General features: G+C 36.9%; 52 protein-coding genes (2 of these 52 only partly in view). 46 read left to right on the forward strand and 6 right to left on the reverse strand.

Going from position 1 to position 57,671, the window contains the following annotated elements; all coding sequences use genetic code 11:
* From AY601_RS22300 to AY601_RS22325, 6 genes are all read left to right on the forward strand, one after another.
* Positions 1 to 1,037: the 3' portion of a peptidylprolyl isomerase gene (locus AY601_RS22300; RefSeq protein WP_335340595.1), read on the forward strand. 1,051 nt of this gene lie to the left of the window's left edge; only the last 1,037 of its 2,088 coding nucleotides appear in the window; the start codon falls outside the window, past its left edge; the stop codon is at positions 1,035 to 1,037.
* A 64-nt stretch (positions 1,038 to 1,101) separates the two neighbouring features.
* Positions 1,102 to 1,617: a DUF2480 family protein gene (locus AY601_RS22305; RefSeq protein ID WP_068405330.1), complete on the forward strand. Its 516-nt coding sequence runs from the start codon at positions 1,102 to 1,104 to the stop codon at positions 1,615 to 1,617.
* Positions 1,618 to 1,649: 32 nt separating this feature from the next.
* Complete coding sequence (locus tag AY601_RS22310; protein ID WP_068405334.1) at positions 1,650 to 2,426, forward strand: DUF3108 domain-containing protein; 777 nt, start codon at positions 1,650 to 1,652, stop codon at positions 2,424 to 2,426.
* 5 nt (positions 2,427 to 2,431) lie between these two features.
* Positions 2,432 to 2,998 carry a DUF3109 family protein gene (locus AY601_RS22315; RefSeq protein WP_068405337.1) on the forward strand — a complete coding sequence of 189 codons (567 nt, stop codon included), beginning with the start codon at positions 2,432 to 2,434 and terminating at the stop codon, positions 2,996 to 2,998.
* 18 nt (positions 2,999 to 3,016) lie between these two features.
* Positions 3,017 to 3,877, forward strand: a complete 861-nt coding sequence (gene rfbA / locus AY601_RS22320) for a glucose-1-phosphate thymidylyltransferase RfbA (protein ID WP_068405340.1) — start codon at positions 3,017 to 3,019, stop codon at positions 3,875 to 3,877.
* A gap of 24 nt (positions 3,878 to 3,901) precedes the next feature.
* Positions 3,902 to 4,774 (forward strand): ROK family protein, encoded by an 873-nt coding sequence (locus AY601_RS22325; RefSeq protein ID WP_068405343.1) that lies wholly within the window; start codon positions 3,902 to 3,904, stop codon positions 4,772 to 4,774.
* 61 nt (positions 4,775 to 4,835) lie between these two features.
* Here the strand turns inward: AY601_RS22325 and AY601_RS22330 are convergent, their stop codons facing one another.
* Entirely contained in the window at positions 4,836 to 6,611 is a 1,776-nt protein-coding gene (locus tag AY601_RS22330) for an aminopeptidase P family protein (protein WP_068405346.1), read from the reverse strand.
* A gap of 233 nt (positions 6,612 to 6,844) precedes the next feature.
* Here AY601_RS22330 and AY601_RS22335 point away from each other — a divergent pair, with 233 nt between their 5' ends.
* The 4 genes from AY601_RS22335 to AY601_RS22350 all read left to right on the forward strand — a co-directional run bounded on the left by AY601_RS22335 (position 6,845) and on the right by AY601_RS22350 (position 10,410).
* Complete coding sequence (locus AY601_RS22335; RefSeq protein ID WP_232324650.1) at positions 6,845 to 7,066, forward strand: hypothetical protein; 222 nt, start codon at positions 6,845 to 6,847, stop codon at positions 7,064 to 7,066.
* Between the two features lie 126 nt (positions 7,067 to 7,192).
* Complete coding sequence (locus tag AY601_RS22340) at positions 7,193 to 8,302, forward strand: HesA/MoeB/ThiF family protein (RefSeq protein ID WP_068405353.1); 1,110 nt, start codon at positions 7,193 to 7,195, stop codon at positions 8,300 to 8,302.
* A 304-nt stretch (positions 8,303 to 8,606) separates the two neighbouring features.
* A complete protein-coding gene (locus tag AY601_RS22345; protein WP_068405356.1) occupies positions 8,607 to 9,704 on the forward strand; it encodes a sensor histidine kinase in 1,098 nt (365 codons plus the stop codon).
* Positions 9,673 to 10,410 carry a LytR/AlgR family response regulator transcription factor gene (locus AY601_RS22350; RefSeq protein WP_068405359.1) on the forward strand — a complete coding sequence of 246 codons (738 nt, stop codon included), beginning with the start codon at positions 9,673 to 9,675 and terminating at the stop codon, positions 10,408 to 10,410. The genes AY601_RS22345 and AY601_RS22350 overlap by 32 nt, the downstream gene beginning before the upstream one ends.
* Before the next feature lie 124 nt (positions 10,411 to 10,534).
* Here the strand turns inward: AY601_RS22350 and AY601_RS22355 are convergent, their stop codons facing one another.
* Entirely contained in the window at positions 10,535 to 11,968 is a 1,434-nt protein-coding gene (locus AY601_RS22355) for an ATP-binding protein (RefSeq protein ID WP_084359395.1), read from the reverse strand.
* A gap of 37 nt (positions 11,969 to 12,005) precedes the next feature.
* A complete protein-coding gene (locus AY601_RS22360) occupies positions 12,006 to 13,790 on the reverse strand; it encodes an ATP-binding protein (protein WP_068405366.1) in 1,785 nt (594 codons plus the stop codon).
* 86 nt (positions 13,791 to 13,876) lie between these two features.
* Between AY601_RS22360 and AY601_RS22365 the strand changes: the two genes are divergently transcribed.
* The 6 genes from AY601_RS22365 (at position 13,877) to AY601_RS22390 (ending at position 21,611) form a co-directional block, all read left to right on the forward strand.
* Positions 13,877 to 14,248: a hypothetical protein gene (locus AY601_RS22365; RefSeq protein WP_068405369.1), complete on the forward strand. Its 372-nt coding sequence runs from the start codon at positions 13,877 to 13,879 to the stop codon at positions 14,246 to 14,248.
* 256 nt (positions 14,249 to 14,504) lie between these two features.
* Positions 14,505 to 15,320: an MbnP family protein gene (locus AY601_RS22370; RefSeq protein WP_068405373.1), complete on the forward strand. Its 816-nt coding sequence runs from the start codon at positions 14,505 to 14,507 to the stop codon at positions 15,318 to 15,320.
* A gap of 4 nt (positions 15,321 to 15,324) precedes the next feature.
* Positions 15,325 to 16,374 (forward strand): cytochrome-c peroxidase, encoded by a 1,050-nt coding sequence (locus AY601_RS22375; protein ID WP_068405375.1) that lies wholly within the window; start codon positions 15,325 to 15,327, stop codon positions 16,372 to 16,374.
* Positions 16,375 to 16,382: 8 nt separating this feature from the next.
* Positions 16,383 to 17,303 carry a transporter gene (locus AY601_RS22380; protein WP_068405379.1) on the forward strand — a complete coding sequence of 307 codons (921 nt, stop codon included), beginning with the start codon at positions 16,383 to 16,385 and terminating at the stop codon, positions 17,301 to 17,303.
* A 191-nt stretch (positions 17,304 to 17,494) separates the two neighbouring features.
* A complete protein-coding gene (locus tag AY601_RS22385) occupies positions 17,495 to 20,710 on the forward strand; it encodes a TonB-dependent receptor (RefSeq protein ID WP_068405382.1) in 3,216 nt (1,071 codons plus the stop codon).
* Positions 20,711 to 20,720: 10 nt separating this feature from the next.
* Complete coding sequence (locus tag AY601_RS22390; protein ID WP_068405385.1) at positions 20,721 to 21,611, forward strand: glycerophosphodiester phosphodiesterase family protein; 891 nt, start codon at positions 20,721 to 20,723, stop codon at positions 21,609 to 21,611.
* Between the two features lie 585 nt (positions 21,612 to 22,196).
* On the opposite strand, the gene AY601_RS22395 is transcribed toward AY601_RS22390, so the two are convergent.
* Complete coding sequence (locus AY601_RS22395; protein ID WP_068405388.1) at positions 22,197 to 22,535, reverse strand: helix-turn-helix domain-containing protein; 339 nt, start codon at positions 22,533 to 22,535, stop codon at positions 22,197 to 22,199.
* A gap of 780 nt (positions 22,536 to 23,315) precedes the next feature.
* Here AY601_RS22395 and AY601_RS22400 point away from each other — a divergent pair.
* The 28 genes from AY601_RS22400 to AY601_RS22535 all read left to right on the forward strand — a co-directional run bounded on the left by AY601_RS22400 (position 23,316) and on the right by AY601_RS22535 (position 54,122).
* Positions 23,316 to 23,714, forward strand: a complete 399-nt coding sequence (locus AY601_RS22400) for a GreA/GreB family elongation factor (protein WP_068405391.1) — start codon at positions 23,316 to 23,318, stop codon at positions 23,712 to 23,714.
* Between the two features lie 111 nt (positions 23,715 to 23,825).
* A complete protein-coding gene (locus tag AY601_RS22405; RefSeq protein ID WP_068405394.1) occupies positions 23,826 to 24,980 on the forward strand; it encodes an acyltransferase family protein in 1,155 nt (384 codons plus the stop codon).
* A gap of 348 nt (positions 24,981 to 25,328) precedes the next feature.
* Positions 25,329 to 26,024, forward strand: coding sequence for a hypothetical protein (locus AY601_RS22410; protein WP_068405397.1), 696 nt, complete (start codon positions 25,329 to 25,331; stop codon positions 26,022 to 26,024).
* Positions 26,024 to 26,881, forward strand: a complete 858-nt coding sequence (gene rfbD / locus AY601_RS22415; RefSeq protein WP_068405400.1) for a dTDP-4-dehydrorhamnose reductase — start codon at positions 26,024 to 26,026, stop codon at positions 26,879 to 26,881. Before AY601_RS22410 ends, rfbD begins: the two co-directional genes overlap by 1 nt.
* 80 nt (positions 26,882 to 26,961) lie before the next feature.
* The gene (gene gmd, locus AY601_RS22420; RefSeq protein WP_068405403.1) at positions 26,962 to 28,098 is read left to right on the forward strand and encodes a GDP-mannose 4,6-dehydratase; all 1,137 of its coding nucleotides are present in this window, start codon (positions 26,962 to 26,964) and stop codon (positions 28,096 to 28,098) included.
* 26 nt (positions 28,099 to 28,124) lie between these two features.
* Complete coding sequence (locus tag AY601_RS22425; protein ID WP_068405406.1) at positions 28,125 to 30,671, forward strand: SLBB domain-containing protein; 2,547 nt, start codon at positions 28,125 to 28,127, stop codon at positions 30,669 to 30,671.
* 45 nt (positions 30,672 to 30,716) lie between these two features.
* Complete coding sequence (locus AY601_RS22430; RefSeq protein WP_068405410.1) at positions 30,717 to 31,811, forward strand: Wzz/FepE/Etk N-terminal domain-containing protein; 1,095 nt, start codon at positions 30,717 to 30,719, stop codon at positions 31,809 to 31,811.
* A 19-nt stretch (positions 31,812 to 31,830) separates the two neighbouring features.
* Positions 31,831 to 33,276, forward strand: a complete 1,446-nt coding sequence (locus AY601_RS22435; RefSeq protein ID WP_068405412.1) for a lipopolysaccharide biosynthesis protein — start codon at positions 31,831 to 31,833, stop codon at positions 33,274 to 33,276.
* Positions 33,273 to 34,382 carry a DegT/DnrJ/EryC1/StrS family aminotransferase gene (locus AY601_RS22440; RefSeq protein WP_068405416.1) on the forward strand — a complete coding sequence of 370 codons (1,110 nt, stop codon included), beginning with the start codon at positions 33,273 to 33,275 and terminating at the stop codon, positions 34,380 to 34,382. Before AY601_RS22435 ends, AY601_RS22440 begins: the two co-directional genes overlap by 4 nt.
* Positions 34,379 to 35,275, forward strand: a complete 897-nt coding sequence (locus AY601_RS22445; RefSeq protein WP_084359397.1) for a glycosyltransferase family 2 protein — start codon at positions 34,379 to 34,381, stop codon at positions 35,273 to 35,275. The genes AY601_RS22440 and AY601_RS22445 overlap by 4 nt, the downstream gene beginning before the upstream one ends.
* A 5-nt stretch (positions 35,276 to 35,280) precedes the next feature.
* A complete protein-coding gene (locus AY601_RS22450; RefSeq protein ID WP_068405423.1) occupies positions 35,281 to 36,552 on the forward strand; it encodes a hypothetical protein in 1,272 nt (423 codons plus the stop codon).
* A 14-nt stretch (positions 36,553 to 36,566) separates the two neighbouring features.
* Positions 36,567 to 37,880: a hypothetical protein gene (locus tag AY601_RS22455; RefSeq protein ID WP_068405426.1), complete on the forward strand. Its 1,314-nt coding sequence runs from the start codon at positions 36,567 to 36,569 to the stop codon at positions 37,878 to 37,880.
* A 147-nt stretch (positions 37,881 to 38,027) separates the two neighbouring features.
* On the forward strand, positions 38,028 to 39,068 hold the full coding sequence (locus AY601_RS22460; RefSeq protein WP_068405429.1) for a polysaccharide biosynthesis protein: 1,041 nt from the start codon (positions 38,028 to 38,030) through the stop codon (positions 39,066 to 39,068).
* Positions 39,069 to 39,500, forward strand: a complete 432-nt coding sequence (locus AY601_RS22465) for a WxcM-like domain-containing protein (protein WP_068405432.1) — start codon at positions 39,069 to 39,071, stop codon at positions 39,498 to 39,500.
* Positions 39,501 to 39,524: 24 nt separating this feature from the next.
* Positions 39,525 to 40,646, forward strand: a complete 1,122-nt coding sequence (locus tag AY601_RS22470) for an NAD-dependent epimerase/dehydratase family protein (RefSeq protein ID WP_068407831.1) — start codon at positions 39,525 to 39,527, stop codon at positions 40,644 to 40,646.
* 32 nt (positions 40,647 to 40,678) lie between these two features.
* Positions 40,679 to 41,824: a non-hydrolyzing UDP-N-acetylglucosamine 2-epimerase gene (wecB, locus tag AY601_RS22475; protein WP_068405436.1), complete on the forward strand. Its 1,146-nt coding sequence runs from the start codon at positions 40,679 to 40,681 to the stop codon at positions 41,822 to 41,824.
* A complete protein-coding gene (locus AY601_RS22480) occupies positions 41,803 to 42,606 on the forward strand; it encodes a glycosyltransferase family 2 protein (protein WP_068405439.1) in 804 nt (267 codons plus the stop codon). Before wecB ends, AY601_RS22480 begins: the two co-directional genes overlap by 22 nt.
* Complete coding sequence (locus AY601_RS22485; protein ID WP_068405442.1) at positions 42,603 to 43,217, forward strand: DapH/DapD/GlmU-related protein; 615 nt, start codon at positions 42,603 to 42,605, stop codon at positions 43,215 to 43,217. The genes AY601_RS22480 and AY601_RS22485 overlap by 4 nt, the downstream gene beginning before the upstream one ends.
* Before the next feature lie 18 nt (positions 43,218 to 43,235).
* Complete coding sequence (locus tag AY601_RS22490) at positions 43,236 to 44,372, forward strand: NAD-dependent epimerase/dehydratase family protein (RefSeq protein ID WP_068405445.1); 1,137 nt, start codon at positions 43,236 to 43,238, stop codon at positions 44,370 to 44,372.
* Entirely contained in the window at positions 44,369 to 45,400 is a 1,032-nt protein-coding gene (locus AY601_RS22495) for a lipopolysaccharide biosynthesis protein (protein ID WP_068405448.1), read from the forward strand. Before AY601_RS22490 ends, AY601_RS22495 begins: the two co-directional genes overlap by 4 nt.
* A gap of 16 nt (positions 45,401 to 45,416) precedes the next feature.
* The gene (locus AY601_RS22500) at positions 45,417 to 46,337 is read left to right on the forward strand and encodes an NAD-dependent epimerase/dehydratase family protein (protein ID WP_068407834.1); all 921 of its coding nucleotides are present in this window, start codon (positions 45,417 to 45,419) and stop codon (positions 46,335 to 46,337) included.
* Positions 46,338 to 46,363: 26 nt separating this feature from the next.
* A complete protein-coding gene (locus tag AY601_RS22505; RefSeq protein WP_068405452.1) occupies positions 46,364 to 47,329 on the forward strand; it encodes a UDP-GlcNAc--UDP-phosphate GlcNAc-1-phosphate transferase in 966 nt (321 codons plus the stop codon).
* Positions 47,330 to 47,384: 55 nt separating this feature from the next.
* Positions 47,385 to 48,977 carry a hypothetical protein gene (locus tag AY601_RS22510; protein WP_068405455.1) on the forward strand — a complete coding sequence of 531 codons (1,593 nt, stop codon included), beginning with the start codon at positions 47,385 to 47,387 and terminating at the stop codon, positions 48,975 to 48,977.
* Between the two features lie 177 nt (positions 48,978 to 49,154).
* Positions 49,155 to 49,799 carry an acetyltransferase gene (locus AY601_RS22515; RefSeq protein ID WP_068405458.1) on the forward strand — a complete coding sequence of 215 codons (645 nt, stop codon included), beginning with the start codon at positions 49,155 to 49,157 and terminating at the stop codon, positions 49,797 to 49,799.
* Between the two features lie 45 nt (positions 49,800 to 49,844).
* Positions 49,845 to 50,075: an acyl carrier protein gene (locus AY601_RS22520; protein ID WP_068405461.1), complete on the forward strand. Its 231-nt coding sequence runs from the start codon at positions 49,845 to 49,847 to the stop codon at positions 50,073 to 50,075.
* A 3-nt stretch (positions 50,076 to 50,078) separates the two neighbouring features.
* Positions 50,079 to 50,816, forward strand: a complete 738-nt coding sequence (locus AY601_RS22525) for an SDR family NAD(P)-dependent oxidoreductase (protein WP_068405463.1) — start codon at positions 50,079 to 50,081, stop codon at positions 50,814 to 50,816.
* Positions 50,817 to 50,822: 6 nt separating this feature from the next.
* Entirely contained in the window at positions 50,823 to 51,830 is a 1,008-nt protein-coding gene (locus AY601_RS22530) for a ketoacyl-ACP synthase III (RefSeq protein WP_068405465.1), read from the forward strand.
* 357 nt (positions 51,831 to 52,187) lie between these two features.
* Entirely contained in the window at positions 52,188 to 54,122 is a 1,935-nt protein-coding gene (locus AY601_RS22535) for a polysaccharide biosynthesis protein (protein ID WP_068405468.1), read from the forward strand.
* Positions 54,123 to 54,142: 20 nt separating this feature from the next.
* Here the strand turns inward: AY601_RS22535 and AY601_RS22540 are convergent, their stop codons facing one another.
* Positions 54,143 to 54,721, reverse strand: a complete 579-nt coding sequence (locus AY601_RS22540; RefSeq protein WP_068405471.1) for a class I SAM-dependent methyltransferase — start codon at positions 54,719 to 54,721, stop codon at positions 54,143 to 54,145.
* 112 nt (positions 54,722 to 54,833) lie between these two features.
* Between AY601_RS22540 and AY601_RS22545 the strand changes: the two genes are divergently transcribed.
* Together AY601_RS22545 and AY601_RS22550 are read left to right on the forward strand one after the other, a co-directional pair.
* Positions 54,834 to 55,742 carry a nucleotidyltransferase family protein gene (locus AY601_RS22545; protein ID WP_335340583.1) on the forward strand — a complete coding sequence of 303 codons (909 nt, stop codon included), beginning with the start codon at positions 54,834 to 54,836 and terminating at the stop codon, positions 55,740 to 55,742.
* A gap of 5 nt (positions 55,743 to 55,747) precedes the next feature.
* The gene (locus AY601_RS22550; RefSeq protein WP_068405474.1) at positions 55,748 to 56,974 is read left to right on the forward strand and encodes a PAS domain S-box protein; all 1,227 of its coding nucleotides are present in this window, start codon (positions 55,748 to 55,750) and stop codon (positions 56,972 to 56,974) included.
* On the opposite strand, the gene AY601_RS22555 is transcribed toward AY601_RS22550, so the two are convergent.
* A protein-coding gene (locus AY601_RS22555; protein WP_068405477.1) for a sensor histidine kinase crosses the window boundary here: on the reverse strand, positions 56,934 to 57,671 show its 3' portion. It continues 435 nt past the right edge of the window; the window shows 738 of its 1,173 coding nt (coding positions 436-1,173); its start codon lies off the right edge, out of view; its stop codon occupies positions 56,934 to 56,936. The genes AY601_RS22550 and AY601_RS22555 overlap by 41 nt on opposite strands.

A 57,671-nucleotide genomic window follows, 5' to 3' on the forward strand; every position in this document is an offset into this window, starting at 1 on the left:
ACGCAACCAAATTAGGTGGTGTGGATAAAGCAGAGAAAATGGCTGACTCATTAAAAAACCTGATTCAAAAAGGAGCTAGTTTCGCTGAATTGGCTAAAACTTACAGTGTAGACGGATCGAAAGATAAAGGTGGTGAACTGGGTACTTTCTCCAGAGGTCAAATGGTCCCTGAATTTGAAAATGCAGCATTTAATGGTCAGGTAGGTGAGCTTAAGGTAGTACGTTCACAATTCGGTGTACACTTAATTAAAATTGAAAAACAGATTGGTTCTTCTAAAGTAGCTAAACTGGCTTATATTGAGAAAAACCTTACACCAAGCAGCAAAACTAAGGATCAGGCTTATAAAAAAGCATCTAATTTCCTGAATGTTGCTAAAGGTGATAACTTTAGTGCTGAAGCTAAGAAATTGGGTTATACAGTAGCAGTTGCAGACAGAATTACAGGAAGTCAGGGTTATGCGCCAGGATTAGACAATCCACGTCAGTTGATCCGTGATGGTTTTGCAGCTAAAAAAGGCGATGTATTAGCAGAAGTTTATCAAATGGATAATGCTTTTGTTGTCGCACACGTTACAGACATTAAAGCAAAAGGTATTCTTCCTCTTGAAGCCGTTAAAAAGGATATTGAGCCAATGGTGATCAATGCGGTTAAAGCAAAGATGCTAACAGAAAAATTAAACAATGCAGCTAAAGGTGCTGGAAGTCTGGCTCAGGTAGCTCAGAAAGTTGGTAAAACAGTTACCCCTGTTTCCAACATTGTTTTCTCTAACCCTATTGTACCGGGTGCAGCACAGGAAAATAAGCTGATTGGTAGTGTATTTGGTTCAGCACCAGGTAAAATATCTAAGCCAATTGATGGTGAGCACGGTGTATATGTATTTACAGTAAACGGATTTACTAATCCTGCACCAATCGGAAATACTTACAAACAAAAAGAAACTATGCGTCAGGTTATTGCTCAGAAGTCATTAGGAGCAGCATTCCAGGCATTGCAAGATAAAAGTGACATAAAAGACAATAGAGTGAAATTCTATTAATCTTATTTTGCGTAATTTTGAAACCGGAAGTACATCACTTCCGGTTTTTTTATTTTAAGCGCAAATGGATATTCAGGAAAATATAGTCAATAAGGTTGCTGCCAGTGGTTTAGTTACATTTAACCTGGAGCTTTACTATGATCAGGGAGAAAGGATAGTCTATGATATTAAAGACAATCTGTTTCATGGTCTGATGCTTAGAGAAAAGGATTTCAGAGAATTTATTAAAACCCATGACTGGGCATCTTATACAGGAAAAAATGTAGCAGTGATCTGCAGTGCAGATGCTATTGTGCCAACCTGGGCATATATGTTATTGGCAAATAAGTTAAAGCCCTTTGCAAATGAAGTTGTTTTTGGTGGTTTAGATACACTGGAGGCTGTTTTATTCAGTAAGGCCTTAGCCAAAGTTGACCTTTCTGTATACCAGGATGCCAGAGTTGTTGTGAAAGGATGTGCGGATATTGATGTTCCGGTATCTGCTTATGTAGAGATCACTTCTTTGTTAACTCCTGTGGTAAAAAGTATCATGTATGGTGAACCTTGTTCTACAGTGCCTATCTTTAAACGAAAGGATTAGTTTTTTTGGAGGAGTTTTTGTTTAGATCAGGTATGAGAAAATTGTTTTTGCTGTTTGTATTTTTGATTACCATCGCCGATGCTGAAGCGCAGGAGTTGCCTTTAAAGAAGGAACCGGTCTTTCAGGCAGGGGAAGTTTTATCTTATAAATTGAAATATGGCTTTATCACAGCTGCTGAGGCAACGATTAAAGTCATGAATTCAGACCTTAAATTTGATGACAATGAAACCTATAAACTGGTAGTAGATGCGAAAACTTCGGGTACCTTTGATATCTTTTATAAAATCAGGGATCATTATGATTCTTATATAGACAAGACGAAACTAACCCCTTATTTTTATCAGGAGGATGTTAAAGAGGCTAGTTATACCAGGAAAGACAAAGCGAGATTTACGCAGGAAACAAAAAAAGTAGTTTCTAATAAAGGTACTTTTACTGCCCCAACAAATCAGACCTTTGATCTGGTCTCTGCCTATTATTTTGCCCGAAGTCTGGATATTTCCAGGCTGAAAATCGGAGAGAAGTTCAAGCTGAATTATTTTCTGGGTGATGGCATTCATCAGCTGGAAATCAAATACGTTGGAAAAGAAGTTGTAAAAAGTAAATTAGGAAATATACGTTGTCTGAAATTCAGCCCGTCTATTGAGCCAGGGAGGATCTTTAGAAAAGATAGCGCTTTGTATCTTTGGATCACTGATGATGGCAACAGAGTGCCTGTAAAAGCTCAGGTAGAGATTATCGTGGGCGCAGTCACTATGGAAATTAAATCGGCTGATGGATTAAAGTATCCGCTGGCTAAAGAAAAATAAAAAAGATGATAGAAGTACAAAATACCCTGATACACGAAGACGTTATACGCGAAAATTTTGTGTGTAACCTCAATAAATGTAAAGGTATCTGTTGTGTGGAGGGAGATGCAGGAGCGCCTTTAGAAGTAGCTGAAACAGCTATCCTTGCGGAGATTTATCCTAAGATAAAACATATGCTTGCTCCAAAAGGGATCGCAGCCATTGAAGCGTATGGTACCTCTGTAGTAGATGCAGATGGTGACCTGACTACGCCCTGTGTGGATGGTAACAAAGAGTGCGCTTATGTTACTTTCGAGAATGGAATTACTAAATGTGCAATTGAGAAAGCACACGAGCAGGGAATCGTGGATTGGCAAAAACCAATCTCCTGCCATTTGTATCCTATCCGGATTACACAATATCCAGAATTTGATGTGCTTAATTATGACAGATGGCATATCTGTTCTGATGCCTGTGCATTCGGAAGGGAACTTAAAGTACCAGTCTATACCTTTTTAAAAGGTCCGCTGATCAGAAAATATGGCGCTGACTGGTATGAGGAATTAGAAAATAGTGTATCTTCAAACCTATAATCATAAAAATATAAAATTTTGAAAGGAATAATTTTAGCAGGGGGGAGCGGCACCAGGTTGCATCCCTTAACTTTGGTCATGAGTAAACAAATGATGCCTGTTTACGATAAACCAATGATTTATTATCCATTGTCAACATTAATGCTGGCTGGAATCAAAGAAATACTGATTATTTCTACCCCTCATGACCTTCCTAATTTTGAAAAGCTTTTAGGAGACGGCAGCAGTTTAGGCTGTAAATTTTCTTACGCTGTTCAGCATGAACCTAATGGTCTTGCCCAGGCTTTTGTAATTGGAGCTGACTTCATTGGAACAGATAAAGTTGCGCTTGTTTTAGGTGATAACATTTTCTATGGTGACGGTATGACCAAGCTATTACAGGCAAGTTCTGATCCTGATGGTGGGGTTGTTTTTGCCTACCGGGTATCAGATCCTGAACGTTATGGCGTAGTGGAATTTGATGATGACAAAAAAGCAATCTCTATTGAAGAGAAACCTGTAGCACCGAAATCTGATTATGCGGTTCCGGGGTTATATTTCTATGATAACAGTGTAGTAGAAATCGCGAAAAATATCAAACCTTCTCCACGTGGGGAATATGAAATTACCGATGTAAATAAAGTGTACCTTGAGCAGGGAAACTTAAAAGTTGGGGTATTGAGCCGTGGAACAGCCTGGTTAGATACAGGGACTTTCGCTTCCTTAATGCAGGCCGGACAGTTTGTACAGGTTATTGAAGAACGTCAGGGTTTAAAAATCGGATGTATTGAAGAAGTAGCTTACAGAATGGGCTTTATTGATGCTGAGCAACTACGCAAAATAGCAACCCCGCTTGTTAAGAGTGGATATGGTGCTTATTTGCTAAAAATGATCAAATAAATTTAAACAATCTTAACCAGAAACATGAATTATAATTTGCCTGAACTACCTTATATAGGGGTAGATATTGGAGGCTCTCATATTACAGCAGCACATGTAGGTGCTGCTGATTTGAAAGTAATAAAGAGTTCTCTGATCAGAGAACGCGTAGCTTCTATGGAAGGTGCTGATGTAATCATTAAGTCTTGGGTTGATGCTTTATTGCCGCTGATTGAAAAGCAGGGTGAAGAAACTACCTATGTTGGTATTGCAATGCCCGGACCCTTCGATTATGAAAAAGGAATCTCCCTGATGAAAGGAACTAAAAAATATGACTCCTTATATGGGTTAAATGTTTTAGAAATATTAGCTGAAAAATTAAATATCCCAACTAGTCATATTCTTTTCAGAAACGATGCTGAATCGTTTTTGCATGGTGAGCTGGCCTCAGGGGCAGTAGCAGGAGAGAAACGTGCATTGGGAATTACACTTGGAACTGGATTAGGTTCTGCAAGTAATTGTCAGGGTAAAACTGTTGACTCGGACCGTGCATTTATTCCATTCAAGGATAGTATTGCTGAAGAGTATATTTCTACAAGATGGTTTTCAAAACGTTATAAGGAGTTAACCGGAAAGGATATTAAAAATGTAGAATCTCTGCTTGAATCTGATGACCAGGGAATCAAGAACCAGATATTTGAAGAGTTTGGCCAGAATCTGGCCAGCTTCCTGAACGATTTCATTGCTGAAGAGAAGCCTGACGTAATTGTGATTGGCGGAAATATAGCCAAGACATGGGATTATTTTATTCCGGAAGTAAAAAAGCATCTTCAAGACCAGCATGTCGCTTTAAAACAAAGTATCATGTGGGAAGATGCCGCTTTAGTTGGCGCCGCCTATAGCTGGCAGCTGGCTTAAAGCACAACCTGCTTAAAAAGGAAAGCGGTACTCTTAGTTTAACAAGAGTACCGCTTTCTGTTTATATAGCTTTAGTCGCTTCTTTCAGCCAATCGATTTCTTCCTGATTTAGTCTTGGACTTAGTTTCTCAAAAACTTCTGCATGATAGCTGTTCAGCCAGTCAATCTGTGATTGATCCAGCAATTCCTTTTTCACAATTGAAGTATTGATCGGCGCAATAGTTAAGGTCTCAAAACCATAAAACTCGTTAAATTCATTCACTTCAATCGCAATCGTCTGTACGAGGTTTTCAATACGGATACCGTGTCTTCCCGGACGGTACACTCCTGGTTCAATAGAGGTGACCATGCCCAGTTCTATGGCCACAGGCGCATTGGTTGGATTGAATACTTGCGGACCCTCATGTACATTCAGAAAATAGCCTACGCCATGACCTGTTCCATGCCCATAATTGATGGCGTAATCCCATAATGGTTTTCTGGTGATTGCATCAATCTGGTATCCGCAGGTCCCTTTAGGGAATTTTGCTTTACAACCATCAATCATACCTTTCAGTACAAGCGTATAATCTGTTTCTTCCTGTTCAGTAGTAATGCCCATTGGGATGGTACGGGTAATATCTGTAGTACCATAAAAATACTGGCCTCCCGAATCTACCAGGAACAAGCTTTCAGGGATTACTTCTGCATCGCTTTCTGCCGAAGCTGAATAATGTGGTAATGCACCGTGTGCTCTGAACGCACTGATCGTCGTAAAACTATCCCCCACAAATCCTTCTTGTGCTGCTCTGTACTGGCGAAGCTGAGCAGCTGCAGAAAGTTCTGTAATCTTGGTTTTTCCAATAGTTTCTTCTACCCATTTTAAGAACCTGGTGATGGCAACACCATCTTTAAGCATGGCTTCACGGGTATTTGTAATTTCCGTTTCGTTCTTAACAGCCTTCAGATTGGTAGAAGGATTAGTTTCCTTAATAATCTTTACCGAGGAAGGTACCAGCTTCGCATAAGCATAGCAGTTACGTTTTGGATCTATAAATATGGAAGTATTTACAGGAAGCTGAGTCAGGGCACGCTCAATTTCTTCGTAAGGAAGAACTTCAACTCCGCTTTTCAGTAAGGTTACTTTTTCTTCTGCTGTTAGTTTATCAGGATTAATGAACAAAGTAGCATGGTCCTGATTAATTAATGCGAAGGCTAACACCACAGGATTAAAGTTTACATCTTTACCTCTGATATTGAATAACCAGGCAATATCATCCAGCGAAGAAACCAGGTGATGGTCTGCCTGATGTTTAAGCAATGCTGCTCTTACTTCAGTTAGCTTGCTGCTTACAGCTTGTCCAATGTGTTCATCCGCAATTAAAAATGCTGGATCAACGGGTAATGCCGGACGGTTTTCCCAGATCGGGCTTAAATAATCTTTGCTGACTAATTGAATATCCCTGGTGGATAGCTGCTGGGTAAGCAAGTCACCCAATAAGACAGAAAGTAACTTTTCATTGGTCGCTACAATAGCACCTTTATCCAATTTTTCATTTAGCCACTGTATGTATTCTGGTGCGTGCTGAACTTTTTGTTTAACGAGTTCAAAACCGCTGCCAGCTAATTGTTCGGCACCTTGTTCGAAATATCTGAAATCAGACCACAGGCCAGCAAAATCATGTGTAATCACTAATGTGCCCGCAGAACCAGTAAATCCTGAAGTAAATGGGATACATTTATAGTGTTTTGGCAGGTATTCGCTGATATGAGGATCAGCAGATGGGATGATATAGGCCTGTACATTATCGGCCTTCATTTGTTTACGTATTTCGCGTAGTTTATCCTGATATGTCATATTGCAAATGTTGTTGTATAGAATTTGATGTCCAAATTTAACGAATTTATTTACACCCTTGAGACAATGGATGTTTTGAAGACGGGGTCAGGAAAAAATAGTTGCCCTAAAAAGTGGCCTGAACAGATTATAAGCTGAATTTTTAATTATTCTTTAGCAATAGCAACAAAAACACGTCGTTATAGGAGTTTTAATTTATCTTTGGAGTCGAGGAGAATAATATGGGATTGAAAATGCGTATAACGTATAGAGACACAGATTATGTGTACGAAATTGTAAATGGTGCGTCAATAAATAAAGAAACTACCGAATTGAAAATAATTTTAAACGGGCAGCCGGTGACTTTATTGAAAAATATCAATCAGGTCTGGATGCAACAGGAGGGTGAATTTACTATTGAACCTGATCTTGCTCAGGCATTAGGCAGATCCGTATCTTTGCGCTACCGTATGTAATCACAACCCAATATTCCTCAGAAAAGCTTCATAGGGCGCCGGTTTTAATCGTGCCGGGTTACCTGTTTTTTCGAAAGTTCTTTCAATCCGCTATCTTTATATCCAGATCATTTTCCGGAGTTTATAATGAATATAAAAGGCGAAGCACGCTATCAGCGGCAAATATTACTTAAAGATTTTGGGTCGGGTGGGCAGCAGAAACTCTTTGAAGCAAAAGTACTGGTCATTGGTGCAGGTGGATTGGGTTGTCCCGTTCTACAATATCTTGCTGCGGCTGGTATCGGCACTTTAGGGATTGTAGATCATGATGTAGTCGAGCTGAGTAACCTGCACAGGCAAATTTTATACACTGTTGCAGATGTGGGGCTTTCAAAGGCATCCTGCGCAGCAGAAAGGTTAGGGAAATTCAATCCTGATATTACAATTATTCCTTATCAATTACAATTAACGAATCAAAATGCGGTATCAATTTTAAATGAATTTGATATCGTGATTGATGGATCAGATAACTTTCCGACAAGGTATATGATCAACGATGCCTGTGTATTATTGAACAAACCTTTAATCTATGGCGCATTGTCCGAATCCGAAGGACAGATTGCCGTCTTTAATGTGGCAGGTGCTGATGGTGTTAAAGTAAATTACAGAGATGTTTTTCCCAGTGCTCCACAGCCAGGTGAAGTTTTAAATTGTTCGGAAGCAGGAGTCCTTGGTGTTTTACCAGGTATTATTGGAATGATGCAAGCCAGTGAGGCAATCAAACTGATTTCAGGAGTTGGAATGCCACTGATCAATAAAATGATCATCTATAACCTGTATTCGGGCGAAACGTATAAGCTTAAGCTATCACCTGCTGATTCAGCAGAAACCACATTACCTGTTAGTCTGGAAGCTTTCGCTCAAATGGACTATCAATGGTTTTGCGGCATTAAACAACAGACCGGAGAAGTTAAAGAAATGAGTCCGGCAGAATTTAACAAAGTGAAACAAGCAGAGGATTTTACGATTATTGATGTGCGGGAACCAGGTGAACTTCCTGCAGCATCCGGATTTGACTATATCAGTTTACCATTATCCGGGCTAAAAAAGCAAATCCCACCCATTAAAGGAAAGAAAGTAATTTTGTTCTGCCACTCTGGAATCAGAAGTGTCATTGCAGGAGAGTTATTGCTGGAAGCCTATCCGGATAAAGAATTTTACAACCTTAAAGGTGGCGTCTTACGTTTAAACTTTTAATATTCCTTCTTTGATCACCATTTTCTGATGTCCAGGTATTCCGGACTAACTCCTTGTATAGTCGTTGGCCAGCTGCTGAATATATACGATACCTTCTTGATCAACCAGAATACTTAGTTAAATATGAACTTGAAAATCTGGTTTAACAGCGCTGATTAACGTGAATTAACGAGGCGAATAAGCATAATCGACTGTTGGTTAAAATATACCGACAAAGAACGAAAAGTGGACGATGGAAAGATTTGCACCTATTACTACAGGTTGATTAACTTGCCCTGATCAATATCATTTAAATTTTGAATAGATGAATGCAGTAAAAAGCCGTTCCTATATCACAGTTCTCCTTCATATTTTAGTGTGGATGCTGTTCTCTTTTGTCCTGCTTTTTTATATGCCATTGACATGGAGTATTGAAGTTCCTTATCAGCTCTGGATTAAGCAAGGATGCGAATTGGTTTTTCTGATTACTATATTTTACGTGAATAGCGGTATTTTGGTACCTAAACTATTGTTAAGAAATAATTCACTCGGTTATTTACTCGCAATTGTTGGTTTCGTGATTGTAGGTACTGTGATGGTGAGATATTTGGATAATATCCTGAATTTAGCGGTGCTGATTACAGAAGCTTTTCATAAAATAGGAATTACTAAACTTCCAAGACACAATGATAAACTGGATATCTTTCTGATTATGATGATCCTGTTGATTATCGGAATCAGTACCAGTGTGACCTTGATCCAGAAATGGCAGGCTAACAAACAATTGCAGGAAGCACTCGAAAAAGACCGGATAGGATCAGAATTATCCTTTCTGAAAGCGCAGATTAACCCTCATTTCTTCTTTAATACCCTGAATAATATTTATGCATTAACCCATGTGGATGTAGAGAAATCCCGTAATGCCCTGCATAAATTATCAAGAATGATGCGTTATCTTTTGTACGATACCCAAGCCGGCAGCACTCCGCTGAGTAAAGAAGTTTCTTTTATCGTCGATTATATTGAACTGATGAAACTTCGTCTCAATGATACAACTAAAGTAATTTTTGAAGGCCCGCTGATCAACAATGATATACAAATTGCGCCTATGTTATTTCTGCCTTATATTGAAAATGCCTTCAAACATGGGGTGAGCTCGACCTCATCCTCAGTCATTTCTATTGAGCTGAGTATGGAAGAAAACACACTTGAGATGAAAGTGCAGAACTCAATTTTTAATGAAAATGCGGAGATTGCAGATAATTATGGGGGTATCGGACTCACCAACACTAAAAGGCGCCTTGATTTATTATATCCGGGAAAACATACTTTTTCGGCCGGTAAGACTGAAGATACCAATGAATTTATTGTTCACTTAACCTTAATGCTTGATGATACTGAACTGTATAGCGGTAGACGATGAACCTTTAGCCCTTGGACTGGTTTGCAGTTTTATTGAACAAACCCCTTTTTTACGTCTCGCAGGTAGTTTCTCCAGTGGAGTAACTGCGCTGGCTATGATTCATGAAAAAGAAATAGATTTGATCTTTCTGGATATACAAATGCCAGACCTGACCGGGATTCAACTGGCACGGATTCTGGACAGGCAGCCCGGCAGTAATGGCCCAAGGGTAATATTCACCACAGCTTTCAATAACTTTGCACTCGAAGGCTATAAAGTAGATGCGCTGGATTACCTGTTGAAGCCATTTAATTATGAAGAATTCCTGATTGCAGCGAATAAGGGAAGAGCTTATGCCGAACTGGTTAAACCTGCCCGGCAAGCTGCTATTCTGACAGAACAGGAAGAAGAATATATCTTTTTAAAAGTTGAATACCACCTGGTTAGAGTCGCTATTAAAGACATCCTTTATATTGAAGGGCTTAAAGACTATGTAAAAGTTTATCTGGAAAACGCAGACAAGGCGATATTGACTTTAACCAGCCTTAAAGTTCTGGAGCAAAAACTCTCTGCTAAAATATTTATGAGGGTTCACCGCTCTTATATCGTTTCACTTGAAAAGGTAAATTCTGTCACCAAGAATAGTTTGACCATCGGCTCACTAAGTATAACCGTAGGTGAACAATATAAAGATGCATTCAATACCTACCTGAGCAGGTGGATGTAAGCACTGTAATTAACTTAAAGCTTCTGTTGCTCTAAACGCGTCAGCTGGCAGCAGAGCGTCAGCGTACAGGCAGAGACTTTGGCTCAATCTAAAGATTAACCTGCTTAAAGATCAGCGGAGATAGTTATACGGCTTTCGTAGGAATGACAATGGTAAAGGTTGTTCCCACACCAGCTTCACTTTTTACAGTGATATTTCCTCCCATTTCGGTGGTTTGCTTTTTGACCAGGTACAAGCCGATCCCATGGCTGTCCTGTTCAGTGTGAAAAGTTTTGAACAAGCCAAAGATCTCATTGCCATATTTATTTAAATCGATTCCCTTCCCATTGTCTGTTATAATCAGGTGTATGGTATTTTCCTTTTGATAGGTTCGGAGGAAAATCTGATTTTTACGCTTTGGGTCACGGTACTTGATTGCATTGGTGATGAGGTTTTGCAGGATACTTTGCATGTATATTTTAACAAAGGCAACTTCCCCGGCTTCGCTGAAATCAGCTTCGATAAATGTTCCCGAATGTTCAATCTGCATTTTGTGATTGTTTTTAACCTCTTCCAGCAATTCAGCGAATAAAATCGTCTCTTTAAGCAACAAACCTTTTTTCTGTTGTTTCAATAAAATAATCAGATCATCCAGTTTGTGAAATAAGCCTGTTGAAACACTCTTTAACATTTTGAATGCGGGGTCATTTGCTTTATCACAGTCCTGTTCTTCCAGAATTCTGATCAATGCCTGGATATTATTTAATGGCCCTCTGAGATCATGTGATATGATGTGCGTGAAATGTTCCAGTTCAGAATTTCTCGAAGAGAAGGTCTCACTCAGATTCCGCAGTTCTTGCTGATGAATCAGCAGCCTTGAATTTTGTTGTTCCAGGGCATCAAATAAATCAGTTATTTTTTTCTGGCGTTTCTTTAATTTGAAGCTCATAATACCAATAACTACAATCACGATCGTGCTGAAAAATAATAAGCTGACCTTGGTCCGGGTCAGTGTTTCAGATACTTTCTGATCTTCATCCTGGATATTTTCATAGAAATCCTTTAACATGCCATTACAGATCTCCCGGATTTTATTCATTTGATTCTCTCCCACATCAGAGTTAATCTCTTCCAGCACTTGTGCATCTTTATGTTCGTTTTTCAACTGGATTGTTCTTTCGAGCGCTGTACATTTCTCTGCAATAGCTTTGTTGAGCATCACCACATCATTCAGGCTCTCTGTATTAAAGTTTTTGGAAATATGGTGGGTCAGCCTTTTTTGATTGTCAAAAACAACTTCGATAGCCCGGGTATAGGGCATCATATATTTCTTCCTGCCAGTCAGGATATAACCCCGTTCTCCGATCTCAGCATCTTTCATATTGCCCAGGATACGGCGTGTGAGCAGCATAGCCTTCTCATTTTGCTCCCTTTTTCTCAATCTGTCTTTATTCTGACGGATCAGGTGAAAAAAAAATACGCCGTTAATCATGATGGCCGCCAAAATAATCAGGATCAGAAGTTGTACGGTCCGTCTGCTGTAAATGTGCTGGAGTTGATGCCGTGTGTTAAGCTTCATAGGTATTCGACTTTATTGGTGATCAACGGAGAGCGGTTTATTTACCGGATAGTTGCTGTACTACTCCTTCCAGTTTTTCTTTTAACAATTGAGAGGAAAAGGGTTTAGTGAGGTAATCATCGAGATAAGTATAGCTAAAAGACTGTTGTATATCTACATCGCTTGAAGCTGTTAATGCAATAATTTTAATCTTTGACATATTCACATCTGGCAATTCTCTGATGTGTCTGGAAGCCTCGAATCCGTCCATAATCGGCATATGGATATCCATGAGGACTACATCAAAGCCTCCGGTTTTTACCATGTCAAGGGCTTCCTTACCATCTTTGGAAAGCGAATAATTGCAGTTCCACTGGTCAAGGATCTTTTTGAGCAGCATAATATTGATAATGTTATCTTCTGCAATCAGGATGTTCAGGTTACTGATTGTAGAAATGGTCCCGGTAACTGGTTGTTCGGTTTCCAGCGGAACTACAGGTACGGCGATTTCATACTTAATTTCAAATGAAAATACTGAACCGACATGCTCTTCGCTTTCCAGGATCAGCTTGCTGAGATGCAAGCCAATCAGCCTTTTGACAATAGCCAGTCCCAGCCCTGTTCCTCCATAACGTTTGGTGATGTTATTATTTGCTTGTAAAAAGGGTTCAAAAATAATCTCCTGTTTGTTTTTAGGGATACCGATGCCTGTATCTTTAATCGCAAAATGTAAGAGGATATGTTTTGCGGTCTGGTTTTTTGTTGCGACCAGAATTTCTACTTGTCCGCCGTTATCTGTAAATTTTAAAGCGTTGGAGATCAGGTTGTTTAATATCTGGGCAAGTCTGGTCTGATCACCCATAATATGCAGCGGGGCATTTTCAAAGTCTATATTCAGCTGGATATCAATTTTTTTCTGTTCTGCTTTTGGCCGGAAAGAAGCCAGAATATTCTGCAGCAGCATACTCAAATTAAAAGAAGATTTGTTTAAGGTAATCTGATCCTCATTCATTTTACTGAAATCGAGCGTGTCACTGATCAGTGCAAGCAGGTTTTCTGCCGAAAAGCGGAGTACAGCCAGATTTTCTTCCTGATCTTTTCTTGGATTTTCTACGCTTAAAATATTAATCAGCCCAATTACTGCATGTAAAGGAGTCCGCAATTCATGAGACATGGAAGAGAGAAAATCGGCTCTTAACTTTGTGGCTTCCTGTGCTTCTTTAAGCGCTGATTGCAATTGGGTATTCAGTTCTCTTTCTTTAGAGTTGCTTTTAAAAAAGGATTTAAAGAATTCATAATGCATAGTAATCAAAATGCCGAAATTGACAATCAGGGCCAGCATAAATGAACTGTTATTCAGTTGCAATGGCGTAACTGTCATTTTTCCGTTTTGACCACTGGTTAACAGCAGATGCAGGATAATTGGAATTACGCTGGCAAATGAATAAACTATGCCCCAGTTTTTCCCCAGTATATAAAAGCTGGCAGAAATAATGATTAAAGTGATTTGTAAGCTGACCAGGTTAATGCCAAAGGTGTACATTGCTATATTCGTCCAGATCACGCTGCAGAGCGATAAGAGAAAAAGATGGCCTGCCAGCTTCCAGTTATTCTTTTCAAACATCAGGTAAAGTCCACAACACATTGCACTGACCGAAATTAAGAGCCTTGCTGAGGTCTTATAATCTCCTCTGATCATCGACTTTAGGATAATGATCGATAATAGGGCGATCATCAGGATTAATCCAAAAGTTAAAATTCTGATTCTGGATTGCATTAAGGGAATTTGCTTATCTCTTAATAAGGCTGCATACTTTTCTCTGAGCCTGATAATAATATTCATACACCTGATCTTAGAGTCAATATTACAAAAAAAAGAGTTCGGTTTTTAAGAACGAAGATTTTTAATAATGTTTAACTTTGCGGTAAATGTTAAACCGTCTGATTGCAATTGTTGTATTAGTCACACTGATAGGTACCAATCTGTCCAGGTTTATTGTTTACGCTGGTTTTGAAGCTAATCAGCAGTTTATTGCAGCAAATCTTTGTGAAAATAAGTCGCGTCCCTGGATGCATTGCAATGGACATTGTTACCTGATGAATAAATTAAGACAGACAGAGGAAAAGGAGAAAAAACAAGAACGTGCGGAACAGAAGAACCGTTATCATGAAGTTTTACCTGGTGAAACACTGAAAATAACGTTCAAATTCCCTGTTTTTATGCTTATTTATCCTGAATGTCTTCCTCTAAACACGGTGCAGCGTTCATTTGACATCTTCCACCCACCACGAAACGTTTAATTTTTCTCTTCTAATGTAATAGCTGCTGTTTGCTTAAAACGGTAAGCCGGGCTATGCCTTGTCCATTATTTCTTAACTGTTATTTCTTTACTCCGTGGCAATTAACAGTAGTGGTTGTGAGGAAAGGGGTATGCTTAATGATGTGGCCTGAATACGCTTATACGAAGAAATATTATCTTTTTTTTAATTTTTAAAGAGCCTGACTGATAGCTCTTTTATCCAAAACAAAAATCTACAACAACTCATTTGATTTTTTATGAAACTAATATATAAATACGTTATCGTGATTTTCTCCTTGCTGACTATCCTTACAGCCTGTTCTAAAAAGGATGATGTGCAGCCAGTTTCTGCTAATAAAGCGACACTAAGCCTGCAATTTGACAATATTGCAGGGGACCGCAATCTGCAACTGAACACGGGTACCTATAAAAATGCTGCTGGAGAACAGTTCTCTGTACAGTTACTGCAATATTTTATCAGCAATATTAAAGTGAAAACTAAAGACGGTCAGGAGTTCACCGTTCCCCAGGAAGAAAGTTATTTCCTGGTGAAAGAAAGTGACGGGGCTTCACAGTTCTGTAAGGTCAAAGTTCCTGAAGGTGATTACCAGACCCTCACTTTTACTTTGGGCGTAGATAGTTTAAGAAATACAATGGATATTACTAAACGGACCGGTGTACTGGACCCCACTGGTGGAATGGACGATGGAATGTACTGGGGATGGAACAGTGGTTACATTTTCTTTAAAATGGAAGGGACTTCCGAACAAGCACCGATTGACCCGACAGGTGTTCGTAAATTCCGGTTCCATATTGGTGGTTTCGGCGGTTATTCAGCACCTACTTTCAATAACATTAAAACGGTTACAGTAGATCTTTCTGCTGCTGGGATAGCACGCGTAAGAGCGGGCAGGGAAAGTAATGTCCATTTTATGGTAGACGTGATGAAAATTTTCAATGGCAAAACCAATATCAGCATCGCAGCTAATCCACAGGTCATGTTTAGTAATTATAGTGTGAATGTGGCCAATAATTTCAGCAGCATGTTTTACCACGACCATACCGAGAATTAAGCAGATGGGCAAGAGAACATTATATTTGATTCTACTGGTTTTCAGTCTGTTTATTTATGCCTGTAAAAAGGAAACAAATATCCAGGAAACAGTCAGTACATTTCTGGGCTTTCAAAGGCCTTCCAACTTTCCTGAACCAGTTTATAAACTCGAAAATAATAAGCTGACTGAAGCTGGTTTTTTACTGGGAAGGGCTTTGTTTTATGAACCTCGTTTGTCAAGGGATAATACCATCTCCTGTGGTTCCTGCCATATTCAGACTTCAGGATTTACCCAGCATGGGCATGATGTAAGTCATGGAATTGATGACCGTTTAGGCAGCCGGAATTCACCACCGATTATGAACCTGACCTGGAATAAAACTTTCATGTGGGATGGTGGGGTATTCGACCTTGATTTGCAACCCATCAACCCGATCACCAATCCAGTAGAGATGGATGAAAAGGTGGAGAACGTACTGTTGAAGTTAAAACAGCTGCCAAAATATGTCACCTTGTTCAACCGGGCTTTTGGGACAGCTGAAATTACCAATGCTAGGATGATGAAAGCATTGTCTCAGTTTATGGTCATGTGTGTGAGTGCAAATTCAAAATATGATCAGGTGATGCGCAAAGAGAATGGGCAGACTTTTACGCCCGATGAGCAGGCCGGGTATGCTATTTTTAAAGAGAAATGCAGCAATTGCCATAGTGAACCTTTGTTCACTGATGGAACTTTCCGAAATAATGGCCTTGTTATTGGGCCTAACCATGATCAGGGTCGCGCTATGGCAACGCTTAACCCTAAAGATGACTATAAGTTTAAAGTGCCAAGTCTGAGAAACCTGAGTTATACGGCTCCTTATATGCATGATGGGAGGTTTTTAACACTAAGTGGTGTACTTGCACATTATGCGGAAGAAGTTCAGGCAACTCCAAATCTTGATCCTTTGCTGCAACAGAACGGTAAGCTGGGGATTTCCTTAACTGCAGATGATAAACTCAAATTACTTACTTTTTTAAAAACGCTGGATGATAAGGATTTCGTAACCCGGAAGGATCTGGCAGAACAATAATATTCCTCATGAAAAAATATATTTTATTACTTTTTATTAGCCTTTGTGGCTTCAGCACTTTTGCTTGTGATATCTGTGGCTGTGGTGTAGGAAGCTATTATCTGGGGCTTTTACCTGAATTCAATAAACGTTTTATTGGCTTGCGGTATCAGCATAAAACCTTGAGGACCCACTTAGGTCCCGGTGGTAAAACCAGTTACCTCACTACGAATGAAACTTATCAGTCTGCAGAACTTTGGGGAGGCTGGAACCTGGGCAGTAAATTCCGTATCCTTTATTTTGTTCCTTATAATTTCAATGAGCGGAATAGTGTAGAAACCAAAGGACAGAAGAGTGGGCTGGGAGATATCGCCCTGATGGGTTATTATAATCTTTTCAGTAGCAGAAACACGGTAAATGACCAATTATTAGTGCAATCGTTGTGGGTTGGCGCCGGGGTGAAGGTGCCGAGTGGTAAATATGAACCACGTGACAGGGATGTGCTGACAGAATCTCCAAATAACTTCCAGTTAGGGACGGCCAGCACAGATTTTACATTGAATGCAACTTACGATATCCGGTTAATGGATTTTGGGGTGAATGTAAATACCAATTATAAAATCAATACCGCCAACAAATACGATTATCGTTATGGAAATAAGTTCACCACCAATGCGCTGGCTTATTATAAAATCAGGATTGCGAAAACGTTGACTTTAGCCCCAAATGCAGGTGTGCTTTATGAAACTTCTGCGAAGGATATAGAAAGCAAAAAGTTTGCTGTTGATGTATCTGGTGGTTATTCTCTGGCTATTTTAACTGGTTTGGAGGCTAATCTTAAAAGAGTTTCTTTTGGTGTGAATTATCAGGCCATTGCTGCTCAAAATCTGGCATCGGGTAGTGTAAGTGCGGGAAACCGGCTGATGATACACACTTCGGTTGCTTTTTAAGAAAGCCTCAGGTTTTATTGAATTTTGCAAAACAGGCCCGGTTTTCGGGCCTGTTTTGTTTAAGAAAGGATTGATTTTACTGCAATTGATCGTTGATTTTTGTTAACTAGTGGTGTGATTTCTTAATACAGACATATTCTGATGCTAATATAAGGGCATTTAAATTTGCCGAAAAAATAAGTTCAAATCACATGATGAAAAATTTACTCTGCACAGTGCTCCTGCTGTTATTTTGTTGTTTTTTTAAAAACGAATTAGCAGCGCAAACGACTCAGGCATCTATCTCCGGAATTATAACAGATGACCTTAAAAAAACTATTCCTGGCGCATCCGTGCAAGTAAGGAATGAGTCTACAGGTTTTACAACCAGAACAACCACTAATGCCAAAGGGGAATATACTTTTAAAGAGCTTCCTCTTGGAACACCTTATACGGTTACCGCTACCTATATCGGGTTTGGCGAACAAAAGAAAACAGGCTACTCTCTGAATCAGGGGGATGCTTTAAGAATAGATATTTTAATGCAAGATGCTGTAAATAATCTTGCTGTAGTCGAGATTGTAGGTTCAGGAATGAAAAACAAGACGGAAACCTTAGGTGCAGCGACGACCATTTCGGCCAGGGACATTACCAGGCTTCCAGTAAACGGACGTAATTTTGCTTCCCTGACTGATCTTTCTCCATTAAGTAAAGGCACAAATATTTCGGGTCAGCTGGGCTCATCTACAGGTTTTACGATTGATGGGATGACTGCTAAGAACCCAACTTCTGCAGGTTCAACAACCAGCAGAAGCGGTGCGCCTTATTCGATTTCAATAGAGGCAGTACGTGAATTTAAGGTGGTGACCAATCAGTATGATGTAACTCAGGGAAGAAGTGGTGGTGGTGCAATCAGCGCGGTAACCAAATCAGGAACGAATACATTAAGTGGTAGTGCGTTTACTTATGGACGCGCGGACTGGTTATCCAGCCCTTATGATATCAATGGAAATAAACGAAAATCAGATTTCTCTACTTATCAATATGGTTTCTCTTTGAGCGGGCCGATTATTAAAGATAAGTTACACTTCTTTATGGTTTGGGATCATGAAAAGGATTCCCGTCCATTACAAATTGCTAATATCCTGTCTCCGGCAGATGAAACCAGGTTGAAAATTAATCAGCCTACGTTAGATCGCTTTGTTGATATTTCACGCAGATTATATGGGGTAGCAAATACACCTCAATTTGGTTCTTTTAATAAAAAAAGAGGATCTGATGCGGCATTTGCGCGTATAGACTGGCAGATCAATGAGAAAAACCTGTTAACGGTTCGTGATAATTATACAAACAGCAGAAACCCACAAGGATTAGAAGACAATACAGCTATCAATTTATATGAATCTTATGGTAATGATAAGAACATTGATAATAGTTTGCTTGCTTCCCTGCGTACTTCCATTAGTCCGAGATTGACCAATGAATTAAAAGCACAACATTTATACACTTATCAGTTAAGTAGCCCTGGTGATCAATTGCCTTCGGCAAATATTCCGCGTGCTGTTGTAGAAGGGGTTACTTCTACGATCGGTACAGGATCACTGTCCACAGATATTCAATTGGGAGGACATCGTTTTGCGCAAGAAGGCTTCACAAACAATGTATACCAATTAGTTGATAACCTTTATTATAACACTGATAAAATCAAATATACGTTTGGAGTTGACTTCATGTATACCAATGCCCATTCAACTTATGGAAGTGAATTAAATGGACGTTTCTATTTTAGAGAAGATGCGAACACAGGAACTTCCGCGCTGGATAATTTTGAATCAAGAACTCCTTACCGTTATACCAGGGAAGTGCCTTTGGTGGCTGATCCTAGTGTGAAACAAGGGATTTATAACTCTGCAATTTATGGTCAGATGCAAGCGAAACTTGCATTAGGATTGGATATGGTTGCAGGTTTACGTCTGGATTACAGCAGCTATCCTAAAGGGAAATTTAATCAGCTGGTATTTGATGAGCTGGGTTTAAGAACTGATAATTCACTTTCTACACTTCAAATTCAGCCACGTGTTCAATTTAACTGGGATATCAATGATAAACACCAGGATTTTGTTCGTTTCGGCGCGGGTATTTTTGCATCAGACATTAATAACTATGCAACGATCAATAATATGGTGTTTGATGGAAATCACCTGGCTTCGATCGATGTGAGAGGGGCAGGTGTACCAAGACCTGATTTTCCTGGTTACCGTGCAAACCCAGGCAGTGCGCCTGGACAGGATCTGTTTGGTCTGCCTGGTGTGAATAAATTAACAACAATTAATGCCAATGCGAATGATGCGCAGGTTCCGGTTGTTTATAAAGCCAATGTATCTTATAGCCGTTTTATTACTGACCGTTTGAAAGTTGGTATTACGGGGTATATGACTTTAGGAAGGCATAATTATATGTACGTAGATCGTAATATGGTCACTGATCCTTATTTCCGTTTATCAAATGAAGATAACCGCGGAGTTTATGTGCCGGCAGAAACCATTCAGAATAGTTCTCCAGATTGGCAGCAAGGTCGTATCAGTAATAAGTTAGGCCGTGTGCTGGAATTAAACAGTAAGGGTAAAGTGAATCAGTTTGCCGTGGTAATTGATGGTAGCTACCAGTACTTTAAGGATGGAGCAATTTCATTCAGTTATACCTGGAATGATGCCAGAGATAATACTTCTTACAATGGTAACGTAGCTAATAGTGCAACTTTATCTTTACCGGTTAAAGATGATCCGCGCGATTTGAGCAAAATGACAGCATCTGATAATCAGTTTCGCCATAAAATTGTAGTGTACGGGACTTTACCAACCTTTCACGGAATTGGGGTTGGTCTTCGTTATTCAGGTATCGGTGGCACGCGCTATACACTATTATCGGGTGGTAATACGAATGGTGATTTTGTTGGAAGTAATGACCTGGCTTTCATCTTTGACAGAAACAATCCAGCAGTTGCCCAGAATGTTCGCGCTGGTTTGCAGGCAGTTTTAGACAATCCAAATGCAAGTCAGAGTGTGAAAGATTATATCCTGAAATACTCCGGACAGATAGCGGAAAGAAATGGCGGGGTCAACAGTTTTTACGGAATCTTTGATTTAAGGATCACCAAGAAATTTAAACTGTATAAAACACATACTTTAGAGTTGTCTGGAGATATTTTCAATGTTGCCAACTTATTGAATAAGAAATGGGGCGTGAATGAATCGTTAGGTACCCAGGCCTTGTACTCGATTGGTATCCCTAAAACGGCAACTACACCTGCTGTTGATGGATTTAATAAAACAACCAATAACTTTGTTTACAGAGTGAATGGTGCTGGTGTGGTTAAGCCTTCAGGTAATCCTTATCAATGTCAGATTGGACTTCGTTACAGTTTTTAATTCTCGTTATATGAAATATTTGTTTTTAATCGTGGGTTGTTTTGGTTTATCGACTGCAATTGCCCAGCAAAAAATTGATGTACAAGGTCACCGTGGTGGCAGAGGAATCATGCCTGAAAACTCCATCGCAGCTATGCTCCATGCAGTAGCTATTGGGGTAAGGACACTGGAATTGGATTGCGTGATTTCTCAGGATAACCAGGTCGTGGTTTCTCATGATTTGTATATGTCTGCCGATTTTATGCTGAAACCTGATGGCACAGCAATTACTAAAGCAGAAGAGCAATCACTTTTGTTATATAAAATGCCTTATGAGCTCATTAAGAGCTATGATGGCGGAACGAAAGTCAATGCTTCGTTTCCAAAGCAACAGAAATTAAAAACAGTGAAGCCATTGTTGGCAGTATTAATTGATAGTGTTGAGACTTATGTGAAAGCGCATCATTTGAAGCCTATGGCTTATAATATAGAGATCAAAAGTTCGGCTGCAGGAGATGTTACCGCGCATCCTGCTCCTGAAATGTTTGCCAAATTAGTAATGGATGTGCTTAAAGCTAAGGGCATTACTAAAAGAGTAACTATACAATCATTTGATACCAGGCCTTTGGTGGTTTTGCATCAGCAATATCCAAAACAAAAGCTTTCTTATCTGATTGCGAACAAAGACAGCTTTAAAGTTAACCTGGATAAGCTTGGTTTCACGCCTGACACTTTAAGTCCATATTATCTGATGATAGATGCTGAATTTGTAAAAGAGGCTCACGCGTCAGGTATAAAGGTCTTGCCTTGGACTGTAAATGACGAGCAATCTTTGAAAAAGATGGCAGAGCTGAAAGTGGACGGTATTATCTCGGATTATCCGGATATGGCTGTTGCATTATTCGGAAGTTACCAGAAATAAATTAACTGAATCAATAGTCTCTCCAAAACGGCCTTGCTGTTTCCTTACTTAATCTCCTGATCCAGGAATTAAGAGCTGGAAATAGCAAGGCTTTTTTGTGAAAGATGTTTTTAGACTGGTCTGGAACTAGTTGGCTTCGGGATGTCTCCTGTATGAATCCATATCGGTTACAGGGTGCCTTCATAGTGAGTCCACGTATTTACGGGAAAGGTGGACTCATACCTTGGTTAATACAGCTACAAGCAGAGCGCTGTTGGTCCGCTTTAGCTGAATTAGCAGTAAGATAATTGTTTGTTCTGGCTTTGGATTTCCGAAAATTAAGGCAGCATGAGCGGCTGCTGAAATAAGTTGAGCATGAAAAATTGACTGTGGTTTTCAGTAGATGGAGGTATTAGCTAAAAGGCAAATAGCTAAGCTTCTCTTCTTTTATCAGAAGGGAAGCTTTTTTTATTTACCGCTTTACTTTAAGCGACACAAAGTGGGGATTTATTCTGGCTATGGGGAAAATAATTCCCTTATTGAGCATTTATTTCCCCTTACACGCTGCATGGGGGAGTTGGTTAGAAACTAGTTTATCGTGTTGCTTTAAAGTGATGCAGATTTTTGGGTCCTGATGATCTCATACAATTGAATGATTTTTTTCTGTTGATCGTTGTAACGTTCACTCAGCTCATCTAATTGTTTTTTTACGTCAGGATACTGCTCGTCCTGGGAGTCTTTCTCTCCTATACGAAGCATGTCAATTATCGAAACTCCGTATATATCAGCTATTTGCTGAACTTTATGGAAGGAAACATCAGTTATTCCAGTCTCTATTTTAGAGTAGGCAGTAACAGATATTCCCAACTGATCGGCTACGATTTTCTGGCTAATGCAATGCGTATTGCGAATTGCTCTAAGCTTTTTTCCAATATTTTGAATCATATGTTATAGATTTTAACGGGGATAAGAAAATGATATTTATCAAAAAATAATTTTTGTTACATGAAATGTTGCAAAATAAAGGCCAACGGAAATTCCGTGCCATACCTACGTAGTTAAGAATTGTATGGATTTAGTTAAATGTGTGGCCAGGCGCTGTATTGGACGAATTGTTGCCGATTTGTATCGTTTCTGTGACTAAGTGTCCAAAGAAACTAATAACTGACTAAAAGAGTAAAAGGGTTAGTGATTTTAGTATGGTTAACTTTGTTTTAATCCTTAAGATAATATAGTGAGGCTGAGGGGTAAGGTCCGGGTTTTTTATATCCGGACATTTAGGGTATCTTTGAATAATGAATCCTTTTAAATGGTTAAATAAAACTTCCCACGAACTGCTCGCGCTACAAATGCGGATCGCACTGGCTATGTTTTGCCGTTTTCTTTCTATCCAATATCGTTTGGGTGATTCATTTCTTAAAAGCAGCAAGGACTTTATTCATCAGGCCCCAGCCTTTTAGAGGTATAGGGGTACAGGAACTAAACCTGATTTAAATTCTTTTCATCATTTTTTATTCTTTCAGAAATGCATTACGGCTTCAGCTTGTTTCGCGTTACAGCTATTGCTTTTTGTATTCCTGTTATAGGAATAGAATGTAATCCTGGACATTATGAATTTTTCTTTGAAAATGAGTTGTAAAGACTTTGAGGAGCATGCCTCAGCTGAATATTGCAGGCTGGGGCTAATTATCTTTTCATTTTTTTATAACCTCATTATTATCACATATGAATATTACTTCAATAAAAATAGATACCAGACCGATCGTTTTGTCCAGAGGCATTTTTGACCTGTTAAAAAGTCACCTCAGAAGAAGAAAGCTGAGCAAATACAATGAAAATAAACTAGAGCTGGAACTTCGTTATGCCAGGCAGGTATTACATAGGGAGCTGCCAGAAGATGTAGTTACTGTAAATACCCGGGTAAGGGTGAAGGAACTGGTTTCTGGAAATGAGTTTACTTATAACCTGGTTGCTCCTGAGCATGCGAAAAGGAAAAATAATACTTTATCGATTTTATCACCTATTGGTGTGGCCATGCTGGGCTATCCGCAGGGGGCAGAGTTACAATGGGAAATGCCGGAAGGTATAAAGGTTTTCCGGATAGAAGAGGTGTTAAGGAGCTAACCAATAATTTTATTAAAACAAAAGCCGGCATTGTCGGTTTTTGTTTATGAAATCAGTAGTTTTCTTGTAGCTCAAGTTTTATGGTTTTAAATATAATTTTAATTTATTTTAATGCCGATAAAAAGATTTCTTGCTTTAGATGGTTTCCGTGGTCTTTGTGCCTTATTCGTTGTAATTTTTCATACGCATGTATTGAACAGTTTTGCAAAACATGATTTTTTCAGAAATAGTTATCTTTTTGTTGAATTTTTCTTTGTCTTAAGCGGATTTGTTCTATACCATACCTATGGTAAGAAAGACTTTGAATTGAAAAGATTCAAGCGTTTTTTTATTAGCAGGACTTTTAGATTGTTTCCATTGCATTTAGTCATGCTTCTTGTTTTTATCTTATTAGAGGTTGCAAAATGGTTTGCTCAGAAAAAAGGGATAATGTTTAATAATGCTGCTTTTACCGGCGATTATGCCCCTACTCAAATACTTCCTAACTTGTTTTTACTACAGTCCTGGTTGCCAGGTGCTAATCCCCTTTCTTATAATTACGTTTCCTGGAGTATTAGCGTTGAGTATTATATGTATATCATATTTGCTTTTATAATGTTTTGGATACCGAAAATGAAGGAATACATTTTTGGAATACTTTCTATTCTTGCATTTATTGCCTTATTTTTTCATTCCGATGTTCTTAAATTGGAAGCATTAAGAGGTCTTTCTTGCTTTTTTGCTGGTAGTTTATGTTACCTGGTGTATTTGAGGATTTCTAAACTAATTATTCCGCAAATCATATTTGATTTGCTGGAATTAATCTCAATTGCAGCTATAATAATAGTAGTAATAAGTAATTTTGAGAATAAAGGTGCTTTTATCAGCCTTCTTTTTTGTTTAACAGTAATCATCTTTGCTTTTGACCGGGGGATCGTTTCAAGATTTTTAAAATCTAATCCGATCAGCTATCTGGGAAAGTTATCTTACTCTATTTATATTATTCACCTCGCTGTATTATTGGTCATCTTAAGTACAGCTATGATTGCCAGTAAAGTGTCTGGAAGGAATTTTACCCCAATGGTTATTGAAAACAATATTCCTGTCAGAGTAATGACAACGGGAAGTGCAATTTGGGATAACTTATTGGTATTTGTAATTCTTGGAGGGATAATTATAATTTCAAATTTCACCTATCAGGTTTTTGAGTTGAAAGGAATCGCTTTAGGAAAGAAGGTAATTGAAAGAATGGAAGCTAAATTTGGTTCGCCAGAACTAAAACCTTAGTCCCAAAAAGTATAATCAACTCTATATTTAAATAATGTAATTCAAAATTATTTTCATCTCTATTAAATGTGCGTAACATTTGAATTCGCTTATTATACTGTCACTTTTTATATTTTTGCGATTTTAAGTGCCAGGGTGTCTATTTCCGTTGTTTAGCTGAGGGGAATAATTAGCTAAAACTGGTAAAAAAATTGTTTATAACTTCAGGCTTTATACCTATATAGTTAAATTCAAATGATAGTAATTAATTTAAGGAAATTGGTCGAATTATTGCGTTATTAAGATTTAATATGGTTTAAAGACGGAATGTGTTCTATTCAGTACTTTAAACTTTGTCCCTATATTTTTATGATGAAGACTTACCTGATTATTTTTTTTCTAGCGCTTTCTACAATGGCTTATTCGCAATCTAATGGTGATTACCTCTATAGTATTGGGGTCAGAGGATATAGCTATATGCAAATGCCAAAAATAATGAATCAGACCACTGGTAATAATTACCTGAACAGTAATTTTAGTAGTTTTATATTGAAATTTAATGATAAACTATTCAGTTACAGACTGAACGGTAGTTATATGAATAAAGATATCAACTTCTTAAACAACTGTGAAAACTGTGAATCTGTCAGCGGAAAAATGAAAGATTACTCTTTTAAAATTGGTTTTGAAAAGAACTTTACTTATTCCAGGGTTCAACCTTATTTTGCTCTTGATTTAGGGTACAGGTCAAACAAGTTCGAAGGAACTTCCATAAATATAAACCCGATATTAGGCTCCCAGGATAATATGATCCCTGCGAATCAGGTAATAGCGACTAAAGAAGGTTTTACAATCACACCTGTTCTTGGAATAAAAATCAGCCCTATTAAAGAAATTTCTATCTTCGTTGAAAGTAATATGGAATTCTTTTATTCTTATGAGCGCCAGGAATCTGTCCCTCAGGATGTGACAAATGTTCGTTCTCTGAATAAATTCCATAAAACGGAATATTTATTGAATCCTGTATCTATAGGTATTCAATTTCACATTGGGAATAAAAATTAATGAAGAGAAACATTATTGTAATTGGCGGAAGCGGACAACTTGGGCAGTGCCTGAATGAAGTTATTTCGGGCAGAGAAGAGACGTTTAACTATATATTTCTTTCCAGATCTGATCTGGATTTTGTAAATAGTGAAGATGTAAAGCGGTTATTTGAACATTATAAGCCTTTATATTGTATTAATTGTGCCGCATATACTGAAGTAGACCGGGCTGAAGAAGATCTGGACCGGGCTTTTGAAGTGAATGAGTTTGCAGTAAAAAGACTCGCAGAAAATTGCCTGGCTTATGATACAACCCTCCTTCATATCTCTACTGATTTTGTCTTTGATGGAGATTCTGGTATCCCTTTGACAGAAGACAAACCGACAAATCCTGTTAATGCTTATGGTTTATCCAAGTTAAATGGTGAGCTTCAGATTCAGCAGGTCATGGAGAAGTATTATATTATAAGAACGAGCTGGTTATATTCTGAAAAAGCTAATAATTTCGTGAAAACAATGTTGAAACTTGCACAAAGCAGGGATCAGCTCCAGGTTATTTATGACCAGGTGGGTACTCCTACTTATGCGGTAGATTTAGCAAAGGTTATTGTGAACATCATAAAAAACGACAAGAATGCTTATGGTGTCTATCATTATAGTAATGAAGGTGTCGCTTCGTGGTATGATTTTGCAAAGGCCGTTTTTGAGTTTGCTGAAATTGATATGAAGGTATTACCTGTTACTTCTTCTGTCTTTGTGACCAAAGCAAAACGTCCGCATTATTCGGTCATGGATAAAACAAAAATCAAGTCTGTAATGGGAATTGAAATACCTTATTGGAGAGATAGTTTGAATTTCTGTATACAAAATTTATAAGTACTTTCATCTTTCATATATTTCTCAGTAATCAAATAATTCATTTATCTTTGACCCCTACATAAAAAAATATTAACCCAATGAAAGTTGCCCTAATAACCGGTGTTACAGGCCAGGATGGAGCCTATCTTGCAGAATTTCTTTTGAAAAAAGGATACTTTGTTCATGGACTCAAAAGAAGATCATCTTTGTTTAATACGGAGCGAATTGATCATTTATACCAGGATCAACACGAAAATGGGGTCAACTTTAAATTGCATTTTGGAGATCTTACAGATTCTACAAATCTGATCCGTATTATTCAGGAAGTTCAGCCTGATGAAATTTATAACCTTGCGGCAATGAGTCATGTACAGGTGAGTTTTGAAATGCCTGAGTATACTGCTAATGCTGATGGTTTGGGTACGCTTCGCCTGTTAGAGGCAGTACGTATTCTTGGTTTAGAGAAAAAGACAAAAATTTATCAGGCATCTACTTCTGAGCTGTATGGTTTGGTCCAGGCTGTCCCTCAAAGTGAAAGTACACCTTTTTATCCCAGATCACCTTACGCTGTTGCTAAAATATATGGATATTGGATCACTGTAAATTACAGAGAAGCCTATGGTATGTTTGCTTGCAACGGAATTTTATTTAACCATGAAAGCCCGTTAAGGGGAGAGACATTTGTTACACGAAAAATTACAAGAGCAACGAGTAAAATCGCTTTAGGCTTGCAAAAATGTCTATATCTGGGAAATCTTTCAGCGCAAAGAGACTGGGGCCATGCTAAAGACTATATAGAGGCTATGTGGTTGATTCTTCAACAAGATAAAGCTGAAGATTTTGTGATTGCCACAGGTGTAACAACAACTGTACGGGATTTTGTAAAGATGAGTTTTGCAGAATTAGGAATTGAAATAGAGTTTAGTGGAAAAGATGAGAACGAAAAAGGTGTTATTATAGACATTGATCAGGATCTTATTTTATCTTTAGGCTTAAATGATCTTTATTTGAAGCCGGGAACAACTGTCGTAAGTGTAGACCCGAAATATTTCAGGCCAACTGAAGTTGATTTATTATTAGGTGATCCGACAAAATCCAAAACGCAATTAGGATGGACGCCTAAGTATGATTTACCGATGTTGGTTAAAGAAATGGTGCACGCGGATTTACAATTAATGAAAAAGGACGAATATTTGAAAGAGGGCGGGTTTAATACCCTAAATCATTTCGAATAGTTATAAAAAATATTACTGGTTACCTTATGAATTTTAAAAAAACAATAGTTGCATTCCTGTTTCTATCTTGTCTAATAGTTTGTCAGCAAAGTTATGCACAAACAAATTATTCTGATGTAAAAGTCGATGAATTAACTGAGGCTCAGATTGCTCAACTGATGCAACGCGCCGAGTCTGTTGGATATAATGATTCACAATTAGAACAAATGGCAGCTGCACAGGGTATGAAACCCGCAGAGATCGTAAAATTACGTGCCCGTGTAGCCAAAATCAGAAAAACAAATACTTCGGATAATAAAGTAAATACCCAGGCTACGGATGATTTTTCGGCGCGGACTTATGAAGATACTGATTCAACGAGCAGAGGAAAAGGTAATAATAGGGCTAAGACTGATTTAAGGGATGCTTTTGGGAATCTGATTCCTAAAATATTCGGAGCCGAGCTTTTTAAAAATAATGATATAACGTTTGAGCCCAACATGAGAATGGCTACGCCTAAAAGTTATATTATTGGTCCTGATGATCAATTGCTGGTTGATCTGACAGGTGACAATGAAGCAAATTATAAGCTTCAGGTGAGCCCTGACGGAAATATCCGTTTGCAGTATGTTGGACTGGTCCAGGTAGGCGGTTTGTCTATTGAACAGGCAACTTCTAAAATCCGTTCGGTTATGTCCAAAACTTATCCTGCTTTAAAAAATGGAAGAACGAGTGTTGCTATCAATCTGGGAAATATCAGAAGTATTAAAATTACGCTTTTAGGAGAGGTTGTTAAGCCTGGATCTTATACTTTATCATCTTTATCAACAGTTTTTAATGCGTTAAGTGCATCAGGTGGCCCTAATGATAATGGGTCATTCAGAAAGATCCAGGTGATCCGTAACAATAAGATCGTATCCACTATTGATGTTTATAATTTCCTGTTAAATGGAGTACAAACGGGAAATATCCGTCTTCAGGATCAGGATGTAATTAATATTCCTGTTTATCAGACCAGAGTTGAAATGTCTGGTGAAGTAAAAAGGCCTGCATTGTATGAGGTGTTAAATAATGAATCACTGGAGGATGTCATTTCTTTTGCTGGTGGATTTTCAAATAAAGCGTATACGGCTAAAATTAAAGTTTTACAGAATACGAATAAAGAGAGACGGATTACGGATGTGAATGCGGATGATTTCAGGAAATATAATCCATTAAATGGTGATAAATATTTAGTAGAAGCTATTTTGGATCGTTTTGCAAATAGAGTTGAAATTGTAGGTGCTGTATTTCGTCCGGGGCCATATGAGCTGGAAAATGGCCTGACTTTAAAACAACTTATTCAAAAGGCAGATGGGCTTAAAGAAGATGCTTTCTTAAACAGGGGCTATATTTCACGTCTGAATCCTGACAATAGCCTGGCTTTATTATCTTTTGATGTAGATAAAATCCTGAAGGGGACAGAGCCGGATATTACTTTAAGAAGAGAAGACAAAGTGACGATTTCCTCTATTTTTGATTTGCGTGAAGAATATAAGGTAGATATTAAAGGTGAGGTTAGAAAGCCCGGCTTATTTGATTATGCAGAGGGAATGACTTTGGAATCCCTGATCCAGATGGCTGGTGGATTTAAAGAAGGAGCAACCCCGAATCGTATTGAGATTGCCAGAAGAATAAAAAATGCGGATGCAAATTCAATTTCAGCAAAAACGGCTGAAATATTAAATGTTAAAATTTCCGGAGATCTGAAATTGCAGGATACAACTTTTGTGTTGCAGCCATTTGATATTGTGTCTATCAGAAGTTCTGAAGGATACCGTGTGCAGCAACAGGTTAAAGTTGAAGGAGAAGTACTTTATCCGGGAATCTATACCATTACAAGAAAAGATGAGCGTATTTCTGATATCATTAAACGCGCCGGAGGTCTAACTATACTGTCTTTTGCTGAAGGTGCATCATTAAAGCGACCTGGCCCGGAAAAGAGTATAGAAGAAGAACTAAAAAGAGATAAAAATGGAAAGTTAGTTGGCGGAAAGTCTGCCTCTAATAAAAATGCTATTGATAAGGAAGAAGAGGAAATGCAGAAAATGGCCAACTTAAAAAGGCTGCAGGGCGTAGGTGTGCAAGATACGGCACAACTTATTCAGGAGGTCAAAATCTTGGGAAGTGACCTGGTCGGCATTGATCTTGTGAAAATATTAAAGTCTCCTGCTTCAAAATATGATTTGTTAATGGAAGATGGAGATGTGATCAGAGTGCCTAAGCAACTACAAACGGTTAAGGTTACTGGCGAAGTACTTAGACCAACGAATATTGTTTACAGCCCAAATAAGAGTATGAAGCAATATATTAATGGTGCTGGTGGTTTTACCTATAGTGCGAATAAAAAAAGTGCTTATATTCAATATGCAAATGGGTCTGTAGATGCAGGGAGCAAATTCCTTTTCTTTAATAATTACCCTGTGGTTAAGCCAGGAGCGGAGATTTTTGTACCGAAGCGTGCCCCTCGTGAAAAGTTTGGTGTAGCAGGGATTGCTGCTGTTTCAGCAGCTTTATCAGGTTTAATTACAGCATTAGTACTAATATTGCGATAATAGGATAAAAGATATTTTATCTGGAATTTGTTAATTAATTAAGTAATGAGCTTGGAAAAGCGCAATATGGAAGAAAAAAAGATCGGTAATAACCAGGCTGATGAGGATTCGGTAAAGGAATTTATCTTGAATATAAGGGAGCTATATCAATATTTACTCTCTAAATGGGTTATAGTATCAGTTATAGTTGTTGTAGGGGCAATTCTTGGTTTTGTATATGCCAAGTATAGTAAACCTGTATATACTGCGACGACTGTGTTTGTATTGGAAGAAGGTGGAGCTGGTGGAGGCTTAGGCCAGTATGCTGGTATTGCATCTATGGTCGGTATTGATATCGGTGGAAGCGGCGGTGGCCTGTTTGCCGGAGATAATATCATAGAGCTGTACAAATCCCGTTCTATGATACAAAAAGCCTTGCTAAGCGAATCTACTTATGACAATAAAAAAGAATTATTAATTAACCGCTATATAGGATTTAATAATTTGCGGGAGTCCTGGAACAAAGATCCGAAAATTCAGAACGTCAGGTTTACTGTGAATATGAAACCTGATTTAGTACAGGATAGTTTAATTGGGGAAATTGTAAAGGCAATCAGAAGCAACTATCTTAATGTAGTAAAGCCGGATAAGAAATCAAGTATTATTAAGGTTGAGGTCCGATGTAAAGACGAAGCGTTCGCAAAAGGATTTAGCGATGAAATTGTATCTACAGTAAGTAAATTTTACATTGAAACTAAAACTAAGAGGTCGATATATAATATTGCCAATCTACAACATCAAACAGATTCTGTAAGGTCAGTTATGAACGGGGCTATTTATAACGCAGCTTCAATAATTGATGCTACTCCTAATTTAAATCCTACAAGATTGTTGCTTCGTAGTGCTCCTGTTCAGAAGTCTCAGTTTTCTTCTGAAAGTAATAAAGCAATCTTAACTGAGTTAATCAAAAATCTGGAAATAGCCAAGATTTCTCTAAGACAAGAAACTCCGCTGATTCAATTAATCGATGAGCCGGTTCTGCCATTGGAGAAAAATCATATTGGAAAAATTAAGGGTGCTGTATTTGGAGCTTTCTTATTTGGGATTTTGGTTACTATTCTTTTAATAGTTAGAAAGAAGATTAGAAGTAGTTTGACCTAACTGTTAAAAAAACAAAAGCATGAGTGTACTGAAGGATAAGGCGATTAAGGGAGTTGCGTGGAGTTTTGTTGATAATATAGCTAATTCTGGAATCACATTTATTGTAGGCATTGTGCTTGCAAGGCTGCTGTCACCTGCGGAATTTGGAATATTAGGAATGATTACTGTTTTTATTGCAGTTTCCAATTCAATTATTGACAGTGGATTTAGCCAGGCATTAATTCGCAAAATTGATGTAAAAGGGATAGATTACAATACCGTGTTTTTTTTTAATCTGGCGATAGGGTTTGTTCTTTTTCTTGTTTTATTTTTTTCTTCGCCATATATAGGTGAGTTTTTTAAAGAACCGAGACTTGTTAACGTAACACGTGTTATGGCCTCGATTCTTATTATTAATGCCTTATCTATTATTCATAGAACGATTTTAACTAAAAGCATAAATTTTAAGCTGCAGACCAAAATTTCACTGGCTGCTTCTTTATTGAGCGGGGTAGTGGGAATAGGGATGGCTTATTATGGATTTGGTGTTTGGAGCCTTGTTGGTCAGATTCTGTCTAAACAGTTTTTGTACACTGTTTTGATGTGGGCATTAAATATTTGGTGGCCTAAGATCGAGTTTTCTAAAAAGAGCTTTAGTGAAATGTTTACTTTTGGAAGTAAGCTATTAGTTTCAGGACTAATTGATACTATTTATAAGAATATATATTACCTCATTATTGGAAGATATTATTCTGCTTATGAACTTGGACAGTATAGCCGGGCAGAACAGTTTTCTATTATCTTCTCGTCAAATTTAACAGTCATCATTCAACGTGTAAGTTATCCTGTACTTAGCTCTATTCAGGATGATATCCCCCGGTTGAAAGAAGCTTATAGAAAAGTTATCAAAAGTACTATGCTGGTCACATTTACGTTAATGCTGGGACTGGCGGCAATAGCAAAACCACTAATTATTATTTTAATAGGTGAAAAATGGCTGATGGCAGTTCCATTTCTACAAATTATTTGTTTAAGTGAGATGTTATATCCTTTGCATGCAATTAATTTAAATATCCTGAACGTGAAAGGACATTCGGGTATTATATTGAAACTTGAAGTCATTAAAAAATTTATAGCAGTCCCGGTGATTTTAGCCGGAATTTTTATGGGAATACAATATATGTTATGGGGAAGTGTGGTTGCTTCTATTTTGTCCTATTTCTTAAATAGTTATTTTTCTGCACCATTTTTGAAATATTCTACCAAAGAACAACTTAAAGACATTATTCCAGGTTTGATTATTGCTTTGATTGTATCCTCAATAATGTGGACTTTTACGCTTCTGACAATATCGAACTGGGCTATTTTGTCCATTCAATTTACAGCAGGCATTCTTTTAACAATTGGTCTGTGTGAGCTTGTTAAACTTTCTGAATACCTGGAAATGAAATCTATTCTGGAAAAACTACTAAAAAGGAATTTATGAACGAAAAATTAATTACAGTAACGACGCCCTTACTTCCACCATTGGATGAATTTATACCATATCTTGAGGATATTTGGAAAAGAAAATGGTTAACTAACAATGGCCATTATCATCAGCAACTGGAAAAAGAATTATGCGAGTTTCTTGGGGTTAAGTATATTTCTTTATTTTCAAACGGAACTTTAGGGCTGGTTACTGCATTACAAGCATTAAAAATTACTGGTGAGGTTATTACTTCTCCATATAGCTTTGTAGCGACTACCCACTCTTTATGGTGGAATAATATAAAACCTGTTTTTGTTGATGTTGATCCTGTAACACTTAATCTTGATCCAGCTAAAATAGAAGCCGCGATTACGCCTATGACTACGGCAATTATGCCTGTCCATGTTTATGGTACACCTTGTGACATGGATGCGATTCAAAAAATAGCAGATACTTATGGTTTGAAAATAATCTACGATGCAGCGCATGCATTTGCTGTTAAAAAGGATGGTGAATCTGTTCTGAACTATGGTGATTTAAGTATTTTAAGCTTCCATGCTACCAAAACGTATTCTACTATTGAGGGCGGAGCTATTATATGCCATGATGAAAAAATGAAGCAGCGGATAGACTACCTTAAAAATTTCGGATTTGCTGACGAAGTAACTGTTGTAGCTCCCGGAATAAATGCGAAGATGAATGAAGTACAGGCAGCTTATGGCTTATTAGGGTTGAAATATGTTGAGCGTGCTATTGAAAGCAGAAAAGTAGCAGCAGACAAATATAAGGATGAGCTAAAAGAGGTAGATGGGCTGACTTTTATGGCTGATTTTGACAATGTAGTCTCTAATTACTCTTATTTTCCAATCTTTATAGATGAACAAAAATTTGGAATGAGCAGAGATAGTTTATATCAGAAAATGAAAGATAACAATGTATTAGGCAGACGTTATTTTTATCCTTTGATAAGCAGTTTCTCTACCTATAAGGGATTACCATCTGCAGGAGTTCAAAATCTTCCTGTTGCAAATAAGGCGGCTTCTCAAGTCATCTGTTTACCATTGCATCATGAATTGTCGACGGAAGATTTAGATAGAATAATATCAATAATTAAGTCATGAGTGATAGTTCCTTGCCATTAGTTTCCATATGTATGATTTCTTATAACCATAAGAAGTTTATCCGCCAGGCGATTGAAGGTGTTTTAATGCAAGAAACTAATTTTGAATATGAACTTGTCATTTCAGATGACTGTTCACCGGACAATACTGGTCTTGAGATTCAAAAATGTATTGATGAGCATCCCAATGGTAAAAGGATTAAATACTTTCAGCATAAAGTTAATTTAGGAGGATTACCTAATATCCTTTTTGCATTCAATGAATGTTCTGGAAAATATATAGCGATCTGTGAAGGCGATGATTATTGGACTGATGTGCACAAGCTTCAAAAACAAGTTGATTTTTTAGAGGCCAATGAGGATTATTCCATGTGCTGCCATAATGCTAAAATTGTATACGAAGATAAAAGTCAAAATACACGTGACTTTTCGGAAATATATACTGACGTCGATTTTGATATGTCAAGGATTATTAACAGTTGGGTTATTCCAACTGCCAGTATGGTTATCAGAGCTAAATTTATTAAGCCGTTACCAGAATGGGTTAAAAATATCTATAGCATAGACTTCACCTTAGCCTTATTGTTAATGGCTAAGGGCAAGATAAAATTTCTGGCAGAATCATTATCGGTTTACAGAATTGATCTCGGTGGTTCCAGTATGTCAGCAGTCATAGGCGGGAAAATTGAATTTGTGGCTAATCAGCATATTCAGCTGCTTCAGCATTTTAATGAAGAAACAGGACAGCTTTATAATGGTCTGGTTACCAAGAAAATAGAAAAGCTGCAAAATGAGATTAAATTTCTGAAATTGCGGAGAAAAAGTCCATTGCTGGCCTTATTTTTAATGCCGCGGTTATTTTGTGAAAAGATCTTAAATAAAATTAGTAAATAGTAAGGATGCCAGAGTCGATATCGAATAAGAATTCTTTTTTGGACAGGACTAAATATATTGGCTTCCTGGTTCTCCTTTATTTGTATATTTATAATCCTCCATTCGCTTTTTTTCCACTGTTACCGCTGGAAATAATGACAATTCCAGCAGTCATCTATATCACAATTTATAGCCGCTGGGGTAAGTTATTCAGTAATTTTAAGAACGAATTATTTGTACTGCTTGCTATTATTCTTTTCTGTTTCTTTCGGGAATTAGGACAGCCTGAAAGTGTTTTCTTCAGGGCCAATGTGTTTTTACTTTTGCAATCGATAATTCTGCCTTATTATATTATTACATTATATGCTCATCTCAAAGGGCGTTTTAATTTAATTAAAGAAACCATTTTATTAGGGATAATAGCAGCATTCTTTACGCTTATATTGATCATTTCTCCGGGGCTGGATGATATTATAAGATATACTGTGCTCAGAACAAATGAGTTTTCTGAATTTATAACCTTCAGATCATTTGGACTTTCAGAAGGATTGACATTTGCCTATGGAACTGCTCAGGGCCTTATTTTTGCCCTTACCCTTTATTATTCAAAGTATAACCCCCGGTATCTTTGGTTTCTCCCTATTATTTTAGTCTCTATCTTATTTAACGCCAGGATTGGATTTGTTCCGGTTATTTTTAGTTTGGTATACTTTGTGATTATCAAATTCAATGTGAGATTTATATTGATTTTTTTCGGTGTAGGGTTCTTATTATATTTCCTGGTATTTCAAACTGATCTGTTTTCGGAATATGCGAAAACTTTAGAATGGGCTTTCGACTTTTTTACCCAATCTTCAGACTTTTTAACTGGTAATAAAAGTGGCTCTGATGGAAATACATTTGATACATTATTCGGAGAGATGGCTGTACTTCCGCGGGATCTGGGCAGCTGGATCATAGGAACCGGAGAAAATATTTTTGTTTCAAAAAGTGCTAATTCGGATATAGGTTATCTTATTCAATTAAATTACGGGGGTCTGACCTATCTTTTTATTCTTTTCTCTCTTATTGGTGTCATGATGTGGAGATTAAGGTTTTTGGCCAAAGAATATTTATGGTTGATTTTATTGTTCTTATTTACAATTGTTTTGACGAATGTAAAAGGAATATTCATTGGAATTATTCCAAGTTTCAGACTTATTATGCTTATTTATTGTTATCTCATTATTCAGTACCGGAATTTTGATAAAGAAGGGGATAAGCAGTTTAATCTTATAAAGTTTTCGGGTAGATCTTAAATACAAATTATAGTATGGTGAAGGAAAGTAAGAAAGATAAGTTGAAGATCCTGGTAGTGACCTATGATTATTACCCAGATGATTCACCTAATACTTACAGATGGAAAAATGTACTGCGTGCATGGGCTGAGAGAGAAGATGCTGAGATATTTGTAGTCTGTGCCAGCAAAGGTAATCTCCTGGATTTTGAGTTGGTTGATGGCGTGAAGATTTACAGAACAGGGAGATCTCTGTTTGAGAAAGTCAAATCAAAAATTCTTAAGCATTCTCTGACACCAAGCGGCGCTCCCTCTAAAGCTGATCCGGTCATCGCTCAGGAGGGACTGATCAGAAAAATTTATAACCGTACCTGGAAGAAATTATATTTTCCTGACTATGCTTTCCTTTGGTTATCTCCAGCTATGAAGATGGCTGAGAAATTGATAGAAAGCGAAAATATAACCAATCTGATCACTGTTTCATGGCCTTTTACAGACCATGTAGTAGGTTATAAACTAAAGCAGAAATATAATATCCAATGGATTGCAGATACAATAGATCCTTTTTATCTGAGTAAAGCACTTAATAATACTGCATTATATGATGCCAAAAGTTATAAGCTTGAGAATAAGATCTTAAAGAAGGCCGATGTAATCACAGTACTGACGGATAAGTTAAAGGAAAAATATGGTGAGTTATATCCGGCTGTTGCGGATAAAATTGTAGTTAACCATAACTTGTTTGTACCAGTTGAAGTTCCTGAAAAAAGTACTAAATCTAAAAAGATTAAGCTCGTCTTTGTTGGAACAGTAGTGCCAGTGGTAAGGTCACCTGAATATTTGCTTGAATTATTTAATAACCTGGTCAATCTTAAACAGGATGGTTGCGAATTAGAATTGCATTTCTATGGGAATACCACGCAATGTAATGATGTATTTGCGAAGTACGATTTTCTATTGAATAAATCATTATTTATTCATGGGATGACTTCCAGAGAGAATATTCCGGGTATTTTATCGGAGGCAAGTGTGCTTGTAAATATTGGAAATAGCAATACCTACCAGGAACCGTCTAAAATAATAGAGTATATTTATTTAGGAAAACCGATTCTGAATGTATGTTCTATAACTGAGGATTCATCAAAGGAAGCGCTTGCTAAATATCCTTTGCACTTCAATATATATAAAGATGAAATCAATGATCAACTAAAATTAGAGGAGCTTTTTGGTTTCTTTAAGAATGACAAATCCCTGAATAGAGACGTGATCATGAAGATTATATGGAAATATTTATTGCCCCAGGTGGAACAGAATTATTTTAATTTACTGGAAAAAAAACAAAAGCTTTAATTGATGTAATAATCCAATGAGATTATTATAAATATACTTATTAATATATCCTACTTATCTTTGATGAGTTTTTTCATTAGAAACCGGGCAATAATAGAAGAATTCTCCTGTTATTGTAATAGCTTCAATGATTTTATAAAAAAACATATGCTTAAAAATAAAACTTTATTAATCACAGGAGGAACAGGATCTTTTGGTTCTGCTGTACTTAATCGCTTCTTAAATACAGATCATTTTAAAGAAATCAGGATCTTTTCGCGTGATGAAAAGAAACAAGATGACATGCGTAATCATTTGAATCATCCTAAATTGAAATTTTATATTGGGGATGTACGTGATTATAAAAGTATTGAAAGAGCAATGCAGGGTGTAGACTATGTTTTTCATGCAGCGGCATTAAAGCAGGTGCCATCTTGTGAATTCTTTCCGCTGGAGGCCACTAAGACTAATGTTTTTGGGACACAAAATGTTATTGATGCTGCTGTAGCTAATCAAGTCGTTAAAGTAATTTGTTTGAGTACTGATAAGGCTGCTTATCCAATAAATGCGATGGGTATTTCTAAAGCATTGATGGAAAAAGTTGCTATCGCTGCCTCCCGTAATATTAAAGATAACCTTACCACGGTATGTCTGACCCGTTATGGAAATGTAATGGCTTCCAGAGGTTCGGTTATTCCTTTGTTTTTAAAGCAAATTAAAGAAGGCAATGTGATTACGATTACAGATCCAAATATGACACGTTTCCTGATGTCTTTAGAAGATGCGGTAGACCTGGTTTTATTTGCATTTGAACATGGCAACCAAGGAGACCTTTTCGTAAATAAAGCACCAGCTGGTACTATTGGCGATTTAGCTGCTGCATTGAAAGAGATGTGTAATGCAACTAATGAAATTAAAGTAATTGGTACCCGTCATGGAGAAAAGCTTTATGAGACGCTTTGTACCAGAGAGGAAATGCTTAAAGCTGAGGATATGGGAGAGTTTTATCGGGTTCCCGCTGATAACAGAGATTTAAATTATGCACAATATTTCTCTGAAGGTGAGAAAGACATTGCTATTATAGAAGATTATCATTCACACAATACAGAACAACTGGGCGTAGAGGGAATGAAGAAATTGCTGTCTAACCTTCCTTTAATTAAGAAAGAAGTGTTTGGTGACCTGACTGCTATCCAATACCCTGCTTAAATGAGTTTAGAGGTTAATCTGATCTGTGGTGGTCAACATACGGATCATCGGGGTACACTTTACTTTGTGAATGATTTTGATATGTCTGAAGTTAAAAGGATGTATATGATCAGTCACTCAGATACTACTGTAAGAAGAGGATGGAGAGCACATCAGCTTGAACAACGCTGGTTTTGTGTGGTTCAGGGAAGTTTTGAATTGAAATTGGTTAAAATCGATGATTGGGATAAGCCCGATCAGAATCTGGCCATGGAAACATTCATTTTATCTGCCGATAATCCGCAGGTAATTCATATACCAGTGGGTTATGCAACAGGTTTTAGAGCACTTATTCCAGATTCAAGGGTCATGGTTTATGCTGATAAAGGTATAGCTGAGGCTAAATTTGATGATCATCAATATCCAGCGGATTATTTTCATCGCTGGGAATGATCATATTAGATGATAAATAAGTTTATGAAATTAAAAATAGGAATAACCGGTCAGGAAGGATTTGTAGGCCAGCATTTACAGCATACGATCAATCTTTTTTCCGAAGAATTTGAATGTGTAAATTTTGAAAAGAGATTTTTTGAAAATGAGGCTGAACTGAGTTTATTTGTTGGCCAGTGTGATATCATCGTGCATTTGGCAGCAATGAACCGTCATCATGATCCACAAGTTATTTATGATACGAATGTAGGCCTGGTCAATAAGCTGATTACCGCACTAGAGGCTACGAATAGTAAAGCTCACGTGTTCTTTTCTTCTTCATCGCAAGAAGAGAAAGACAACTTATATGGTAAAAGTAAAAAAGAAGGGCGGGAACTTTTCATCAACTGGGCGAAAAGAGCAGGGGCTAAGTTTACAGGGTTTATTATTCCCAATGTATTTGGTCCTTTTGGTGCGCCATATTATAATTCATTCATTGCTACATTCAGCCATCAGCTAGCGCACAATGAACAGCCGAAAATTGAAACCGATGGTATAGTTAAGCTTATATATGTTGGTGATTTAATAAACAATATTATCACCGAATTCAGAAAGGGTGAAGGAAATGACCTTCTGGTAATTCCACATACTGACGAACATAAGGTGACTACCATCCTCTCATTTTTAGAAGGTTACAAAACTCAATACCTGGAATTAGGTATAGTTCCTGAAATCAATAGTAAATTTGAGCTGAATCTGTTTAATACTTTCAGGTGTTATATTGATATTAAAAATCATTATCCTGTTAAATACGTTCAGCATACGGATCCCCGGGGTGTATTTGTAGAAGTAATCAGGTTAAACATTGGCGGACAAGTTTCATTTTCCCGCACGGTACCTGGTATCACCAGAGGAAATCATTACCACACACGTAAAATTGAGCGTTTTGCGGTGATTAAAGGAAAAGCGCTGATACAATTACGCAGGATTGGAACTGATGAAGTACATGACTTCTATCTGGATGGTGAGGAACCTGCATATGTGGATATGCCTATTTGGTATACTCATAATATTAAAAACATTGGTGAAGAAGAGTTATTTACTAATTTCTGGATTAATGAGTTTTATGACCCATCAGATCCGGATACCTATTTTGAAAATGTTTAAAATTAATCTTTAAAGAGAAGCGTAATACCTATATGAAATCGAGACTTAAAGTAATGACCGTAGTCGGTACCCGACCAGAAATTATTAGATTGGCTAGAGTAATGGCTGCATTGGATGCTTCTGATGCAATTGAACATATTATAGTTCATACAGGTCAGAACTATGATTATGAATTGAATCAAATATTTTTTGATGATTTAGCTATTCGTAAACCAGATTTCTTTTTAAACGCGGCCGGAGCAACAGCTACAGAAACTATAGGACAGATTTTAATTAAAATAGATCCATTATTAGCGTCAGAAAACCCCGATGCATTCCTGGTATTGGGAGACACTAATTCTTGTTTATGTGCTATTCCTGCAAAGAAACGTCAAATCCCGATTTTCCATATGGAAGCTGGTAACCGTTGTTTTGATCAGCGTGTTCCTGAAGAAACAAACCGCAAGATTGTAGATCATATTTCTGATATAAATTTAACTTACAGTGATATTGCACGTGAATATCTTTTACGTGAAGGAATGTCTGCTGACAGAATTATCAAGACAGGGTCTCCAATGTTTGAAGTGCTTGGACATTATTTGCCGCAGATAGAAAAATCTGATATCCTTACCCGGTTAAACTTAGAAAAGCATAAGTACTTCGTGATTTCTTCTCACAGGGAAGAGAACATTAGCAGTGAAAGCAATTTTACTAATTTAATGAAGAGTCTGAACCTGATTGCAGAAACTTACAAGTTTCCAATTATAGTGAGTACACATCCACGTACAAGAAATATGATTGATGCTAAAAAGATTGAGATGAGGCCGGAAATTCAGTTTCTTAAGCCAATGGGTTTCAATGATTACAATGCTTTACAAATGAACTCTTATGCAGTATTATCTGATAGTGGTACGATCTCTGAGGAGTCTTCTACTTTGAATTTTCCTGCATTAAATTTAAGAGAAGCGCATGAGAGACCTGAGGCTATGGAAGAAGCATCAGTGATGATGGTTGGTATGAATCCTGAAAGAATCATGCAAGCTTTGATCCAATTAAAGTATCAGAAACGGGGAGAAGAACGTAATTTCAGAAAGGTTGCAGATTACTCCATGCCGAATGTATCTGATAAAGTAGTAAGAATAATAATAAGTTATGTTGATTATATCAAACGTGTAGTTTGGAGCAAAGAGAGTTATTAATGGATGTATCTGTAATTATTCCAATGTATAATGCTGAATCGTCTATTCAAAGATGTGTAAGCTCTGTTATTAATCAAACTTATAAAGGAAGTGTAGAAATTATCATTGTTAATGATGGGAGTACTGACAATGGAAAGCTACTTGTCGATGATTATATAGTTAAGAATGCGCATGCTAATATCATTTTGATTGATAAAGAAAATGGTGGGGTATCCAGTGCAAGAAATGAAGGTATGAAAGTATCATCGGGAGATTTTATTGCATTTTTAGATTCAGATGATGAGTGGTTACCTTCTAAGTTACAGCGACAATTGGAAATCCTGGAAAAAGATACTTCAATTGATTTTTTAGCTGGTATAATATTTGAAGCTCCTGAAGAGCAAAGTGGAAGATTAAAAGAGATAGTCCTTAAGAATTTAATATTTAAGAATTATTTTCAACCTTCAACTGTTATAATGAAAAAGGAAGTTTATGCAACTATAGGTGATTTTAATGAATCCCAAAGGTTTGCTGAGGAGGGGAATTATTTTATGCGCATTGCCAGTCAATTCAAATGTGCTCTTTTATATGAAAAATTAATTGTGTACGGAGATGGAAAAAGTGGATTTGGCGAAAGTGGTTTAAGTGCAAATTTACTTGAAATGGAAAAGGGGGAATTATTGAACTTAAGATTCGCGTATACTAATGGTTATATTAATGGTCCCGTTTATATTTTAGCTAAAAGTTACTCTTTACTGAAATACTTAAGAAGGATCCTGATTGTTAAAATGCGGAAAATATGATTTCAAGATATGGAGTAAAAGGTACTATCGAGTTACTTATCTCTCTTATTTATACCAAATTATTTCACTCAAAATCAAGAATAATAAGATTGCCTTTTGATATTAGAAACAAGAAATATATTGATCTTGGTGAAAGGTTAACTACGGGTGCAGGGTGTAGATTGGAGGCTTTTCCGTTAGATAATAAAATTACCTTACACATTGGTAAAGACGTTCAAATAAATGACTATGTTCATATTACTGCCATGGAAGAGGTTCGGATTGGTAATAATGTTCTTTTAGCAAGTAAAATTTATATCTCGGATTGTTCACATGGTAGTTATGCTGGGAATGAAGACGATAGCAGCCCGGAAGTCCCTCCTGTACAGAGAAAATTAGTAGCAAAACCGGTAATTATTGAGGATAATGTCTGGCTCGGAGAATTTGTGAGTGTTTTGCCAGGTGTTACGATTGGCAAAGGTACAATTGTTGGCGCAAATTCTGTCGTTACTAAAAGTTTACCACCTTTTGTAATTGCTGTTGGTACTCCAGCTATTCCGATAAAAAGATTTAATGTTGAAACCGAAAGATGGGAAAAAACTAACCCTGACGGCTCATTTATTACTAATTAAAGAGAAAGACGATACGATATGAAGAATATATTAATAACTGGTGGAGCAGGTTTTATAGGCTCGAACCTGGCACTAAAACTTATAGATAAGGGATACACTCTTACAGTATTAGATAACCTTTCTCCTCAGATACATGGTGAGAATCCATATGAAACATCTCCATTATATAAAAGTATAGAAGGAAAAGTTAAATTTATTAAAGGTTCCGTAACTGATAAGTCGGCTTGGGAAGAAGCATTGGAAGGTCAGGATGCTGTAGTACACTATGCCGCAGAAACGGGTACTGGTCAGTCCATGTATGAAATACATAAGTATGTAGATGTTAATATTAACGGTACTGCGTTAATGTTGGATATTTTGGCAAATAGTAAAGCTCATAACGTAAAAAAGGTTATTGTTGCTTCTTCAAGGTCAATTTATGGAGAGGGCAAATATGAAAGTCCGGAGTATGGAATTGTTTATCCGTTACATCGGAAAGACGATTTTATGTCAAAGGGCGATTACGACGTAAAATATAAAGATAGTTCTGATTTAACACTGCTGGCGACTGATGAAGAGTCCAAAATACACCCTTCTTCAGTTTATGGGATTACAAAACAAAACCAGGAACAAATGGTGATGACGGTTTGTCCTACCATTGGTATTTCAGCAGTTGCTTTCAGGTACCAAAATGTATATGGCCCGGGTCAGTCACTCAAAAATCCTTATACCGGAATACTCTCAATTTTCTCTACGCAAATCAAAAATGGTAATACCATCAATATCTTTGAAGATGGTAAAGAAAGCCGGGATTTTGTATTTATTGATGATGTAGTAGATGCTACAATTTTGGGACTGGAAAAAGACGAAGCTAACAATGAAGTTTTTAATGTTGGAACTGGTGTGGCAACTGATGTGATGACAGTGGCGAATTCCTTAGTAGATTGTTATAAAATCAATGTACCAATTAATATTACAGGTAATTACAGACTTGGTGATATCAGACATAATTTTGCTGATTTAAATAAGATTGGGACTAAACTTGGATTTCAACCAAAAGTGATGTTTGCTGAAGGAATTCAAAAATTTACTGCATGGGTAAATAAACAGGATATTGAGGAAGATAACTATTCAAAATCCATAGAAGAAATGAAAGAAAAGGGGCTCTTTAAATGATAATCAGAGAGGCGCTAAAGGACAAGAACATTTTATTTTTCTCTGTTCAAACTTTTGATCTTGAGAAAGAGATTATAAATAAACTTGAAGAGTTTGGTGCAAATGTTCATTATTATGATGAAAGGCCTGCCAATAATAATTTTACTAAGGGAATAATCAGACTTAAAAGAAGTCTATATCAGACTACCATAGATAACTATTATAAAAATATATTAAATAGTGTCTCACAGAATGTAGTTTTTGATTATTTGTTTGTAAACAGGGGAGAGGTTATACCGGCATTCTTTTTAGAAGAATTCAGGATACTTCAACCAGACTGTGAGTTTATATTTTATACATGGGACTCATTTACCAATCATAAACACCCGATAACAATTTTAAAGTATTTTAATCGTAAACTTACTTTTGATCCTGAGGATGCGGTAAAATACAATATTAATTTCAGACCATTATTTTATTTGGATGCTTACAAGGATGTCAAAAATGAAGTTTTGGAATATGATACTTTATTTCTGGGTACTGCCCATTCGGATCGCTATAAAATAAGTTCTGAAATTGGTCAATGGTGTGTTAAAAATAACCTAAAGATTTTCTGTTATTATTACATGCATGGCCGGTTAGTTTACCTCTATAAAAGAATCTTTGATAAGACATTTAAGCAGTTCGATTATAGGAAGCTAAGTTTTAAGTCATTGAAATTAAATGATATTGTTAATCTTTACCGGAAGTCTAAAGTAATTTTGGATATCAATCACCCGCATCAGAAGGGGCTAACGATGCGTACTTTTGAAGCAATAGGAGCCAGAAGGAAACTAATTACTACGAATAAGGAAATTTTAAAATTTCCATTTTATAATCCTAATAATATTTACATCATAGAAAGGGATCATATTTTACTAGATAAAGCATTCTTTAAGACTGATTATCAGGATATAGAAAATGATATTTATGATAAACTTTCTATGGAAGGATGGCTTTATAATATATTCATAGATGCAGAAGCATCCTTCTGGAACAAATGTTTATAATTCATATTATTTTAAAATGGACTCAAATATTCTAATCACTGGCTCTTCTGGTTTTGTAGGTCAAAACTTAATCCGCTATTTATCTGAAAATGGTTTGTCTTCAAAATTAATATCCAGGCAAGAACTATATGAGATAAATGATAAATCAATTGTGAATTCTCAGGCAATTGTACATTTAGCTGGCAAGGCCCATGATTTAAAAAAGACATCGCAGCCTGATGAATATTATCAGGTGAATTTTGAGATAACGAAGAAATTGTATGATATATTTCTTCAGTCAGGCGCAGAAAAATTCATTTACTTAAGCTCTGTAAAAGCTATTGCAGATACAGTTGAGGGAGTTTTAACAGAAGATGCAGTTGCGAATCCTCAAACACATTATGGTAAATCTAAATGGCAAGCTGAAGAATATATAAAGCAACAGCCATTACCAGCAGGTAAATCGTATTATATACTGCGTCCGTGTATGATTCATGGTGCTGGAAATAAAGGCAATTTAAATTTGTTATATAAATTCGTTCAGAAAGGGTTGCCTTATCCTTTAGCTGCTTTTGATAATAAACGGTCTTTTTTAAGTGTGGACAACCTGTGTTTCGTAATCAGGGAATTGATCATTAGCGATAAGGTGTCATCGGGTTGCTATCAAGTAGCGGATGATGAAGCTTTATCTACCAATGAGGTTATCTCAATTTTGAACGAGTCATTGGATAAAAAACCAAGACTTTGGAAAATACCAGCTAAACTAATTCAGACAGTTGCAGCAATTGGAGACTGGTTGAAATTACCTTTAAATACAGAAAGGTTACATAAAATGACTGAGAATTATGTGGTTAGTAATGCTAAAATAAAAAAAGCATTGCAGGCTGAATTTCCTTTGACAGCAAGAGCAGGGCTACGTTTTACTGCTGAATCTTTTAAAAAAACTGCTGATTATTAACAGCAATCTATTAGTTAACCCTATTTATGAATATAATCCTGCTTCTTGTCATCTTCATTTTACTATTTATAACAGAATTGATCTATTTCAGGATAGCTGACAAATTTAATATTATTGATCAGCCTAACCATAGAAGTTCTCATACCGGTATCACCTTAAGGGGTGGAGGTATTATATTTGCGATGGGAATGTTGTTTTATCCACTTTATTTTGGTTTTGAATACAGCTATTTTCTTTTGGGCTTATTAGCCATTGCATTGATCAGTTTTATGGATGATATAAAACCTGTGAGCAATAAAATAAGAATAGTGTTTCACTTAATTGGTGTAGCACTTATGTTTTATCAATTAGGCCTTTTCAATCTCCCTTTTTATTGGATCATCCTTGCATTAATCCTTGTGATTGGAAGTATTAATGCAATTAACTTTATGGATGGTATTAATGGAATTACAGGTTCATATGCATTAATCACCCTCTGTACCTTACTTTATGTGAATATTTATGTTGCACCATTCGTAGCTTCAGACCTCTTGATTGTAGCTATCATCTCGGTTATTGTATTTAATTTTTTTAATTTCAGAAAAAAAGCGAAATGCTTCGCTGGTGATGTAGGCAGTGTAAGTATTGCTTTTATTATCCTTTTTTTCTTGCTTAAGCTGATGATCAAAACAGAAGATTTTAGTTACCTGTTATTCCTTCTTCTTTATGGATTGGATACTGTGACTACCATATTTTTCAGGCTTATCCGTAAAGAAAATATCTTTGATGCACATCGAAGCCATTTTTATCAATATTGGGCAAATGAAAGAAAAATGTCTCATTTGGTTGTCTCTGCAATCTATGCAATAGTCCAGTTAGCCATCAATGCATTAATCTTGTTTTTAGTTCCACACACCATATTTGTAATTTGTCTGTCTTTAGTATTTAGTACTGTCATATTTGTAATATTAAGATATGTTCAGGAAGGTTCAGAGAGATTAACTGCACATTAGGTTCTTTTAATCTGTATTTTACCAAGAATTATGTTGAATAATATATCTTTGTTACATGAACTGTACGAAATTTAAGCTCGTCTTTTGTATTCTCTTTACACTAGTGATTGGTAAGGCAAATGCACAATCTGAGCTATTGCCCCTGGGCCATGATCTTAATAATAATTTAGGGAAGGATATCTATTTTAATAACTCAAAACGCAGCCACACGGCTTTGCTTCCTTATATAGCGAATGATATTGATACTTTAGGAAGAGATAGCCTGTTGAAAAGAGTAATGCCTTTAGAAAAAGACTGGCAGCGTAAAAACTGGCTTTTCAGAAAAATCTTCCAGGAGCATCTGGTAGAGGTTAATGATAAAGATTATTCTTTTTATCTGGATTTTATTCCTGATATGCAGATTGGCAAACAGGCTGGTAATACGATCTGGTTAAATACAAGAGGGATTGAACTAGGTGGAAAAATAGGCAGCAAGTTTGCATTCACCAGTCATTTCTATGAAAACCAGGGGAAATTCGCACAGTACATGACAGATTATATCAGGACAAATAAAGTTGTTCCTGGACAAGGTCATGCCAAAACTTATGGTGTGGGTGGGTTTGACTACGCTTATTCTGGAGGAACCTTATCTTATACACCTTCAAAGTATGTCAACTTTCAATTAGGCTATGATAAAAACTTTATCGGAGATGGTTACAGGTCTTTATTACTATCAGATAATTCTTTTAATTATCCTTTTTTTAAGGTAACAGCTACCTTGGGAAAGGTACGTTATATGGCTATGTGGGCTCAATTCATAGACATGTATGATACCCCATTTGATGACGAAACACCTTATCCGAAAAAATATGGCCTATTTCATTACCTCAGCTGGAATGTGACTAAAAGGTTAAGCTTAGGGCTGTTTGAAAATATAATGTGGCGCCCAAGAGGATTCGATTTCAGTTATGTGAATCCAGTTATGTTTATGAGACCTACTGAGTATGCAAATGGGTCCCCTGATAAAGCACTGATAGGATTAAATGCAAGTTATAAAATAGCTGACCGTTATGTTGCTTATGGTCAATTGATGATCAATGAATTTACCTTTAAAGAGGTGTTTGCAAATAATGGTTACTGGGCAAATAAACAAGGTGGCCAGTTAGGTATTAAAGGATTTGATGCTTTTAAGGTGAAAAACCTTTTTGTTCAGGTGGAAATGAACAGAGTAAGGCCTTATTCTTATTCAGCAACTGATCATTATAAAAATTACGGGCACTATAACCAATCTCTTGCACATCCTTATGGTGCTAATTTTGCAGAGTATCTGGGTATTGTTAATTACAGGTATAAAAGATTTGATTTAAGGTTGCAAATGAATGCTGCGACTTATGGGCTGGACATTAATGGTCTTAACTACGGAAAGGACATCTATAAATCATATACTACCCGTGTAGATAATTATGGTGTGAACATCGGTCATGGCTTAAAAACTAATCTGCTTATTGCTGATGCAAAAGTAGGCTATCTTTTAAATCCGAAAAACAATCTCCGATTGGAATTTGGTGCTACTTACAGAAAAGAAAGTAACAGTGAATTTAATGATAAGCAACGATTTTTCACTATAGGATTACGTTCGTCATTCAGAAATTTATATGCTGATTTTTAGACTTTTTAAATGGAGTTAAATCGTCTTAATGAAGACTGAAAAGCTTAATTTGAATAGTTAATTTGTTAAAAACATTAGTTTTTTGCTAGATTTGGGGATTATTAATCTTAGAAGTCCACCCGGATTTGCATGAAAACAAGGTCAACTTATTCATAGACTTTTATTAAGGAAATACAAATGAAAAATATTGCAATTATAGGTGCCGGCGGTTTTGGACGGGAAGTTAAAATGCTGATCGACCAAATCAATGCACAATCAAAAGAGTATAATTTATTAGGTTATTATGCTGATGGAGTAGAGCCGGATACACTAATCAACGGATATCCGATATTAGGCCCGATCAAAGACCTGAACAAGGTGACAACAGAACTTTCTGTAGTTGCTGCTATCGGATTGCCATCCTTAAAAAAAGAGTTATTAAGTATTATTGATAATTCTTTGATCTCTTATGCTACACTTATCCATCCTAACGTTATAATCGGTAGTGATGACGTTACAATTGGTCAGGGCTCTATTATTTGTGCAGGATGTATAATCACTGTAAATATCAAAATTGGCGAACATGTAATATTCAACTTGGGATGTACAGTTGGTCATGATACTGTGATTGAAGATTATTGCTCATTTATGCCATCTGTCAACGTTTCCGGAGATGTTAATATTGGAGAATGCGTATATGTGGGAACCGGGGCCAAAATTATTAATAAACTGGAAATAGGAGAAAATACAATTATAGGAGCTGGATCTGTTGTGCATAAATCTTTGCCGGCAAATTGTACTGCAGTAGGTATTCCTGCAAAGGCAGTTAAGTTTCACGATTAAAGGCATATTGCCTAAAATAGAATTTTTTAAAAGTCACTAATTTATATGGAAGAAATAAAGTTTGTTAATAGCTTTGCACTACAATTTGATGAAACAGATCCTCAATCGATCAAGATTGATACTAATTTTAAGGATCTTGAAGAGTGGAGCTCTTTAACTGCATTGTCAATCATGGCAATGGTAGATGAGGAATACGGAGTTAATCTAACTGCTGAAGACCTGAAAAATTCAAACACATTAGGCGATATCTTCAATATTATCAGCTCGAAGGCCTAAATTATGTTCTCACTACGTGGTAAAACTTTTCTCGTTACTGGTGCCTCTTCAGGAATCGGTCAGCAAATCGCAATTTCTATCTCCAATCATGGTGGCAGGGTAATCGCTGCCGGCCGGGATATGAACCGTATTCAGGAAACTTTGAGTCTTCTTGAGGGAGAGGGGCATTCTTATCATTTATTTGATCTGTCTGACTATAAAGATATCACTGAATTTATCAGTAAGTCTGAAAAATTCGATGGTGTAGTTTTCAATGCTGGTGTAATAGATTATACACCAGTAAAGTTCATTAATGAGGCGAAAATGTTCAAGGTATTTGATGTCAATTTTAAAGGCTCGGTATTTCTAAGTCAGCAGCTTATCAAAAATAAGCTGATTAATAAAATGGGATCACTGGTGTTTATTTCTTCAATTTCATCAAAACTTGGCGTTCCGGGTACAGCCCTATACGCTTCTTCAAAAGCTGCACTAACGGCATATGCTAAAGTCGTTGCCTCAGAATTAGCCAATCAAAAAATTAGAGCTAATAGTATTTCTCCAGGAATAATTGTAACACCAATGACTGAAAAAGCAGCTGAGGCCGTTACTGATTCATCGGTTAAAGAAGCTGAAAAGGATTATCCTCTTGGATATGGTACGCCATTGGATGTTGCTGGCCTGGTTATTTACCTTTTGAGTGATGCAAGCCGGTGGATGACTGGTTCTGATTTAATTTTAGATGGTGGTTTAACGCTGAAATAGTAATTTATGAAAGCAAAAATAAAAGCAATTTCCTACTACTTACCTGAGAAAATACTGGGTAATGAAGAAATAAATACATTATTTCCGGAGTGGTCCGTAGATAAAATATCAAGTAAGACAGGGATTTACAGTCGCCATATTGCTGCAGAAGATGAATTCTCATCAGATATGGCTATAAAAGCGGCTGAAAACCTATTCTCGGAACATAATATAGATAGAAAGGATATTGATTTTATTCTTTTATGTACTCAAAGTCCTGATTATATTTTACCTACTACTGCCTGTATCATTCAGGATAAGCTGGGTATTCCAACTTCGGCCGGGGCCCTTGACTTTAACCTTGGGTGCTCAGGATATATTTATGGATTGGGGCTGGCGAAGGGATTGGTGTATGCAGGAATAGCGAAAAACATCTTATTATTGACGGCGGAAACCTATAGTAAATTCATTCATCCAAAAGATAAAAGTAACCTGACTATTTTTGGTGATGCAGCATCAGCAACGCTGATCACTGCTGGTGATGGATTCGCAGAGATAGGAGAATTTGATTTTGGAACTGATGGTAAAGGTGCTGAGAATTTGATCGTTAAAAAAGGCGGTGTCAAATTTCCTGGATTAAGTGACCAGAGCGAAGACGTAACTGATGAATTTGGTAACGTTAATAGCCCTGGGAAGTTGCATATGAATGGAGGTGAAATCTTCGGATTTACTTCTGGGGCTGTACCAAAGTTAATCCAGAATGTATTAACTAATAATAAGTTAGAACCTTCAGAGATTAATTTATATGTCTTTCACCAGGCAAATAAATATATGCTCAATCACCTTAGAAAAAAGATAAATATAGAAGAAGAGAAGTTTTTCTATTTTCTTAAAGATTGTGGCAATACCGTATCTTCTACTATACCAATAGCGTTGAAAGAAGCTGTGAAAGATGCTGATCTAAATGGAAATATCCTTTTAGCTGGCTTTGGTGTCGGTTATTCATGGGGTGGTTGTGTCCTTAATATAGGTTAAACTAATTACTATAAGAAAAGATGCCAGTCCAGAATTTAGCATCTTCCGCAAAGTGCGCAATAAAAAGTAATTCAAATTTTTAGGTTTTTCATACACTAATTGTACAAAACGTTCATTATTTAGGTCAGGCATGAATATATAGACATAATTATTTGATAAAATCTCAGGTTCTATTTTTGATATTTTCTTATTAAAATGGAAAATTATAAGTTATTTTTATTTGTATTTTTAACTATTTTTATCATTTATAGCGGTAATAGTGATAAATCTATTCTGTTATTTTAATAAATGAAAAGAGGTAATTTGAACTTGGTATGATTTTTTGATTAAATTCGTGGATTATTAAAATATAGAATCTTGTTCAGTCAGATAAACATAGTACCCAGATGGATAATATTTACGCTTGATTTAACGATATGCTTTATATCGTTAACACTTGCATACCTAATCAAAAGAAATTTTGATCTTTCTACTTTAGATTACGTAGAGTTTAGCAGAAATGTATTGGTTACCACCGTAATCAGCACACTGGTTTTTTTAAAGGTCAAAACCTTTTCGGGAATTATCAGGTATACGAGTGCTCAGGACACTTTCCGCATCTTATACGCGGTGATAGTAATTAATAGTACCTTTTTCCTGGTAAATATGGCCTTTGTTGCTACTGGTAATAATGCTATTATTCCAAATAGTATATTAATTATCAATGGTTTATCAAGTTTTTTACTGTTAATTACCTACCGTGTTCTGATCAAATATTTCTTTATTTATATCAAAAACCTAAAACTTGATAAGATCCGAGTAATGATCTATGGAGCTGGTGAAGCAGGTGTTGCTACTAAAAGGACATTTGATCATGATCCTCATGTCAATAAAAATATTATTGCTTTTGTAGACGACGATCAGCGAAAAATGGGTAAAACGATTGATGGGATCAAAATCCTTGATGCTAAAGACCTGGTCAACCTGATTGTTGAACATCAGCTTGACGAAATTATCTTTGCATCTTATACCATTCCTAAGGAACGTAAAAATCAAATCGTAGATGTTTGTCTGGAAAACGGGATCAAAGTATTAAACATTCCGCCTCCTAACGTCTGGACTGACGGTAAACTTCAGCCAACTCAAATCAAAAAACTTAATATTGAAGATCTGCTGGACCGTAAGTCTATTCATATTGATATTGAAGGAATTGGTCATCAGCTTAAAAATAAACGGATATTGATTACGGGTGCTGCTGGTTCAATCGGCAGTGAAATTGTGCGCCAGCTGACGAAATTTGAAGTAGGACTGATTATTTTATGTGATCAATCTGAAACGGCACTTCACGAACTCTACCTCGAGCTGACTGAAACAGCAAAAAACCAGAACTTCCATGCATTTATTGGTGACGTACGTGACGAAAAGCGTATGGAACATTTATTTAGCACTTTTAAGCCTCACTACGTTTACCACGCAGGCGCCTATAAACATGTGCCTTTGATGGAAGATAATCCTTGTGAAGCCATTAAAACCAATGTGCTGGGTACAAAAACAATTGCAGATAAGGCAGTAAAATATGGCGTTCAGAAATTCGTCATGATTTCTACAGATAAAGCAGTGAACCCTACGAATGTAATGGGCGCTTCCAAAAGGATCGCAGAAATTTATGTTCAGTCCTTAAATAATTCTCTGCACCACAGAGATCATATTTTCAGCAACGGGTTAAGTTATATCAATGAATTGGATATCAAACCGATTACTAAATTTATTACTACGCGTTTCGGAAATGTTTTAGGTTCGAATGGCTCTGTAATCCCAAGATTTAAACAGCAGATTGAAAAAGGGGGGCCTGTTACAGTGACCCATCCAGAGATTACACGTTACTTCATGACGATTCCTGAAGCCTGCCGTCTGGTACTTGAGGCGGGTTGTATGGGAGATGGTGGTGAAATATTCATCTTTGATATGGGAAAATCGGTAAAGATTGTTGATCTGGCTAAAAAGATGATCCAATTGGCAGGGCTCGTACCTAATCAGGATATTCAGATTGAGTACTCAGGGTTAAGGCCAGGAGAGAAACTATTTGAAGAGTTATTGAATGATAACGAGAATACAATGCCTACGCATCATGAAAAGATCATGATTGGTAAAGTAAGAGAATATGCATTTGATGAAATTCAGCTTCAGATTTATGCTTTGATAGAACATGCTAAAAGATGTGATGACCTTCAGGTTGTTAAACTCATGAAAGAGCTGGTTAAAGAGTATAAGAGCAAAAACTCAATCTTTGAAGATCTGGATGTAAAATCCTAAATCATACTTAATACCACATCTTATTTTTTAATCCAGAGCTTTAAAACCTCACCGGTAATATGCTGCACTCTTTTATAAGAAGGAGGAACATATTCATTATTGCAGTGAAAGGTTGCGACTCTTGTACCTGATGGCTTTTCTTCCAGTAAGTTATAAAACTGTGTAAGGTATTCATTATAAATATCCTGAGAACAGTCAATCAGGTTATCAATAGGCTTATAATGGAATAAGTTTTCACTGAAAGAGTTATAAAAATAGATGTGATCATAATTATCCATGTCCAGTTCATTAAAATTGGCATGAATGAAATTTACATTGGTTGTCCTTGTTGCATTTTGGGCAATAATCGCCTCGTCTACCAATGCTTTTCTTTGCTCCACACCATGAAAAATATGCGTTGGGAAAATTTGAGCAGCTACGATACAAAATTTACCCACCCCACTTCCTATATCTAAAATATTTTTTCCTTCGCCTGCGGTAAGGTGTGTAGCGGCCTTTATAGCAACGTCAATAGGAGTCCAGTGGATAGAAGACAGCTGTTGTGCCCTCAATGAGTACAAACTATCGAATGCTGCGTCGTTTGAAAAATTGTCAATCATAGTTATTTCCCGCTCTGGACAAAGGTACATCGTAATTTTATCAATGTGATTAAGCCCAGGATAAAAAGATGGAGTAACTTTTGCTATTTTATATTAAAATATTAAAAATTCTATGGCTACAATAAAACCTTCTCTTGTTATTCTGGCTGCTGGTATGGCTAGCAGATACGGTGGTAATAAGCAAACTGAATCTTTTGGTCCCTCGGGAGAAACTATAATGGAGTATTCAATTTACGACGCGATAAAAGCTGGATTCGGAAAGGTGATCTTTATTATAAGAGAGGAGTTCTCAGTTGCATTTAAAGAGGTTATTGAGCCTAAATTAAGTGGAAAGATTGCTACAGATTATGTTTATCAATCACTGGAAAGTTTTAGTGGTGGCAGAAATATCCCTGCAGACAGAACAAAACCTTTTGGAACATCACATGCATTACTGTGCTGCAAGGATGTATTGGATGGTCCGTTTGCGGTAATTAATGCAGATGATTTTTACGGCTTTGATGCCTTTAAGCAAGCTTATAATTTTCTGACTACTGCTATAGAAGTAAATAAATATGCTTGTATAGGATATGAATTAAAAAATACATTAAGTGATAATGGATCGGTAACACGCGGAGAAATTAATGTAAATGCAGCTCAGGAGATTGTAAGCATTACTGAACGTAAAGAGATCTATAAAGAAGAAGGCAAAGCATTTACTAAAACCGGTGATTCAGTACAGGAACTTCCGCTGGATACCAAGGTAAGTATGAATTTCTTTTGCTTCACACCAGATTTTGTGAACTGGTCTGAACAGGAATATTATAAGTTTTTGGATAAAAACAGTACCGAGCTAAAGGCAGAATTCCTTATTCCTGAGGTTGCTGACCTGCTGATTAAATCTGGTGAAGGTGTTGTAAAGATGATTCCTACACAAGCTAAATGGTTTGGGGTGACATTTAAAGAAGATGCGCCAGTGGTAAAAGCTGCTTTACAGAAGCTTGCGGATGAAGGTATTTACCCTGGTAATCTTTGGGGATAAAGTTTATGTTTTCGATAAAAGAACATTGGTGGAGAGTGCAGCGGCTGATTGAACAGGCGGTGCTCAGGAATTCAGACCCCTCAGAAGAGGAGCATGTCTTTTGGCGGAAACGACTTTTTAGAAATGTGATCAGCTATGGTTTTATTATCAGCATAGTCGCATTTGTCTCTTCAGTTACTTTTGGTTTTTTTGCCGGCAATACTATTGTACAATGGTTCAATGTTGTTTTTGTATTCGCCTTATTATCTATTATTTTCAATAAGAAAATCATGATTCATACCAGGAAAATATTAGCACTATTTCTTCTATACGTGCTAGCGATCATTTATATAGCGGTTTTAGGTTCAGAAGGACCAGGAGTCCTTTATTTGATTATCATTACTATTTTTTCTGCTATGATCTTCCCGCGTCCTGCTGCCTATTGGCTTGTCGGGTTAAATGTCCTGATTTGTGCAGGCTTTGGTGCAGTCATACAGTATAAACTCTTTGAGAGCCCGTTATTGCAGAGTTATGATTTGCCGCTATGGGCGTCTTACTCCGGGAACCTCATTTTTGTGAGTCTGATCAGTGTGATGTTAATCAGTAAAGTGCTAAATGGTCTGGAACAGACTATCAAAAAAGAAGCGAATCTGATTTCCAGATTAGATGCCTCAGAGCGCTACTTTAGAAATACATTCGAGGCCAACCCCGTTCCGATGTATGTCTTTGATGTGGAGAATGGCAAATTCCTGCATGCCAATGATGCTGCCTGTACTAAATACGGCTACACCAAAGAAGAATTTCTGCAGATGAATATTGTGGATATCCGTCCGCAATCAGAAAGCAGTAAATTGATGGATCTCACCAGTATGATTAATAACAGGGACTATTCCGGTATATTAATTCATATCAATAAAAATAAAGAGGTTTTTCCCGTAGAGATTGAAACCAATACGATCAGGTTCGAAGAACGCGAAGCACGCCTGGTGTTGGCTACAGATGTGTCTGAACGGATTGATTATATTCAAAAAATTGAACGTCAGAACAAAGACTTGAAAGAAATTGCCTGGATACAAAGTCATATGGTCAGGGCTCCACTGGCAAATATTATGAGTTTAACAGAATTCCTGATCAAATATCCTGGTGAAGACACGCAACAGACTTTAAACTTCCTTAATGATTCTTCACAGAAATTAAATATGGCTATTGAATCTATTGTAGGACAGGCTGGTGGTTCTGGTTTGACAAGTTAACATTTTCGCCTTTAAAGGTAATGGTAAAAGTAGTGCCCTCATTCACTGCACTTTTAACCTCAATATGGCCACCAAGAGAGGTAATCTGTGATTTAGTAATAAACAGACCCACGCCATTTCCTGTGATATGGTTATGAAACCGCTGATGAAGGCCAAAGAGTTTGTCTTTATTGGTCTCCATATCAATGCCGGTTCCATTGTCCGAAAAGCTTAGTATACAGTTATTTTGCTCATCCCTGGTCAGCTTCACTTTTATTTCAAGTTGTCTGTTATGCAGGCGGTATTTGATCGCATTTGACAACAAATTCATCAATATACTTTCCAGGTAACTTTTATTGAAATGTATGTGAGTACAATCAAAATTACTAGTCAATAGTACACCAAGCTGTTTAATCTGCTCATTAAAAGAGTGACAAACTTTCTCAAATGCTTTCTGCACATTAACTTTCGTGAGCTTTACACCCTGGTTATCTTTAAGCGTTAAAATATGGGTAAGGTCAAAAACCGTTTCACTTAATCTGTCTGTAGAGCATTTAAACAGGTCCACAATCCCTTTATTGTAGTCATCGAGCAAGTCGGTTTCCAGAATATTAATCAAGCCTATTAGATTAGCCAGTGGTGTTCTCAGGTTATGGGAAATAATATAGACAAACTGATTAAGGTCCTGATTCCTTTTAGTAAATTCCTGAATCAACAG

This window comes from Pedobacter cryoconitis (assembly GCF_001590605.1).
Classification (GTDB): Bacteria; Bacteroidota; Bacteroidia; order Sphingobacteriales; family Sphingobacteriaceae; genus Pedobacter; species Pedobacter cryoconitis_A.

Bases quoted from the DNA above. Each gene is read 5' to 3' on its own strand.
- AY601_RS22465 (WP_068405432.1), top strand. From the start codon at position 39,069: ATGAGTTTAGAGGTTAATCTGATCTGTGGTGGTCAACATACGGATCAT.
- AY601_RS22395 (WP_068405388.1), bottom strand. From the start codon at position 22,535: ATGATTCAAAATATTGGAAAAAAGCTTAGAGCAATTCGCAATACGCAT.
- AY601_RS22315 (WP_068405337.1), top strand. From the start codon at position 2,432: ATGATAGAAGTACAAAATACCCTGATACACGAAGACGTTATACGCGAA.
- AY601_RS22515 (WP_068405458.1), top strand. From the start codon at position 49,155: ATGAAAAATATTGCAATTATAGGTGCCGGCGGTTTTGGACGGGAAGTT.
- AY601_RS22330 (WP_068405346.1), bottom strand. From the start codon at position 6,611: ATGACATATCAGGATAAACTACGCGAAATACGTAAACAAATGAAGGCC.
- AY601_RS22365 (WP_068405369.1), top strand. From the start codon at position 13,877: ATGTTAAACCGTCTGATTGCAATTGTTGTATTAGTCACACTGATAGGT.
- gmd (WP_068405403.1), top strand. From the start codon at position 26,962: ATGAAAGTTGCCCTAATAACCGGTGTTACAGGCCAGGATGGAGCCTAT.
- AY601_RS22460 (WP_068405429.1), top strand. From the start codon at position 38,028: ATGCTTAAAAATAAAACTTTATTAATCACAGGAGGAACAGGATCTTTT.
- AY601_RS22390 (WP_068405385.1), top strand. From the start codon at position 20,721: ATGAAATATTTGTTTTTAATCGTGGGTTGTTTTGGTTTATCGACTGCA.
- AY601_RS22495 (WP_068405448.1), top strand. From the start codon at position 44,369: ATGATAATCAGAGAGGCGCTAAAGGACAAGAACATTTTATTTTTCTCT.
- AY601_RS22440 (WP_068405416.1), top strand. From the start codon at position 33,273: ATGAACGAAAAATTAATTACAGTAACGACGCCCTTACTTCCACCATTG.
- AY601_RS22510 (WP_068405455.1), top strand. From the start codon at position 47,385: ATGAACTGTACGAAATTTAAGCTCGTCTTTTGTATTCTCTTTACACTA.
- AY601_RS22450 (WP_068405423.1), top strand. From the start codon at position 35,281: ATGCCAGAGTCGATATCGAATAAGAATTCTTTTTTGGACAGGACTAAA.
- AY601_RS22305 (WP_068405330.1), top strand. From the start codon at position 1,102: ATGGATATTCAGGAAAATATAGTCAATAAGGTTGCTGCCAGTGGTTTA.
- AY601_RS22455 (WP_068405426.1), top strand. From the start codon at position 36,567: ATGGTGAAGGAAAGTAAGAAAGATAAGTTGAAGATCCTGGTAGTGACC.
- AY601_RS22335 (WP_232324650.1), top strand. From the start codon at position 6,845: ATGCGTATAACGTATAGAGACACAGATTATGTGTACGAAATTGTAAAT.
- AY601_RS22340 (WP_068405353.1), top strand. From the start codon at position 7,193: ATGAATATAAAAGGCGAAGCACGCTATCAGCGGCAAATATTACTTAAA.
- AY601_RS22545 (WP_335340583.1), top strand. From the start codon at position 54,834: ATGGCTACAATAAAACCTTCTCTTGTTATTCTGGCTGCTGGTATGGCT.
- AY601_RS22350 (WP_068405359.1), top strand. From the start codon at position 9,673: ATGATACTGAACTGTATAGCGGTAGACGATGAACCTTTAGCCCTTGGA.
- AY601_RS22550 (WP_068405474.1), top strand. From the start codon at position 55,748: ATGTTTTCGATAAAAGAACATTGGTGGAGAGTGCAGCGGCTGATTGAA.
- AY601_RS22470 (WP_068407831.1), top strand. From the start codon at position 39,525: ATGAAATTAAAAATAGGAATAACCGGTCAGGAAGGATTTGTAGGCCAG.
- AY601_RS22500 (WP_068407834.1), top strand. From the start codon at position 45,417: ATGGACTCAAATATTCTAATCACTGGCTCTTCTGGTTTTGTAGGTCAA.
- AY601_RS22375 (WP_068405375.1), top strand. From the start codon at position 15,325: ATGGGCAAGAGAACATTATATTTGATTCTACTGGTTTTCAGTCTGTTT.
- rfbD (WP_068405400.1), top strand. From the start codon at position 26,024: ATGAAGAGAAACATTATTGTAATTGGCGGAAGCGGACAACTTGGGCAG.
- AY601_RS22490 (WP_068405445.1), top strand. From the start codon at position 43,236: ATGAAGAATATATTAATAACTGGTGGAGCAGGTTTTATAGGCTCGAAC.
- AY601_RS22385 (WP_068405382.1), top strand. From the start codon at position 17,495: ATGATGAAAAATTTACTCTGCACAGTGCTCCTGCTGTTATTTTGTTGT.
- AY601_RS22525 (WP_068405463.1), top strand. From the start codon at position 50,079: ATGTTCTCACTACGTGGTAAAACTTTTCTCGTTACTGGTGCCTCTTCA.
- AY601_RS22410 (WP_068405397.1), top strand. From the start codon at position 25,329: ATGATGAAGACTTACCTGATTATTTTTTTTCTAGCGCTTTCTACAATG.
- AY601_RS22435 (WP_068405412.1), top strand. From the start codon at position 31,831: ATGAGTGTACTGAAGGATAAGGCGATTAAGGGAGTTGCGTGGAGTTTT.
- AY601_RS22485 (WP_068405442.1), top strand. From the start codon at position 42,603: ATGATTTCAAGATATGGAGTAAAAGGTACTATCGAGTTACTTATCTCT.
- AY601_RS22425 (WP_068405406.1), top strand. From the start codon at position 28,125: ATGAATTTTAAAAAAACAATAGTTGCATTCCTGTTTCTATCTTGTCTA.
- AY601_RS22310 (WP_068405334.1), top strand. From the start codon at position 1,650: ATGAGAAAATTGTTTTTGCTGTTTGTATTTTTGATTACCATCGCCGAT.
- AY601_RS22360 (WP_068405366.1), bottom strand. From the start codon at position 13,790: ATGAATATTATTATCAGGCTCAGAGAAAAGTATGCAGCCTTATTAAGA.
- AY601_RS22445 (WP_084359397.1), top strand. From the start codon at position 34,379: ATGAGTGATAGTTCCTTGCCATTAGTTTCCATATGTATGATTTCTTAT.
- AY601_RS22430 (WP_068405410.1), top strand. From the start codon at position 30,717: ATGAGCTTGGAAAAGCGCAATATGGAAGAAAAAAAGATCGGTAATAAC.
- AY601_RS22325 (WP_068405343.1), top strand. From the start codon at position 3,902: ATGAATTATAATTTGCCTGAACTACCTTATATAGGGGTAGATATTGGA.
- AY601_RS22370 (WP_068405373.1), top strand. From the start codon at position 14,505: ATGAAACTAATATATAAATACGTTATCGTGATTTTCTCCTTGCTGACT.
- AY601_RS22530 (WP_068405465.1), top strand. From the start codon at position 50,823: ATGAAAGCAAAAATAAAAGCAATTTCCTACTACTTACCTGAGAAAATA.
- AY601_RS22540 (WP_068405471.1), bottom strand. From the start codon at position 54,721: ATGATTGACAATTTTTCAAACGACGCAGCATTCGATAGTTTGTACTCA.
- AY601_RS22520 (WP_068405461.1), top strand. From the start codon at position 49,845: ATGGAAGAAATAAAGTTTGTTAATAGCTTTGCACTACAATTTGATGAA.
- AY601_RS22380 (WP_068405379.1), top strand. From the start codon at position 16,383: ATGAAAAAATATATTTTATTACTTTTTATTAGCCTTTGTGGCTTCAGC.
- wecB (WP_068405436.1), top strand. From the start codon at position 40,679: ATGAAATCGAGACTTAAAGTAATGACCGTAGTCGGTACCCGACCAGAA.
- AY601_RS22345 (WP_068405356.1), top strand. From the start codon at position 8,607: ATGAATGCAGTAAAAAGCCGTTCCTATATCACAGTTCTCCTTCATATT.
- AY601_RS22355 (WP_084359395.1), bottom strand. From the start codon at position 11,968: ATGAAGCTTAACACACGGCATCAACTCCAGCACATTTACAGCAGACGG.
- AY601_RS22505 (WP_068405452.1), top strand. From the start codon at position 46,364: ATGAATATAATCCTGCTTCTTGTCATCTTCATTTTACTATTTATAACA.
- AY601_RS22405 (WP_068405394.1), top strand. From the start codon at position 23,826: ATGCCGATAAAAAGATTTCTTGCTTTAGATGGTTTCCGTGGTCTTTGT.
- AY601_RS22400 (WP_068405391.1), top strand. From the start codon at position 23,316: ATGAATATTACTTCAATAAAAATAGATACCAGACCGATCGTTTTGTCC.